Source organism: Pseudomonas sp. AA-38 (assembly GCF_029457475.1).
Lineage (GTDB): Bacteria > Pseudomonadota > Gammaproteobacteria > Pseudomonadales > Pseudomonadaceae > Aquipseudomonas.
Genome location: NZ_CP120359.1, coordinates 3,592,737 through 3,648,172, shown reverse-complemented (window position 1 = coordinate 3,648,172; position 55,436 = coordinate 3,592,737). Strand labels below are relative to the sequence as shown.

Here is a 55,436-nt window from a genome sequence, read left to right as displayed (position 1 = left end):
CTGCAGGTGCAGCAGTTGGCGAGCAGCAGCAAGGTGGCCCTGCAGGCCGTATCCGGTGGGACGAAGGCGACCTTCGGTGGCGGTAAGCTGGAAATTTCTGCCGGTTCGAGCAACATCAGCGTCGATGTTACGGCGGCCAACAACACCCTGGCCGGCATACGCGACTCGATCAACGAGGCCGGCAAGAGCAGCGGCATCAGTGCCTCCATCATCACCGATGATTCCGGTTCGCGCCTGGTGCTGAGCTCCACCAAGACCGGGCAGGGCAACGACGTCAAGGTAACGGTACCCACGCCGCCTGCCGGAGCAGCCAGTGGTGACAATGCGCTGTCTACCCTGGCGTTCACCGCGACAGCGGATCCCGATAACCCAGGTGCCTTTCTAAAGCCCAACTCCAGCACTGGGGCTGGCGGGGTCATCACCCAAGCCAAGTCCGCCAAGCTGACCATTGATGGCCTGCAACTGGAGCGTTCCAGCAACACCATCGAAGATGCTCTGGAAGGGGTCACCCTCGATCTGCTCGCCGCGCAGAGCAGTAGCGATCTGACCGATGGCAAGACCATCAGCCTCACCGTGGGGGTCGACAAGGGCAGCGTGAAGAGCAGCCTGCAGAAGTTCGTCAGCGCCTACAACGCGCTGATTTCCACTACCTCCCAACTGACTGCCTATGTACCGGTCGATGGCTCCGCGCCGGTTACCGGCCCGCTGTTCGGTGATACCTCGGTGCGTAGCCTGCTGTCTGGGCTGCGTAACGAACTGGTGAGCTCACCTAATAAGGATGGCGGCATTCAGGCCCTGGCCGAGCTGGGCATCACCACAGCCAAGGACGGCAAGCTGTCACTGGATGACAGTAAACTGACGGACGCGCTGGAGAACAACTTCGATCAGGTGGGTGCTTACCTCACCGGCGACAACGGGCTGATGGGGCGTCTGTCGAGCTTTACCGGCACCTATGTTGCCACCGATGGTGTACTCAAGCAGCGCAACGATGCGTTGCAGGTCACCAAACAGGATGTCGACAAGCAGCGCAAGGCGCTGGACAGGCGTGTCGAAAGCCTGCAAACCCGCCTCTACGCGCAGTACAACGCCATGGACTCGCTGGTGGGGCGCCTCAAACAAACCAGTGACAGTCTCGGCGGCATGCTGGCCAGCCTGCCAGGCTTCGTCAAGAAGGAATAAGCCATGAGCAAGAACCCCATCGATGCCTACAAGCAGGTCAAGACCAGCCAGGAGGTATCGCCTTATCGCACCGTGCAGCTTTTGCTCGAAGGCGCCTTGCAGCGGGTGATGCTGGCCAGGCAGGCGCAGGCCGAAGGCGATACGGAAATCCGCGGCTTGGCCGTGGGCAGCACCATCACTATTCTGGGCGTGCTCCAGGCGTCGCTGGACAAGGAGCTGGGCGGCGAGATCGCCGAGAACCTCGATGCCCTGTACGACTACATGACTCGCCGTCTGGCTGGTGTGGCGCTGGATGAAACTCCGCGCACCCTCGATGAGGTCGAGTCCCTGCTGGGCCGGATCAAGGGCGCCTGGGATGCCATAGGCCCGGAAGTGGAGCCGGCAGCGGCCAGCTGATTTTCGCTAAAGCTTTTACTGTCTGGGCCGATAGCTGAAGTATCAGCCCACAGGTAGAGCGAGAGCGATTATGAATGCCATGGCGGCCCTCAGACAGTACCAGACCGTCAACACCCAGGCTCAGGCCATCGAGGCCAGCCCCCATCGTCTGATCCAGATGCTGATGGAAGGTGGCTTGGCACGTATCGCCCAGGCGCGTGGTGCCATGGAGCGCGAGCAGACGGCGCTCAAGGGTGAGTTGATCGGCAAGAGCATTGCCATCATCGCCGGGCTGCGTGAGAGTCTGGATCACCAGCAGGGTGGCGAAGTGGCCAGCAATCTCGATAATCTCTACGAATACATGATCAACCGCCTGACTGAAGCGAACGTCAGCAACGAGCCGGCTATCCTCGAAGAGGTGTCCGGCTTGCTGCGTAACGTCAAGGCTGGCTGGGATGCCATCGCTCAATAAGCCTGGTATCGGAGGAGAAAGGCAATGAATTCATCCGTCCAGCGTTTGCAAGCGACAGGTGTGGCGCTACGCGATGCCTTGGCCAATCAGGACTGGAGCGCCATCGGCGAGCTTGATCTGCAATGCCGCATGGCGGTGGATGCCGCCATGGTCGAGGGTCTGCAGGATGAGGAGCAACTGCGCTCGAACCTGCAACAACTGCTCGATCTGTACCGCGAGCTGGTGAGCGTATGTCAGGCCGAGCAGCAGCGTCTGGCCGGCGAGCTGCTGCAGCTCAACCAGGCGCATCAGGGCGCCAAGGTCTATCAACTGTTCGGTTGAGTCGCGGTCGTTCAGCTTTGCCGCTTGCGCGCCTGGTCGCGACAATAAGCGGCAAATGCCGTCTTTTCCCATGCAATTTTCCTTCTTGATGCAAACGGCTGTATTTACGCACCACTGGCCATGGTAAATATTCACGCCATAAAATTGACTGCATCCGCTATATTGACTTTACTACTGGCTAATTGCCGGTTTTCGCTGAGTCTTTGGCGTACCATTTCCTTCACTCCTCGGGCCAGACGTAGACAAGATGTGGCGTGAAACCAAGATCCTGCTGATTGACGACAATGCCGCGCGCCGCCATGAGCTGGCGATCATTCTGAATTTTCTAGGGGAAGAGTACCTCAGTTGCAGTAGCCTGAACTGGAAGGAGGCAGTGGCTGCCCTCGATTCCAGTCGTGAAGTGCTCAGTGTGCTGCTCGGCGAGGTTGAAAGCCGTGGTGGCGCCCTCGAGTTGACCAAGCAGATTTCCGCCTGGGACGAATTCCTGCCGTTGCTGACGCTCAACGAAACGGCGACCGGCGACTGGCCCGAGGATCTGCGTCGGCGCGTGCTGGCCTCCCTGGAAATGCCGCTGAGCTACAACAAACTGCTCGACTCGCTGCACCGTGCGCAGATCTACCGGGAGATGTACGATCAGGCGCGTGATCGTGGCCGCCAGCGCGAGCCCAATCTGTTCCGCAGTCTGGTTGGCACCAGCCGGGCGATTCAACAGGTGCGGCAGATGATGCAGCAAGTGGCCGATACCGAGGCCAGCGTGCTGATCCTGGGCGAGTCGGGCACTGGCAAGGAAGTGGTCGCGCGCAACCTGCATTACCATTCCAAGCGCCGCGAAGCGCCGTTCGTGCCCGTCAACTGCGGCGCCATTCCGGCCGAGTTGCTGGAGAGCGAGCTATTCGGCCACGAGAAGGGCGCCTTCACCGGGGCCATCACCAGCCGCGCCGGGCGTTTCGAGCTGGCCAACGGCGGCACCCTGTTTCTCGATGAGATCGGTGACATGCCGCTGCCGATGCAGGTCAAATTGCTGCGCGTGCTGCAAGAGCGCACGTTCGAGCGGGTCGGTAGCAACAAGACGCAGACCGCCGACGTGCGCATCATCGCTGCCACCCACAAGAATCTCGAACGCATGATCGAGGACGGCAGCTTCCGTGAGGATCTGTACTACCGCCTCAACGTCTTCCCCATCGAGATGGCGCCATTGCGTGAGCGCATCGAAGACATCCCGCTGTTGATGAACGAGCTGATCTCGCGCATGGAACACGAGAAGCGTGGCTCCATCCGCTTCAACTCGGCCGCCATCATGTCGCTGTGCCGCCATGACTGGGCGGGTAATGTGCGTGAGCTGGCCAACCTGGTCGAGCGCATGGCGATCATGCATCCCTATGGGGTGATCGGCGTGGGTGAGTTGCCGAAGAAGTTTCGCCACGTCGACGATGAAGACGAGCAACTGGCCGAAACCCTGCGCGATGAGCTCGAAGAGCGCGCCGCCATCGTCGCCGGCCTCCCGGGGCTCGACACGCCAGCGATGCTGCCGCCCGAGGGGCTGGATCTCAAGGACTACCTGGGCAACCTCGAGCAAGGGCTGATCCAGCAGGCGCTGGATGATGCCGGTGGTGTGGTGGCGCGTGCCGCCGAGCGTCTGCGCATTCGCCGTACCACTCTGGTGGAGAAGATGCGCAAGTACGGCATGAGCCGCCGTGACGACGAGGGTAACGGCGACGACTGAGTCGCCATGGAACTGCCGTAATGGCTCGCCGCCATCGCGGAAAGCAAGCCGGAGCTTTGACGCAGCTCCGGCTTTATTTTTTAAGTGATTGAAAAATAATAAGAAAAAAGTGGGCACGCGGATTGCTTCAGCACTCCCAACCTGACCGTCCTCTGACGGTGTGTTGTGCGAGAGATGAAGATGAATACAAGCGTCCGCCCCGCCGAGCCAGCCGAGCCGGTGCCTTCGGCTCCGCTGGAGCAAGCCAGTCGTGCCGGGCTGGAACAGGCTTTTGCCCTGTTCAACCAGATGTCCAGCCAGCTTAGCGAGTCCTACAGCCTGCTCGAAGCGCGGGTCAGCGAGCTCAAGGGGCAACTGGCCCTGGTCAGCGCTCAGCGCATGCAGGAACTGGCTGAGAAAGAGCGCCTGGCCAATCGTCTGCAGAGCCTGCTGGATCTTCTGCCGGGCGGGGTCATCGTCATCGATGGCCAGGGCGTGGTGCGTGAGGCCAACCCCGTGGCGCGTTCACTGCTCGGTCAGCCGCTGGTGGGCATGCTCTGGCGCCAGGTGATCGCACGCAATTTCGCCCCGCGCGAGGACGATGGACATGAAATTTCGCTGAAGGACGGTCGCCGGCTGTCCATTGCCACCCGTTCGTTGAATGCCGAGCCGGGGCAACTGATCCTGCTCACCGACCTGACGGAAACCCGTCGCCTGCAGGATCAACTGGCGCGCCACGAGCGCCTGTCTGCGCTCGGGCGCATGGTCGCCTCGCTGGCTCATCAGATTCGCACGCCGCTGTCCGCCGCCTTGCTCTATGCCAGCCATCTCAACGAGCAGGTGCTGCCAGCCGAGCAGCAGCAACGTTTCGCCGGGCGCCTCAAGGAGCGCCTGCACGAACTGGAAAACCAGGTGCGTGACATGCTGATCTTCGCGCGTGGTGAATTGCCGCTGCCGGATCGATTGGCGCCGCCGGCGCTGTTCGCCTCGCTGCGCGCCGCTGCCGAGCCGCATCTGGCTGGGATGGCGGTGCGTTGGCAGTGCGACACCCAATCGGGCGAACTGCTGTGCAACCGCGACACCCTGGTCGGCACCGTGCTCAACCTGATCGACAATGCCATCCAGGCCAGTGGCCGTGATGTGCGTCTGAAGATCCACCTCTATCGCCGTGGCAGCCAGTTGCGCCTGTGCGTCAGTGACAATGGCCCGGGGATGGATGCTGCCACCCTGGCGCGCCTGGGCGAACCTTTCTTTACCACCAAGACCACCGGCACCGGCCTCGGCCTGGCGGTGGTCAAAGCCGTGGCCAAGGCCCATCAGGGCCAGTTGCTGCTGCAGTCGCGTGCCGGTCGTGGTACCTGCGCCATCATTTCGCTGCCGCTGCTGGGCACGGCAACCCACCTGAATCAGGAGTGACCCCATGACGACCAAAGTTCTGTTGGTGGAAGATGACCGCGCGCTGCGCGAAGCCCTGGCCGATACCTTGATGCTGGGCGGTCATGATTACCGCGCCGTCGACTGCGCCGAGGCCGCGCTGGTCGCCCTGGGCGAGGAGTCCTTTGGTCTGGTGGTCAGCGACGTCAACATGCCGGGCATGGATGGTCACCGGTTGCTGGTGCAGATCCGCCAGCGCCACCCGCAGTTGCCGGTGCTGCTGATGACCGCCTATGGCGCCGTCGAGCGTGCGGTGGATGCGATCCGCCAGGGGGCGGTCGATTATCTGGTCAAACCCTTCGAGCCGCGCGCGCTGCTGGAGCTGGTGGCGCGGCATGCCCTGGGGCAGATGTGCGCCAGTGATCGCGACGGCCCGGTAGCGCTGGAACCGGCCAGCGTGCAACTGCTGGAGCTGGCCACGCGAGTGGCGCAGAGTGATTCGACGGTGATGATCACCGGCGAGTCCGGTACCGGCAAGGAAGTGCTGGCGCGCTACATTCATCAGCAGTCGCCGCGTGCCACTGGCCCTTTCATCGCCATCAACTGCGCGGCGATTCCCGACAACATGCTCGAGGCCACCCTGTTCGGCCATGAAAAGGGCGCCTTCACCGGTGCCGTGACGGCCCAGCCTGGCAAGTTCGAGCTGGCCGATGGCGGCACCATCCTGCTCGACGAGATTTCCGAAATGCCCCTGGGGCTGCAGGCCAAGCTGCTGCGCGTCTTGCAGGAGCGCGAGGTGGAGCGGGTAGGGGCGCGCAAGCCGGTCACCCTGGACATTCGCGTGCTGGCCACCAGCAACCGTGACCTGGCCAGTGAGGTGGCCGCCGGGCGTTTCCGCGAGGATCTCTACTATCGCCTGTCAGTGTTCCCCTTGGCCTGGCGCCCGCTGCGCGAGCGACCCGCCGATATTCTGCCGCTCGCCGAACGTCTGCTCGGCAAGCACGTCAAGAAAATGAATCATGCCCCGGTGCGTTTCTCCCCGGCGGCGGCTCAGGCCCTGGTCGAGCACCAGTGGCCGGGCAACGTGCGAGAGCTGGATAACGCCATCCAGCGAGCGCTGATCCTGCAGCAGGGCGGTCTCATCCAACCGCAGGATCTGTGCCTGAGCGCGCCTATCGGTCACAGCGTTCAGGCCGCCGCGCCGCGCCTGGCCGTGGTGCCCAGCGTCATGCCGCCAACCGTGCCGACGAGCGACGCATTGTCGACGGTGGATGCCGGCCTGGGGGAGGATCTGCGTCGCCGCGAGTTCCAGGTCATCATCGACACCCTGCGGGCCGAACGCGGTCGGCGCAAGGAAGCCGCCGAGCGCCTGGGCATCAGCCCGCGCACCCTGCGTTACAAGCTTGCGCAGATGCGTGATGCCGGCATGGATGTCGAGGCCTATCTCTACGCCAGTTGATCCAGCCCTGGTAAAGCCGCGTTCGCCATCGCCTGGCTCTTCGTGTAGGAGCCAATTCATTCGCGATTCTGGCGGGCGCGGTGCTGTCCCTTTCGCGGATAAATCCCTACCGACCGTGCATGCCTGTCACCCGCGGCTTGCTCTTGCTTGAAGCTTGAGGCTTGCAGCTTGTAGCTGCTCTCTTGGCACCCTTGTTGCAAATACCCTCGCAAAGCACCGCAAGTGTCAAAAAGCGGGCAGTGGAGGAAGTCATGAGTCAGGGTGTCGAATTCAATCGCTTGATGCTGGAAATGCGTGCCATGCAGGCCGAGGCCATGGCCCGGCAGAAGCCGGCTGCCAGCGAACCCGTGCCAGGTGCACCGAGTTTCTCGGAGATGCTGGGGCAGGCGGTGAACAAGGTCAGCGAGACCCAGCAGGCGTCCAACAAGCTGGCCACTGCCTTCGAGATGGGCCAGAGCGGTGTCGACCTGACCGATGTGATGATCGCTTCGCAGAAAGCCAGCGTATCCTTCCAGGCCATGACCCAGGTGCGTAACAAGCTGGTTCAGGCATACCAAGACATCATGCAGATGCCGGTCTGAGGATTGATTCATGGCTGAAGCAGCAGTAGCGAACGTCCCGGCCAAGGCCGATGCGACAGAACCCAAGAAGCCGTTGTTCGGACTGAGCTTCCTGGAAAACCTCGCCGAAATGTCGGTGTTGCGTCAGCTCGGCCTGCTGGTCGGTTTGGCCGCCAGCGTGGCGATCGGTTTTGCCGTGGTGCTGTGGTCGCAGCAGCCCGATTACCGCCCCCTTTACGGCAACCTCAATGGCATGGACACCAGTCAGGTGCTCGATGTGCTGAGCAATGCCGGTATAGACTACACCGTGGAACCCAATTCCGGCGCGCTGCTGGTCAAGTCCGATGATCTGGCCAACGCTCGCATGCGCCTGGCCGCGGCCGGCGTGGCGCCGACCGACAACAGTGTCGGCTTCGAGATCCTCGACCGCGAGCAGGGCCTGGGCACCAGCCAGTTCATGGAGGCCACGCGCTACCGTCGCGGCCTGGAAGGTGAGCTGGCACGTACCATCTCCAGCCTCAACAACGTCAAGGGCGCGCGCGTGCACCTGGCCATGCCCAAGGCGTCGGTGTTCGTACGTGACGAGCGCAAGCCCAGCGCCTCGGTGCTGGTCGAGCTGTATCCGGGGCGGGCGCTGGAGCCGAGCCAGGTCATGGCCATCGTCAACCTGATCGCCACCAGCGTGCCGGAGCTGGACAAGAGCCAGGTCACCGTCGTCGACCAGAAGGGTAACCTGCTGTCCGATCAGCAGGAGCTTTCCGAGCTGACCATGGCCGGCAAGCAGTTCGACTACACCCGGCGCATGGAGAGTCTGTTCACCCAGCGCGTGCACAACATCCTGCAGCCGGTGCTCGGCAATGGCCGCTACAAGGCCGAAGTCTCCGCCGATGTCGACTTCAGCGCGGTGGAATCCACCTCCGAGATGTTCAACCCGGATCAGCCGGCGCTGCGTAGCGAGCAGCAGGTCAACGAACAGCGTCAGAGCAGCCTGCCGCCGCAAGGAGTGCCGGGGGCGCTGTCCAATCAGCCGCCTGGCCCGGCCGCCGCACCGCAGCAAGCCGCTGGCGCCGCCGCACCAGCCGGCCCGGTCGCTGCCGGTCAGCCGCTGGTGGATGCCAATGGTCAACAGATCATGGATCCGGCCACCGGCCAGCCGATGCTGGCGCCGTATCCGGCGGACAAGCGCGAGCAGTCGACGCGCAATTTCGAGTTGGATCGCTCCATCAGCTACACCAAGCAGCAGCAGGGGCGCCTGCGTCGCCTGTCGGTGGCCGTGGTGGTGGATGACCAGGTGCGTGTCGACCCGGCCACCGGGGAAACCACGCGAGTGCCCTGGAGTGCCGACGATCTGGCGCGCTTCACCCGCCTGGTACAGGACTCGGTCGGTTTCGACGCCAGCCGTGGCGACAGCGTCAGCGTGATCAACACGCCATTCAGCGCTGCCCAGGGCGAGGAGATTCCGGACATTCCGTTCTACACCCAGCCCTGGTTCTGGGACATCGGCAAGCAACTGATCGGTGTCCTGTTGATTGTGGCGTTGGTGTTCGGTGTGTTGCGTCCGGTGCTCAACAACATCACCGGCGCCGGCAAGGGCAAGGGGCAAGGCGAGGGCGGCGATGTCGAGCTGGGCCGCATGGCGGGTCTGGATGGCGAACTGGCCGATGATCGCGTGAGCCTGGGTGGGCCGCAAAGCATCATGTTGCCGAGCCCCACCGAGGGGTATGATGCACAACTGAATGCCATCAAGAGCCTGGTCGCCGAAGATCCGGGCCGTGTGGCTCTGGTGGTGAAAGAGTGGATCAACGCCGATGAGTGACAACCGTACCGCTACCAAGCTGACCAAGGTCGACAAGGCCGCCATTCTTCTGCTGTCGCTGGGCGAGACCGATGCCGCGCAGGTGTTGCGCCACCTCGGGCCCAAGGAAGTGCAGCGCGTGGGCCTGGCCATGGCCGGCATGCGCAACGTGCATCGCGAACAGGTCGAGCAGGTGATGGCCGAGTTCGTCGACATCGTCGGCGACCAGACCAGCCTGGGCGTGGGCTCCGACGGTTACATTCGCAAGATGCTCACCGCCGCGCTGGGTGAGGACAAGGCCGGCAACCTGATCGACCGCATCCTGCTCGGTGGCAGCACCAGTGGCCTGGACAGCCTCAAGTGGATGGAACCACGCGCCGTGGCCGACGTGATTCGCTACGAGCACCCGCAGATCCAGGCCATCGTGGTCGCCTACCTCGACCCCGACCAGGCGGGCGAGGTGCTCAGCCATTTCGACCACAAGGTGCGCCTGGACATCATCCTGCGCGTGTCCTCGCTCAACACCGTGCAGCCCTCGGCGCTCAAGGAACTCAACCAGATCCTCGAGAAGCAGTTCTCCGGCAGTGCCAATACCTCGCGTGCCACCATGGGTGGGGTCAAGCGCGCGGCGGACATCATGAACTTCCTCGACAGCTCGGTCGAAGGCCAGTTGATGGACTCGATCCGCGAGGTGGATGAAGACCTGTCGACACAGATCGAAGACCTGATGTTCGTCTTCGACAACCTGGCCGACGTCGACGACCGCGGTATCCAGGCGCTCATGCGCGAGGTGTCCTCCGACGTGCTGGTGCTGGCGCTCAAGGGCGCCGACGATGCGATCAAGGACAAGGTGTTCAAGAACATGTCCAAGCGTGCCGCCGAGCTGCTGCGCGACGACCTGGAGGCCAAGGGCCCGGTGCGCGTCAGCGACGTGGAAACCGCGCAGAAGGAAATCCTCACCATCGCCCGTCGCATGGCCGAAGCCGGAGAAATCGTGCTTGGCGGCAAGGGCGGCGAAGAGATGGTCTAAAGCATGGCGCCCAAGGAGCCGGAAAGCGAACTGATCCGCGCTAAGGATCTGACCGGGTTCGACCGCTGGGCCTTGCCCAGCTTCGACGAGCCTGGTGATGCCGGGGACGAGCCTGCGCAGACGGCAGAGGCGGTCGACGAAGCGCCCAGCGAGCCGGCGTCCGCCGAAGAGGCGGCACAGTCCGAAGAGGTGGCTCTGGAGGACGTCAAGCCGCTGACGCTCGACGAGCTAGAGGCCATTCGTCAGGATGCCTACAACGAAGGTTTCTCCGCAGGCGAGAAAGATGGCTTCCATGCCGGCCAGCTCAAGGCCAAGCAGGAGGCCGATGCCGCGTTGGCGCTCAAGTTGCAGGGCCTGGACAAGCTGATGAGTCAGCTACTCGAGCCCATTGCCGAGCAGGATCAGCAACTGGAAGTGGCGCTGGTCAAGCTGGTCAGCCACATGGTGCGCGAGGTGGTGCAGCGCGAGCTGAACACCGACTCCAGCCAGATTCGCCAGGTGCTGCGTGAGGCGCTGAAACTGCTGCCGATGGGGGCGGACAACCTGCGCATCCAGGTCAATCCGCAGGATTTCGACACCATCAAGGCCCTGCGTGAGCGCCACGAGGAAAGCTGGCGCATCCTCGAGGACGAGAGCCTGCTGCCCGGCGGTTGCCGCATCGAGTCCGAGCACAGCCTGATCGACGCCAGCGTCGAGACGCGCCTGGCGCAGTCGCTCAAGCAGTTGTTCGAGCAGCAGCGCGCACAGGTCGGCCAGCCACCGGAAGCGGACATCAGCCTGGATCTGGACGCCGTCGATGCGCCTTGACCGAATCAGTTTCGCCAGGCGTCTGGATGCCTATGTCGACGCCATCAGCCTGCCTAGTCAACCCGTGGTCGAGGGGCGCCTGCTGCGCATGGTCGGCCTGACCCTGGAAGCCGAAGGTCTGCGTGCCGCCATCGGCAGCCGCTGCCTGGTGATCAACAGCGACAGCTACCATCCGGTGCAGGTCGAGGCCGAGGTCATGGGCTTCTCCGGCGGCAAGATCTACCTGATGCCGGTCGGCAGCCTGGCGGGTATCGCACCGGGTGCGCGCGTGGTGCCGCTACCGGATACCGGGCGTCTGCCCATGGGCATGTCGATGCTCGGCCGGGTGCTCGACGGCGCCGGGCGCGCGCTCGATGGCAAGGGCGGGATGAAGGCCGAGGACTGGGTGCCGATGGATGGCCCGAGCATCAACCCGCTCAACCGTGACCCCATCAGTCAGCCTCTGGATGTCGGCATCCGCAGCATCAATGGCCTGCTCACCGTGGGCCGTGGTCAGCGCCTCGGCCTGTTCGCCGGCACCGGCGTGGGCAAGTCGGTGCTGCTGGGCATGATGACCCGCTTCACCGAGGCCGAGATCATCGTGGTCGGCCTGATCGGCGAACGGGGCCGTGAGGTCAAGGAATTCATCGACGAGATTCTCGGCGAGGAGGGCATCAAACGCTCCGTGGTGGTCGCCTCGCCCGCTGACGATGCGCCGCTGATGCGCCTGCGTGCCGCGCAATACTGCACCCGTATCGCCGAATACTTTCGCGACAAGGGCAAGAACGTGCTGCTGCTGATGGATTCGCTGACCCGTTATGCCCAGGCCCAGCGCGAGATCGCCCTGGCCATCGGCGAGCCGCCGGCGACCAAGGGCTATCCGCCTTCGGTGTTCGCCAGGCTGCCCAAGCTGGTGGAGCGTGCCGGCAATGCCGAAGCTGGTGGCGGCTCGATCACCGCCTTCTACACGGTGCTTTCCGAAGGCGACGACCAGCAGGATCCCATTGCCGATGCGGCGCGCGGCGTGCTCGATGGCCACTTCGTGCTGTCACGGCGGCTGGCCGAGGAGGGGCATTACCCGGCCATCGACATCGAGGCGTCCATCAGCCGGGTGATGCCGCAGGTGGTGCCGCCGGAGCAGCTCAAGCAGGCACAGCGCTTCAAGCAGCTCTGGTCGCGTTATCAGCAGAGTCGTGACCTGATCAGCGTCGGTGCCTATGTGCCCGGTGGCGATGCCGACACCGACCTGGCTATCGCCCGCCAGCCGCAGATGGCGCATTACCTGCGCCAGGGGCTCGACGAGAGCGTGAGCATGGCCCAGAGCCGTGAACAACTGAGCGCGGTGCTGGGCCAGTGAGCAAGGTGCCTGAACCAAGCGCCGTCTGCATCGGAGCCTGGGCTCGATGAGCCTCAGCCGCGCCAAGCGCCTGCAGCCGGTGGTGGAAATGGCCGAGAAGGCCGAGCGCGAAGCGGCCCGCCAACTTGGCCACTGTCAGGGCCTGGTGAGCCAGGCCGAAGCCAAGCTCGGCGAACTGGAACGCTTTCGCGGCGACTACCAGCAGCAGTGGATCAGCGAGGGCAGCAAGGGTGTTTCCGGGCAGTGGCTGATGAACTATCAGCGCTTTCTGGCGCAGCTGGAAACCGCCATCGGCCAGCAGAACCAGAGCCTGGATTGGCACCGCGCCAATCTGGACAAGGCTCGGGGCATCTGGCAACAGCGCTACGCCCGACTCGAAGGGCTGCGCAAGCTGGTGCAGCGCTACCGCGACGAGGCCCGCCAGGCCGAGGATCGGCGTGAGCAGAAGTTGCTCGACGAGCTGGCGCAACGCCTGCTCGATGGCCGCGAGCGCTGAGCCTAGCAGGCTGTTGAAAAACTACCTCGGCTCGGGCTTCCTGCGTCGCTCTACCTCCTGCATCCATGCAGTCGTGCGTTGATAATACTGCGTTAAAAACAGGTTCATCGCACTTTCAGTGGGGAATGCCTGGTTGACACCGGACTGGCAAGTTTGTGTGGGGGCTTGTTGCTTGTTCGGGTGCTTGTTCCGGATTGCCGCGTTTTTGTTGATGTCTCTGGTTTCGCCCTCCCGGGCGAGTCACTTTTGTAGGGCAAAAGTAACCAAAACCCTCCGCCCGATCATCCGGCCCTCGCTGCGCGAGGGTTCGCTCACTCCATCGCCGCTCCAGAGGCCCGCCACGGTGGGCCATCCCTGGCCCATCGTGGCTCTCGCGACATCCATGTCGCTCGACCTCTTCCACGACGATTCCGTTCGCCCTCCTGGGCGGGCTCTGCACGCGCCTGAACCTGCGGTAACCCAGAATTAGCGTGGAGTGCTTGAACATGGGTCAGCCGTAGGGCTGACCGGGATGCCGGCTGAAACTACGCGAATGAAAGTTTTGATTTAACCCGACACTTCACCGCTACCAGAACACTCCGTCTATACCTTGAAATACCAATTCGTTCAGTCGCGCGAATGGCCCCTTCAGGAGGGTGAGTGGGAATCGTTGCGTAGAGGGTTGAGCGGCATGGATGCCGCGAGAGCCGCGATGGGCAAGGGATGGCCCTTCGCGGCGGGCCCTCGGAGTAACGATGGAGCGAACGAACCCCGGCGAAGCCGGGGCCGGATGGCGGGGCCAAGCCTTTTTGCCTTCTTTTGTGGCGTTTGACAAAAGAAGGTCGCCGGGGGGCGAAACGGGAGATATCAACTAAACGCCGATAAGCAGCTTTACACCGAAAACGAAAGCACACTCACACAAACTTGCCAGTCCGGTATCAAGACTGACTTTCCCGAGATTCCGTGAAGAACCTCAAAAATGCTCATTTACAGCACGTAACCCCGAGTGCGGGCCCAGTGCTTTTTGACTCACTGCGCTCGCCCTTCGGGCCAGCCTGCCTCGGCTTGGGCTTCCTGCGTCGCTCTACCTCCTGCATCCATACAGTCGCCGCCTACGTTATTCAACGGTCTGCTAGGGTCTGTTGCCGTTTCGCGCTGCGAGGCCTGGAGGCTGTCAAACAAAACGCTTGCCTGTCATCCTCTCCAGCCGATAAACCGGCTAAGCTGAGAACAGTTTTGTGATAAGGAACCCGGTATGAGCATTACCTCGCAAGCATCGGCCGACGGCCAGGAGCTGACCATCACCATTCGCGGGCGTTTCGATTTCGCCTCGCATCAGGAGTTTCGCGATGCCTACGAGCGCGTCAGCATTACGCCTAAACGCTATCTGGTGGATCTGAAGGAAACCAGCTATCTGGATAGCTCCGCGCTTGGCATGCTGCTGCTGTTGCGCGATCACGCCGGTGGCGACTCGGCGCAGATCCGCCTGCTCAACTGCAGCGGCGACGTGCGCAAGATCCTCGCCATCTCCAATTTCGAGCAACTCTTCCAGATCGGCTGACCATGCCTGAGCGTCTGTCCATCCTGATCGCTGAGGACAACGCAGCCGATCGCATGCTGCTGTCGACCATCATCAGCCGTCAGGGGCATCGCGCGCTCACCGCCAGCAACGGCCTGGAGGCCGTCGCGTTGTTCGAGCAGGAGCGTCCGCAGCTCGTCCTGATGGACGCGCTGATGCCGGTGATGGACGGTTTCGAGGCGGCGCGGCGGATCAAGCAGCAGGCCGGCGACGCGCTGGTGCCGATCATCTTCCTCACCTCTCTGACCGAGAACGAGGCCCTGGTGCGTTGCCTGGAGGCAGGCGGCGACGATTTTCTCGCCAAGCCCTACAATCGGGTGATTCTCGAAGCCAAGATCAAGGCCATGGATCGTCTGCGGCGCCTGCAGGCCACCGTGCTTGAGCAGCGCGACATGATCGCCAGGCACAACGAGCAGCTCCTGCACGAGCAGCGCGTGGCCAAGGAGGTCTTCGATCGGGTGGCGCATGCCGGTTGCCTCAACGCCCCCAATATTCGTTACCTGCAATCACCCTATGCGCTGTTCAACGGCGACCTGCTGCTGGCCGCCTATACGCCCTCCGGGGGCATGCATGTGATGCTCGGCGATTTCACCGGGCATGGGCTGCCGGCAGCTATCGGCGCCATGCCGCTGGCCGAAGTCTTCTATGGCATGACGGCCAAGGGCCATGCCCTGGCCGAAGTGCTCCGCGAGATCAATGCCAAGCTCAAGCGCATCCTGCCTGTCGGCGTGTTCTGTTGCGCCACGCTGCTGCATATCGGCAGCCAGCGCAGGATGCTGGAGGTATGGAACGGCGGTCTGCCGGATGGTTATCTGCTGCATGGCGATGGGCGGCCGCATCAGGTGCTGGCATCACGTCACCTGCCGCTGGGCATTCTCGAACCAGCGGCTTTCATCGACCGCTGCGAGGTGTACCCGCTGCAGCCGGACGATCGCATCTTCCTGCTCACCGATGGTGTGCTGGAGGCCAGTGATCGCCAAGGGCAACTGTTCGGTGAAAGCCGTTTGCTCGGGGTGCTGGAGGCCAACCGGCAGCCCGATGCCCTGTTCGAGGAAATCCAGGAGGCCCTGGCCGCCTTCCGCGGCGAGCAACGCGATGACGTCAGCATGCTGCAGGTCGGCCTCGACGAGGACGAAGCGCGGCCGCATTCGCTGGCCTTTGCCGATTCCGGGCAGAGCAGCCCGTTGAACTGGTCGGCCCGCTTCGAGTTTCGTGCACAGAGTCTACGTCATTCCAATCCCTTGCCTTACCTCTTGCAACTGCTGATGGAAGTGCAGGCGCTACGGCCGCGCGGCGGGGAAATCTACACGGTGCTGACCGAACTCTATTCCAACGCCCTGGAGCATGGCGTGATGGGCCTGGATTCGGCGCTCAAGCGTGACGCCAGCGGTTTTGCCGAGTATTACCGTGAGCGCCGCCTGCGCCTGATGCAACTGCAGGAAGGCTATGTGCGTTTCCACCTGCAGTTGTGCCCGCAGGACGGCGGTGGGCGCCTGATCGTGCGGGTCGAGGACAGTGGGCCGGGTTTGCCTGACATGCTGCCGCCAGCGACCCCGGATTCTGCGCTATGTGGGCGTGGTCTGGCGCTGGTGCGCGAGTTGAGCGATGTCTGCTACTGGGATCGGCAAGGGATCAGCGTGGAGTTTTGCTGGGTCGCTGAGGCATAATCCGCCGGGCTGTCGTTCATGGAGTGACTCAGTAGTGTCCGATATTCATCTAGATGACGCGGTGCTTGCGTCCCTGCAGGACATCATGGAAGGCGAATATCCCTCGTTGCTCGATACCTTCGTGGTCGACTCCGAAGAGCGCCTGCGCCTGATCCGTCAGGCCGAGCAGCGTGCCGATGCCCAGGCATTGCGCCTGGCTGCCCATAGCTTCAAGGGAAGCTGTAGCAACATGGGGGCGCCCATGCTGGCGGGGCTGTGCAAGCAGCTCGAAGATGCCGGCCGGCGCGAGGCGTTGGAGCTGGCGCCGGAGCTGATCGAGCAGATCGAGCGTGAGTTCGCCATCGTGCGCATCCTGCTCAAGCGCGAACGTCAACGTTATCGTCCCTGATCCCCGAAGCGGCCGAGAGGCCCATGTGCGCCTGTTCATGCGCAGTTGGCCCGTCCTTTGCTCTGATACCGTCACGACCCAACAGACGGAGAGCGTCCATGCCTGTGATGCCCGAACCACTCCTGCAGGCTGCGCCTGAGGTAAAGAACAGAGCCAAGCCCCCGGCGAGAGCGCCGGAGCCCAGCAAGAACGAGCCTTCCAGCTTCGACAAGGTGTATGCCAAGGAGCGCCAGACGCAAGCCGGCGAGCGCAACGTCGAGGCCAGGAAGTCCTCCGATGCGCGCGCGCCATCCAGCAAGGATGAGGCTGAACCGGCAAAAGCCAGCGATGCCGAGCAGCCCGAGGTTGCCGCCGACGGCAAGACCTTGCCGGCCGAGGACGAGTCGAAGGAGACGCTCGATCCGTTGCTGGCCATGGCCCTCACCGGCACGGCGCCGCAGCCCAGCGAAGAGCCGTTGCCCACTGCGGACGCAGAGGGCGATGCCTTGCCGACCCTGCTGATCGATGGCACCAAGGAGGCCAAGGTGAGCACCGACCTCACGGCCCAGGCCGCCGCCGAGTCCGAAACCGACGGCGAGACGCTCGATGCCATGGTTCGCTTGCAGCCGCAACTGGAAGAGCAGGCCAAGACGCAGGCGACGGTGCAACCCGATACCCAGGCCAAGGCCGCGCGTACGGCCAGCAGCACGGATTTCGCGGCTGCCATGGCCAGCATGGGCAAGCAGCAGGCCGAGACGAGCCCGGAAGGGGAGGAGCCGGCCCTGGAGGTCGGTCTCGAGAAGAGCGCCAGCGATCTGCTGGAAAGCCTCAAGGAGAGCGCCCAGCCCAATCGCCCGGATCAGTTCGTCAGCAAGCTCTCGGCGCTGACCCAGGCGATCAATCAGCAGAGCGGGGTGGCCACGCGCGTGCCGGTGGTGCCGGGTCAGCCGGTGGCGATGAACCAGGGCGGCTGGAGCGAGGCGGTGGTGGACAAGGTGATGTGGATGTCCAGCCAGAACCTCAAGTCGGCGGAGATCCAGCTCGATCCTGCCGATCTCGGGCGTCTCGAGGTGCGCGTGCACATGTCTCAGGACGCCGCTCAGGTCACCTTCGCCAGCCCCAACGCGGCTGTGAGGGAAACTCTGGAAGGGCAGATGCATCGCCTGCGTGACATGTTTGCTCAGCAAGGCATGAACCTGGCAGACGCCAACGTTTCCGATCAGTCGCTCAACCGTGGCTGGCAGGGGCAGGCGCAAGGCGACGAGCGTTCAGGGTCGAGGCGAGGGGACGGCCTCATGGGCGGCGGTGACGAGCTGATCTCAGGCGTGCCGCAGGAGATTCGTAGCGAGCGTACGAGCATGGGCCGCGGGCTGGTGGACTACTACGCCTGAAGACCAGGCGGCCCCTGCCGGCTGGATTACACGGCCGCACGGAACCGTCGTTGTGAAGACGCGCCGTGCGTGAAGCGGCAACAGACCCTAGACTGACAAGCGCCCGAGTGTTCGCAAGATCACTCGGGCGCATGCATTTTGGATGACAGCAGGCCGCTGGCGCTGTTAAATCCGCAGCCCAAGGTTGGACAACAGGCCTCACAGGCTGGCATAACACTTGCTCCCAACCCATTGATTGCAGAAAGAACCTCGATAGCGACGGATTATTGGCATGGCTAAGAAAGAAGCAGCACCAGCCGAGGACGGGCAACCCGGCGGCAAGAGCAAGCTCAAGCTCATCATTCTCATCGTCGTGGTTCTGCTGCTGGCCGTTGGCCTTTCCATCGGGGGTACCTGGTTCTTCCTGAGCAAGGACAAGAAGGCCGAGGAGCCCGCGCACGAGGATGCGGCCGCTGCGGCTGCGCCGGTGCATCAGCCGGCGATCTATCAGGATCTGCAGCCGGCGTTCGTGGTGAACTACAACGTCGATGGGCGCACCCGCTATCTGCAGGTGAGCATGGCCCTGATGGGGCGCGATGCCGCTGGCATGGAGAAGCTCAAGAGCAATGTGCCGGTGTTACGCAACCGCCTGGTGATGCTGCTGTCCGGCCAGGACTTCAAGGCCCTGCAGACGCCGCTGGGCAAGGAGATGCTCCTGCAGCAGGCACTGGCCAGCGTGCAGGAAGTGGCGCAGAAGGAAACCGGCAGCACCGTGGTCGAACAGGTGCTGTTCACCAATTTCGTATTGCAGTAAGCGGGAGTCATCATGGCCGTTCAGGATCTGCTTTCCCAGGACGAGATCGACGCGCTACTCCACGGTGTGGACGATGGCCTGGTCGATACCGAGGATGCAGCCGAACCGGGCAGCGTCAAACAGTACGACCTGACCAGCCAGGATCGCATCGTCCGTGGGCGCATGCCGACTCTGGAGATGATCAACGAGCGCTTCGCTCGCTACACCCGCATCAGCATGTTCAACCTGCTGCGTCGCTCGGCGGATGTCGCCGTCGGCGGGGTACAGGTGATGAAGTTCGGCGAGTACGTGCACTCGCTGTACGTACCCACCAGCCTCAATCTGGTGAAGATGAAGCCGCTGCGTGGCACCGGGCTGTTCATTCTCGACGCCAAGCTGGTGTTCAAGCTGGTGGACAACTTCTTCGGTGGCGACGGCCGCCACGCCAAGATCGAAGGGCGCGAGTTCACCCCCACTGAGCTGCGCGTGGTGCGCATGGTGCTCGATCAGGCCTTCGTCGACCTGCGCGAGGCCTGGCACGCGGTCATGGACATCAACTTCGAGTACGTCAACTCCGAGGTCAACCCGGCGCTGGCCAACATCGTCAGCCCCAGCGAGGTGGTGGTGGTGTCCACCTTCCACATCGAGCTGGACGGCGGCGGTGGCGATCTGCACGTCACCATGCCTTATTCGATGATCGAGCCGATCCGCGAGATGCTCGACGCCGGTTTCCAGTCCGACGTCGACGCTCAGGACGAGCGCTGGATCAAGGCGCTGCGCGAGGACATCCTTGACGTCAGCGTGCCGCTGGGGGCCACCGTGGCGCGACGTCAGTTGAAGCTGCGCGATATCCTGCACATGCAGCCCGGTGACGTGATCCCGGTGGACATGGCGGATAACATCGTGATGCGTGCCAATGGCGTGCCCACCTTCAAGGTCAAGCTGGGCGCGCACCGTGGCAATCTGGCCCTGCAGGTGCTGGAGCCGATCGAACGACCGCGCTGATGGGCACGGTTTCTCAGGCCGGTCTGCATAGGCAGACCTGACCCCGACAGATTTCAAACAGATTCAGGAGCCAGGCGAGGAACTACCATGGCAGACGAAGAAAACACTTCCCCCGAAGAGCAGGCGCTGGCCGACGAGTGGGCAGCAGCCCTGGCCGAAGCCGGCGATGCCGGCCAAGAGGACATCGATGCCATGCTCGCGGCGCAGGCGCCGCAGGAGGCTGCCAAGCCGCAAGCGCCCCGCGCGCCCATGGAAGAATTCGGCAGTGCACCGCCCACCAGTCACCTGCCGGTCAATCTGGAAGGGCCGAACCTGGACGTGATCCTGGACATACCGGTGTCCATTTCCATGGAGGTGGGCAACACCGACATCACCATCCGCAACCTGCTGCAGCTCAATCAGGGGTCGGTGATCGAGCTGGATCGCCTGGCCGGCGAGCCGCTCGACGTGCTGGTCAACGGCACCCTGATCGCCCATGGCGAAGTGGTGGTGGTCAACGAGAAGTTCGGCATTCGCCTGACCGATGTGATCAGCCCCAGCGAACGTATCAAGAAGCTGCGCTGACCATGAGCCGCCTACTCGCATTGCTGCTGTGCCTGCCCTGGGTGGCGCAGGCCGCCGAGCCCGCGGCCAAGGCCATGCCGTCGGCGGGCGGTGAGCTGGCCGGGCAATTGGGGCAGATGCTGCTGGGCCTGTTGCTGGTGATCGGCCTGATCTTCGCCCTGGCCTGGTTGCTGCGCCGCGTGCAGCAACTGACGCCGCGCACTGGCCAGGTGATCAAGTTGCTGGCCACCCAGCCCCTGGGCCCACGTGATCGTCTGGTGCTGGTGCAGGTGGGCAGCGAGCAGATCCTGCTGGGCCTGTCGGCCGGGCGCATCACCCCCTTGCATGTGCTCAAGGAGCCGGTGCATCTGGCCGATGCCGAACCCGCCACCCCGGAATTCGCCCAGCGCCTGATGGAGCTGCTGGGCAAGGATCAGAAGGACAAGTCCTGATGCTGCGTTTCTTGCTGGTGCTGGTGTTGAGCCTGGCCGCTTCACTGGCGTTCGCCGCGGATCCGCCTGGCGCGAGCTCGCTGATTCAGTCAGGCAACAATCCGCTGTCGATCCCGGCCATCACCCTGTCCACCGATGCCGAGGGGCAGCAGGAGTATTCGGTCAGCCTGCAGATTCTGCTGATCATGACGGCGCTGAGTTTCATCCCGGCGTTCGTCATGCTGATGACCAGCTTCACCCGCATCATCATCGTCTTTTCCATCCTGCGCCAGGCGCTTGGGCTGCAGAGCACGCCATCGAACCAGATCCTGGTCGGCCTGGCGCTGTTTCTCACCCTGTTCATCATGGCGCCGGTGTTCGACCGGATAAACACCAATGCCCTGCAGCCCTATCTCAACGAAGAGATCATCGCCCAGGAGGCGCTGAGCCGTGCCGAGGGGCCGATACGCGACTTCATGCTGGCGCAGACCCGCGAAAGCGACCTGGCGCTGTTCGTGCGCCTGTCCAAGCGCACCGACCTCAACGGTGTCGAGGACGTGCCGCTGACCATCCTGGTGCCGGCGTTCGTCACTTCGGAGCTGAAGACCGCCTTCCAGATCGGTTTCATGATCTTCATTCCGTTTCTGATCATCGACATGGTGGTGGCCAGTATCCTCATGGCGATGGGCATGATGATGCTCTCGCCTTTGATCATTTCTCTGCCGTTCAAGATCATGCTGTTCGTTCTAGTCGATGGCTGGGCGTTGATCATGGGTACACTGGCCGCCAGTTTCGGCACCATATAGCGAGGCGTGCATGACTCCCGAGGTAGCGGTTGACCTGTTTCGCGAAGCGCTCTGGCTGATCGTGCTGATCGTAGGCCTGGCGGTGGTGCCGAGCCTGGTCGTCGGTCTGATCGTCGCCATGTTCCAGGCGGCCACGCAGATCAACGAACAGACCCTGAGCTTCCTGCCGCGCCTGCTGATCATGCTGCTGACCCTGATCTGGTCCGGCCCCTGGCTGGTCAGCCAGTTGATGGAGTACACCCAGAACCTGATCCAGAACATTCCGTACCTCATAGGCTGATGGGGCGGGCACGATGCTGGAGTTGAGCAACGCGCAGATCAGCGGCTGGATCGCCCAGTTCATGCTGCCGTTGTTTCGCATCGCCTCCATGCTGATGGTCATGCCGATCATCGGTACGCAACTGGTGCCGACCCGCGTGCGCCTGTACCTGGCGCTGGCCATCTGCGTCGTGCTGGTGCCCACCCTGCCGCCGATGCCGCAGGTGGATGCGCTGAGCTTGCGCAGTCTGCTGCTGATCGCCGAGCAGGTCATGATCGGGGTCATGCTCGGTTTCGTCTTGCAGTTGTTCTTCCACGTCTTCACCGTCGCCGGGCAGATCATCGCCATGCAAATGGGTCTGGGCTTCGCTTCCATGGTCGACCCCACCAACGGTGTATCGGTGCCGGTGCTGGGCCAGTTCATGCTGATGCTGGTGACCCTGCTGTTTCTGGCCATCAATGGCCATCTGGTGGTGCTGGAAGTGCTCGCCGAGAGCTTCGTCAGCTTGCCGCCAGGGCAGGGCCTGATGGTGCAGCACTACTGGGAGCTGGCCGGCAAGCTTAGCTGGGTGATCGGCGCCGGGCTGTTGCTCACCCTGCCGGCCGTTACCGCGCTGCTGGTAATCAACCTGGCCTTCGGCGTGATGACACGGGCGGCGCCGCAACTGAACATCTTCTCCATCGGCTTTCCGCTGACCCTGGCCATGGGCCTGGTGATCTTCTGGATCAGCCTCTCCGACTTCGGCAGCCTGTTCCAGGCCATTGCCAGTGATGCCCTGCAGCAATTGGGCGAATTCGCCCAGACGAGGTAGCCATGGCGGAAAGCGAGAGCGGCGCCGACAAGAGCGAGGAACCCACAGGCAAGCGGCTCGAAGAGTCGCGGAAAAAAGGCCAGATCGCGCGTTCCAAGGAGCTCAACACCCTGGCGGTGACCTTTGCCGGCACGGCGGCCCTGATCCTGTTCGGCGCCCAGATTGGCGGCGCCTTGCTGGATCTGATGCGCGGCACCTTCAGCCTGCCGCGCGAGGTGCTGATGCGCGAAGACAGCATGGCTCTCTACCTGCTGGCCTACGGCAAGCAGACCTTGCTGGCCCTGCAGCCCTTCTTCATCGTCCTGCTGATCGCGTCGGTGATCGGCCCCATCGGCCTGGGCGGCTGGTTGTTCTCCAGCGAGGCACTGTTGCCCAAGGGCAGTCGGATGAACCCGCTGGCGGGCCTCAAGCGCATGTTCTCGGTACAGGCGCTGGTGGAACTGCTCAAGGCCTTTGCCAAGTTCCTGGTGATCCTGGCGGTGGCCCTGCTGGTGCTGGCCACGGATCAGGACGACCTGCTGGCCATCGCCAACGAGCCGGTGGAGCCGGCGATCCTGCACAGCCTCACCGTGGTCGGCTGGAGCGCCTTCTGGTTGTCCTGCGGGCTGATCCTGATTGCGGCGGTGGATGTGCCGTTCCAGCTCTGGAGCCACAAGCAGAAGCTGATGATGACCAAGCAGGAGGTCAAGGACGAATACAAGGACTCCGAGGGCAAGCCAGAGGTCAAGGGGCGCATTCGTCAGTTGCAGCGCGAGATGGCCGAACGGCGCATGATGCAGGCCGTGCCGCAGGCCGACGTGGTGATCACCAACCCGACCCACTTCGCCGTGGCGCTGAAGTACGACCCCAACTCGGGCGGTGCCCCGGTACTGCTGGCCAAGGGCAACGATTTCATCGCCCTGAAGATTCGCGAGATCGCCAATGAGCACAAGGTCATGGTGCTCGAGTCGCCGGCTCTGGCGCGGGCGGTCTACTACTCCACCGAACTGGAGCAGGAAATTCCCGCCGGTCTTTACCTGGCCGTGGCCCAGGTGCTGGCCTATGTCTACCAGCTCCGCCAGTTCCAGGCGGGCAAGGCCAAACGCCCCGGCCCGTTGCCGGACTTGCCGATTCCCCAGGATCTGCGTAGGGATGAGTGAGCGGCAAGCTGCAAGCAAGACCCGCTTTGAGGGCGGGCGCTTTTGCTCTTTCTTGCTTGCAGCTTGAGGCTTGCAGCTTGTAGCTGCTTTTCTGGAACACTTCTTGCCCTTAGCCAATCAGGACGCAGTTTCGCGTCAAAAGTTTGATTCGGCTGGGGTAGGCAAGTGGCAGTAGATCGCGCACAAATCATCGGTGATGTTCGCAGTAATCTGGCGGGCCTGCGCCAGGGCAACCTGGGTATTCCATTGCTGCTGCTGGTGATGCTCGGCATGGTGATGCTGCCGGTGCCGGCATTTCTGCTCGACGTGCTGTTCACCTTCAGTATCGCGCTGTCGATCGTGGTGCTGTTGGTCAGTATCTACGCGCTGCGGCCGCTGGATTTCGCCGTGTTTCCCACCATCCTGCTGGCCGCCACGCTGCTGCGCCTGGCGCTGAACGTGGCCTCGACCCGGGTGGTGCTGCTCAACGGCCACGAGGGGCATGGCGCGGCGGGGCAGGTGATCCAGGCCTTCGGCGAGGTGGTGATCGGCGGCAACTACGTGGTTGGTATCGTGGTCTTCGCCATCCTCATGATCATCAACTTCGTGGTGGTCACCAAGGGTGCCGGGCGTATCTCCGAAGTCAGTGCGCGCTTCACCCTCGACGCCATGCCCGGCAAGCAGATGGCCATCGACGCCGACCTCAACGCCGGCCTGATCGACCAGGTCGAAGCCAAGAAGCGTCGTAGTGAGGTAGCCCAGGAGGCCGACTTCTACGGCTCCATGGACGGTGCCAGCAAGTTCGTCCGTGGCGATGCCATCGCCGGCCTGCTGATCCTCTTCATCAACCTCATCGGCGGTATCGCCATCGGTGTCTTGCAGCACAGCCTGCCGTTCGCCGAAGCGGGCAAGGTCTATACCCTGCTGACCATTGGTGACGGCCTGGTGGCGCAGATTCCCTCGTTGCTGCTGTCCACCGCCGCCGCGGTGATGGTGACCCGCGTATCCACCTCCGAAGACATGGGCGCGCAGGTCAATCGGCAGATGTTCGCCTCGCCCAAGGCGCTGGCGGTGGCCGCGGCCATCCTCATCGCCATGGGCCTGGTGCCGGGCATGCCGCACTTTTCCTTCATCAGCCTGGGCCTGGTAGCGGCAGGCGGCGCCTACTGGATTGCGCACAAGAACCGCAAGGTCAAGGAAGAGGAAGTCAAGGAAGTGCAGCGCCAGCAGGAGCTGCTGCCGGCGCAGAAGGCCCAGGAGGTCAAGGAACTGGGCTGGGACGATGTCACCCCGGTGGACATGGTCGGCCTGGAGGTGGGCTACCGCCTGATCCCGCTGGTCGACCGCAACCAGGGCGGGCAGTTGCTGGCGCGGATCAAGGGGGTTCGCAAGAAGCTATCGCAGGAGATGGGTTTTCTCATGCCCTCGGTGCATATCCGCGACAACCTCGACCTGGCGCCCAACGCCTACCGTCTGACCCTGATGGGTGTCAGCGTCGCCGAAGCCGAGGTCTACCCGGATCGCGAGCTGGCGATCAACCCAGGGCAGGTGTTCGGCCCGCTCAACGGGGTTGCCGCCAAGGATCCGGCATTCGGCCTGGAGGCGGTCTGGATCGACCCCAGCCAGCGCGACCAGGCGCAGTCGCTCGGCTACACCGTGGTCGATGCCAGTACCGTGGTCGCCACTCACCTCAACCAGATCCTGCACAAGCATGCCCACGAGTTGCTGGGGCACGAGGAGGTGCAGCAGCTCATGCAATTGCTGGCCAAGAGCTCGCCGAAGCTGGCCGAGGAACTGGTACCGGGGCTGGTGTCGCTGTCCACGCTGCTCAAGGTGCTGCAGGCGCTGCTGCAGGAGCAGGTGCCGGTACGGGATATCCGCACCATCGCCGAGGCCATCGCCAACGTCGCACCGAAGAGTCAAGATCCCGCCGCGATGGTGGCGGCAGTGCGCGTCTCGCTGGCCCGTGCAATCGTCCAAGGCATCGTCGGGCTTGAGCCCGAGCTGCCTGTGATCACCCTCGAGCCCAGGTTGGAACAGATATTGCTGAACAGTATGCAGAAGGCCGGTCAGGGCAGTGAGGATGGCATCCTCCTCGAACCTGGCATGGCCGACAAGCTGCAGCGTTCCCTGGTGGATGCGGCGCAGCGCCAGGAAATGCTCGGCAAACCGGTGATCCTGCTGGTGGCCGGCCCGATCCGGGCGATGCTGTCGCGCTTCGCGCGGCTGGCAGTACCCAGCATCCACGTGCTGGCTTACCAGGAAATTCCGGACAACAAGCAGGTCACCATAGTCGCCACTGTGGGCCAGAACTGAGGTAAAGGGTCATGCAGGTCAAACGCTTCTTCGCTGCCGATATGCGAACCGCCATGAAACTGGTGCGCGATGAGCTGGGCGCCGACGCTGCCATCATCGGCAACCGTCGTGTGGCCGGTGGCGTCGAGCTGACCGCTGCGCTGGACTATCAGGTCACGCCTACGCCAGTGCGGCCGAATCCGGCCCTGGAGGCCGAGCTGCGCAAGACCCAGGCACGCATCGCCAACGCCCAGGCCGAGCTGGCCACCCGTGGCGAAGAAGATGCCCTGAAAGACCGTCAACTTTTTGCCAATGACTCGCTGGTGGCGCCGGAGTTGCCGGTCACTCCGGTCAAACCGCAGCGCCCGCTGGCGGAAAAGCCTGCACCTGCTCCGAGTGTCGATCCGCGCGCGCTGGACGCCATGCGCTTCGAGCTGCACGGCCTGCGTGAGCTGATCGAAGTGCAACTGGGCAGCATCGCCTGGGGGCAGATGCAGAACCGTCGCCCACAGCAGGCCAACCTGTGGCGCCGCCTGCAACGCATGGGCCTGTCGGCCGACCTGGCGCAACTGCTGCTCGAGCGTGTGAACACCATCAACGAGCCGCGCCAGGCCTGGCGCATGATGCTGGCGCACCTGGCCCATGCGATCAAGACGCCCAAGGTCGAGCCATTGGAAGAGGGCGGGGTGATCGCCCTGGTCGGCCCGGCTGGCATGGGCAAGACCACCACGTTGGCCAAGCTGGCGGCGCGCTACGTGCTCAAGCATGGCGCCCAGCAGGTCGCCCTGGTGAGCATGGACAGTTACCGCATCGGCGCGCAGGAGCAGCTCAAGACCCTGGGGCGCATCCTTGGCGTCTCGGTGACTCAGGTCGACCCAGGGCAGTCTCTGCTGCAAGCCCTGGCGCCTGTGGCGAAGAAACGCGTGGTGCTGATCGATACCGCCGGCCTGCCAAGCAATGACCCGGCCCTGCGCCTGCAGCTCGAGAGCCTGGCCGCACGTGGACTGAAGGCAAAAAATTATCTGGTTCTGGCTGCTACCAGTCAAAACCAAGTGCTGAAAGCGGCCTACCATAGTTATAAGCGCTGCGGTCTTGCCGGCTGCATACTGACCAAGCTGGACGAGGCGGCGAGCCTGGGCGAGGTTTTGGGCCTGGCCATAGGCCAGCGTCTGCCGGTAGCCTATGTCACTGATGGGCCACGTATTCCGGATGACCTGCAGGTGCCGCGTAGCCATCAGTTGGTCAGCCGCGCCGTGAGTCTGCAAGCCGCCGAAGAGCCGAGCGAGGATGCCATGGCGCAATTGTTCGCCGGTCTTTATCAAGGAACCGCGCGGCGAGTCGGCTGACGCGCTAAAGTGTTGCAAGCCCTGCGTTTTTTCCGCAGGGACTAACGGCCGCTAGGCCAAGTCGAAGTTAGACAAGGTGTGTAGAGAACATGGGTATGCATCCCGTACAGGTGATCGCGGTGACCGGCGGCAAGGGTGGCGTCGGCAAGACCAACGTGTCGGTGAATCTGTCCATGGCCCTGGCCGATCTCGGTCGCCGAGTCATGCTCATGGACGCCGACCTGGGTCTGGCCAATGTCGACGTGTTGCTGGGGCTGACCCCCAAGCGCACCTTGGCCGACGTGATCGCCGGTGAGTGCGAGCTGCGTGAAGTACTGCTGCAAGGGCCTGGTGGCATTCGCATCGTGCCGGCAGCGTCCGGTACGCAGAGCATGGTCAACCTGTCACCGATGCAGCATGCCGGCCTGATCCAGGCCTTCAGCGACATCAGCGAGAACCTCGACGTGCTGGTGATCGATACCGCTGCCGGCATCGGCGATGCGGTGGTCAGCTTCGTTCGCGCGGCTCAGGAGATTCTCGTCGTCGTGTGCGACGAGCCCACCTCGATCACTGACGCCTACGCCCTGATCAAGCTGCTCAACCGTGACCATGGCATCAGCCGTTTCCGCGTTCTGGCCAACATGGCGCACAGTCCGCAGGAAGGTCGCAATCTCTTTGCTAAGCTGACCAAGGTGACGGATCGTTTTCTCGATGTCGCCTTGCAGTACGTCGGTGCCGTGCCCTACGACGAATGCGTACGCAAGGCGGTGCAGAAACAACGCGCCGTCTACGAGGCCTTTCCACGCTCCAAGTGTGCGCTGGCGTTCAAGGCGATCGCGCAGAAGGTCGACACCTGGCCCTTGCCAGCCAACCCGCGCGGTCATCTGGAGTTCTTCGTCGAGCGCCTGGTGAAACAACCGACTGCAGATTCGGCCGTATGACAGCAGCCTCTGGACTTCGTATGTACAACAAGGCTCAGGCGCAGGATTCCCAGTATCAGTTGATCGAGCGCTACGCGCCGCTGGTCAAGCGCATCGCCTATCACCTGTTGGCGCGCTTGCCGTCCAGCGTTCAGGTCGACGACCTGATTCAGGCCGGCATGATCGGCCTGCTCGAAGCCTCACGCAAATACGACTCCAGCAAGGGCGCCAGTTTCGAGACGTTCGCCGGTATTCGCATCCGTGGCGCCATGCTCGACGAGGTGCGCAAGGGGGATTGGGCGCCGCGTTCGGTGCACCGCAACAGCCGCATGGTCAGCGATGCGATCCGCGCCGTGGAGGCCAGAACGGGGCGAGACGCTAAAGATCACGAGGTTGCGGCCGAACTCCAATTGAGTCTGGAAGATTACTACGGCATCCTTGGCGACACTTTGGGCAGCCGCCTGTTCAGTTTCGACGACCTGCTGCAGGACGGCGAACACGGCGGGTTGCATGAAGAAGCCGGGCACACCCACCTCGAACCTTCGCGGGATCTCGAAGATGAACGTTTCCAGGCGGCTTTGGCCAACGCCATTGCCGGCTTGCCGGAGCGTGAACGTCTGGTGCTGGCGCTGTATTACGATGAAGAACTGAACCTGAAGGAAATCGGTGAAGTGCTTGGCGTCAGTGAGTCGCGAGTCAGTCAGATTCATAGTCAGTGTGCGGCGCGTTTGCGCTCGCGCCTGATGGAATGGCGGGCGGGTTGAGGCAGAAGCAACGATATTGCTGGGCCGGTTTCACGATTAGAAGGCGTATTTGCAAGCGCAATACGTTTGGGACTGTACGGAGGTCGACTTGGACAAGAACATGAAAATCCTCATCGTTGACGATTTCTCGACGATGCGACGGATCATCAAGAACCTCTTGCGTGATTTGGGCTTTACCAACACGGCGGAGGCTGATGACGGTACGTCGGCGTTGCCCATGCTGCAAAGCGGCAGCTTCGACTTTCTGGTGACCGACTGGAACATGCCCGGCATGACCGGCATCGACCTGCTGCGCGCGGTGCGCGCCGACGAGCGCCTCAAGCATCTGCCGGTGTTGATGGTCACGGCCGAGGCCAAGCGTGACCAGATCATCGAAGCCGCTCAGGCCGGTGTGAACGGCTACGTGGTCAAACCCTTCACCGCCCAGGTGCTGAAGGAAAAGATCGAGAAGATCTTCGAGCGGGTCAACGGCTGATGTCGGCCGCGAGGGTGCTATGGAACACGATGATTCCACACTGGGCGAACTCGAGTCGTCCCTGAAGAAAAATGCCCGCGAATTGGTCGATAGCCTCGAAAGAGGCAATTTCGGCAATGCGGTGCAACTGATCAACGAACTGAACAAGGTTCGTGACCGTGGCTTGTATCACGAAGTCGGCAAGCTGACCCGCGAACTGCACAATGCCATCGTCAATTTCCAGCTCGATCCACGCATGCCGCATGCCAAGGAGCTGTCGCAGATCGCCGACGCCACCGAGCGCCTGAACTACGTGGTCACCATGACCGAGCGGGCGGCCAACCGCACCATGGATCTGGTCGAGCAGAGCGCGCCTCTGGTCAATGACCTGGCCGATGAAGCGCAGAGCCTGGGTGCCGAGTGGGGCCGCTTCATGCGCCGTGAAATCGGTGCCGACGGTTTCCGTGAGCTGGCCAAGCGCATCGAGCTGTTCCTCGCGCGCAGCGAGCGTGATGGCAACAAGTTGTCCAGCCATCTCAACGACATCCTGCTGGCGCAGGACTACCAGGATCTCACTGGTCAGGTGATCAAGCGTGTCACTCAACTGGTTACCGAGGTCGAGAGCAATCTGCTCAAGCTGGTACTGATGGCCAGCTCGGTGGATCGCTTCGCCGGCATCGAGCATGACCACGAAGTACTGCGTGCCGAACAACAGAAACAGAAAGCGCCATCTCATGGTGAAGGTCCGCAGATTCATGCCGATAAGCGTGATGATGTCGCCTCCAGTCAGGACGATGTCGACGACCTGCTGTCCAGTCTTGGATTCTAAGGAGCACCCCCATGAGCTTCGGCGCCGATGAAGAGATTCTCCAGGACTTCCTGGTAGAGGCCGGAGAGATTCTCGAGCAGTTGTCCGAGCAGTTGGTCGAACTGGAAAGTCGACCGGATGACATGAGCCTGCTCAATGCCATCTTCCGTGGCTTCCACACCGTCAAGGGTGGCGCGGGCTTCCTCCAGCTCCATGAGCTGGTGGAGTGCTGCCACATTGCCGAGAACGTTTTCGACATCATGCGCAAGGGCGAGCGCCGCGTCGATGCCGAGCTGATGGACGTGGTGCTGGCTGCGCTGGATGCGGTCAACGGCATGTTCAACCAGGTACGTGAGCGTACCGAGCTGACCCCGGCCTCGCCCGAGCTGTTGGCGGCACTGGCACGCCTGGCCGAGCCAGCCGGTGCCGAGCAGGCGGCCGGCCCCGCTGCTGCCGTCGAAGAGGTGACGCAACCTGAGCCGGAACCCGAGCCCGAGCCTGTCGCAGCGGCGCCGGCCTCTTCCGATATCACCGACAGCGAGTTCGCCCAGTTGCTCGATGCCCTGGGCGAGGAGGCGGCTGCCGAGTCGCCGGCAGCCGCCTCGAGTGCCAGCGATGAAATCACCGACGACGAGTTCGAGTCGCTGCTCGATCAGTTGCACGGCAAGGGCCAGTTCTCCGCACCGGCAGCCGCAACTGCGCCAGCCGCCGCGGCTGCCAGTGCGCCAGCAAACGAGCCTGCCGGTGATGAAATCACCGACGACGAGTTCGAGGCACTGCTCGATCAGTTGCACGGCAAGGGGCAGTTCGCTGCGCCAGCCGCACCGGCCAGTGGTTCTGCGGCTCCGGCCAGCGAGGCTGTGCCGGCAGCCCCAGCCAGCGACGAGATCACCGACAGTGAATTCGAGTCGCTACTCGACGAGCTGCATGGCAAGGGCAAGTTCGTGCCGCCCCCCGTATCGGCGCCTGCTCCTGCGGCAAGCAAGCCAGAACCGGCCAAGCCTGCCCCGATAACGCCTGTGGCGCCCGTGGCCAAGCCTGCTGCCAAGGTCGAGCCCGCCGCCAAGAGTGAGCCCGCCGCTGCTCGTGCGTCGGCAGCGCCCGCTGCTGCCGAGAAACCCGCCAGTGAGGCCGAAACCACCGTGCGGGTCGATACCGCGCGCCTGGACGAGATCATGAACATGGTCGGCGAACTGGTGCTGGTGCGTAACCGCCTGGTGCGCCTGGGGCTCAACAGTGGCGACGAGGCCATGTCCAAGGCGGTGTCCAACCTCGATGTGGTCACGGCGGATCTGCAGACCTCGGTGATGAAGACCCGCATGCAGCCGATCAAGAAGGTGTTCGGCCGCTTCCCGCGCCTGGTGCGCGACTTGGCGCGTAACCTGAAGAAGGAAATCAACCTCGAGCTGGTAGGCGAGGAAACCGACCTCGACAAGAACCTGGTCGAGGCCCTGGCCGACCCGCTGGTGCACTTGGTGCGCAACGCCGTCGACCATGGCGTGGAAACTCCGGAAGAGCGCGAGAAGGCGGGCAAGGCCCGTGCTGGTCGCGTGGTGCTGTCGGCCGAGCAGGAAGGCGACCACATCCTGTTGTCGATCACCGATGACGGCAAGGGCATGGATGCCGACATCCTGCGTGCCAAGGCCGTGGAGAAAGGGCTGCTGGACAAGGATGCGGCCGATCGCCTCAACGAGTTCGAGTGCTACAACCTGATCTTCGCCCCGGGGTTCTCGACCAAGACCGAGATCTCCGACGTGTCCGGCCGTGGTGTCGGCATGGACGTGGTCAAGACCAAGATTTCCCAGCTCAACGGCACGGTCAACGTGTTCTCGCAGAAGGGCCAGGGCTCGAAGATCATCATCAAGGTGCCGCTGACCCTGGCGATCATGCCGACGCTGATGGTCATGCTGGACAACCAGGCCTTCGCCTTCCCGCTGGTCAACGTCAACGAAATCTTCCACCTCGACCTGTCGCGCACCAACGTGGTCGACGGTCAGGAAGTGGTGATCGTGCGCGACAAGGCTCTGCCACTGTTCTACCTCAAGCGCTGGCTGGTACCGCAGGCGTTCCAGGAGGAGCAGCGTGAGGGCCATGTGGTGATCCTCACCGTGGGCAGCCAACGCATCGGCTTCGTCGTCGACCAGTTGGTCGGCCAGGAAGAGGTGGTGATCAAGCCGCTGGGCAAGATGCTCCAGGGCACCCCGGGTATGTCCGGTGCCACGATCACGGGCGATGGCCGCATCGCGTTGATTCTCGACGTTCCGAGCATGCTCAAGCGCTACGCTCGACGTTTCTGATGGTTCGCGGCGCGGGCCGTGCCCGCGTCGTCTAGGAGAGTGTATGGCTGTCAAGGTTCTGGTGGTGGACGACTCCGGCTTCTTTCGCCGGCGTGTTACGGAAATTCTGTCCGCCGACCCCAGCATTCAGGTAGTGGGTACGGCCACCAACGGGCGTGAAGCGATCGATCAGGCGCTGGCTCTCAAGCCGGACGTGATTACCATGGATTACGAGATGCCGATGATGGATGGCATCACGGCCGTGCGTAACATCATGCAGCGTTGCCCGACCCCGGTGTTGATGTTCTCTTCGCTGACTCATGAAGGCGCGCGGGTCACCCTCGATGCGCTGGATGCGGGGGCGGTGGACTTCTTGCCGAAGAATTTCGAGGACATCTCGCGCAACCCGCAGAAGGTTCAGCAGATGCTCTGCGAGAAGGTGCACACCATCGCGCGCAGCAATCGTCGTTTCAGCTCCGCAGCCGTGGCGCCGACAGCCGTTGCTACACCCGCACCGGCCCAGCCGCGCCCAGCCGCGCCTGCCCGGCCGGTACCGGCACCGGCTCCCACAGCGCCCGTGCGTACCTCGGCAACTGGTGGGCATTCTGCTGCGCCCAAGCGCAAGGCCTACAGACTGGTGGCCATTGGCACCTCCACCGGCGGGCCGGTGGCCCTGCAGCGGGTGCTGACTCAATTGCCCGCCAATTTTCCGGCCCCCATCGTGCTGATCCAGCACATGCCGGCGGCCTTCACCAAGGCCTTCGCCGAGCGCCTGGACAAGCTGTGCCGGATCCAGGTCAAGGAGGCCGAGGATGGCGACATCATGCGCCCTGGCCTGGCGCTCCTGGCGCCGGGCGGCAAGCAGATGATGGTCGATGCCCGCGGCGCGGTGAGAATCCTGCCGGGTGACGAGCGTCTCAACTACAAGCCTTGCGTCGACATCACTTTCGGTTCGGCTGCCAAGTCCTTCCATGACAAGGTGCTGGCCGTGGTGCTCACCGGCATGGGTGCCGATGGTCGCGAGGGCGCGCGTCTGCTCAAGCAGAGTGGCAGTCAGGTCTGGGCTCAGGACGAGGCCAGTTGCGTCATCTATGGCATGCCGATGGCGGTGGTCAAGGCCGATCTGGCCGATGCGGTCTACGACCTCGACGAGATCGGTCGCCACCTGACCGAGGCCTGTCAGTGATGATGCTTGATGCGGGCGAGCCTGCATGGATGTTCTGAGCCTCATTGGCGTCATCCTGGCGTTCGTCGCCATTCTCGGCGGCAACTACCTCGAAGGTGGGCATGCTTCGGCGCTGCTCAATGGCCCTGCAGCGCTGATCGTCATCGGCGGTACCCTGGGGGCTGCCTTCCTGCAGACGCCGATCAACGTCTTCAAGCGCTCGATGAGTGTGCTGCGCTGGATCTTCTTCCCGCCGCGCATCGACCTGCTCGGCGGTATCGAGCGCGTCGTCGGATGGAGCACGGTGGCGCGCAAGGAGGGCCTGCTCGGCCTGGAGGCGGTGGCTGACGCCGAGCCCGATGCCTATGCGCGCAAAGGCTTGCAACTGCTGGTCGATGGCGCCGAGCCGGAGGCCATCCGCAGTATTCTCGAAGTCGATCTCTACACCCAGGAAGCGCGCGACATCCAGGCGGCCAAGGTGTTCGAGAGCATGGGCGGCTACGCGCCGACCATCGGCATCATCGGTGCGGTGATGGGGCTGATTCACGTCATGGGCAACCTGGCTGATCCCGCTATGCTCGGCAGCGGCATTGCCGTGGCCTTCGTGGCGACCATCTACGGTGTGGGCTTTGCCAACCTGCTGCTGTTGCCAGCGGGCAACAAGCTCAAGTCCATCGCGCTGCGCCAGTCGCGTTATCGCGAGATGCTCCTGGAGGGCATCCTGTCGATTGCCGAAGGCGAGAATCCGCGTTCCATCGAGCTGAAGCTGCAAGGCTTCATGGACTGATGGAGGCATGGCATGGCGCGCAGACGGCATCAGGAAGAACACGAGAATCACGAACGCTGGTTGGTGTCCTACGCCGACTTCATCACCTTGCTGTTCGCCTTCTTCGTGGTGATGTATTCGATCTCTTCGATCAACGAAGGCAAGTACAAGATTCTGTCGGACTCCCTGACCGGGGTGTTCAACCAGCCGGACCGTTCGGTCAAGCCTATCCCCGTCGGCGAGGAGCGCCCGCGCAGTTCCCAGGCGCAGGACGACACGCCGGACGACGACAGCGAGATGACCGACACCACCCTGCGCAGCATCGCCTCCAGCGTGCGCAGCGCCTTTGGCGATCTGCTGCAGAGCGATCAGTTGACCATTCGCGGCAACGAGATGTGGATCGAGATCGAGTTGAGCTCCAGCCTGCTGTTTCCCAGCGGCGATGCCTTGCCCAACGACAAGGCGTTCGACATCATCGAAAAGGTTGCCAAGATTCTGGCGCCCTACGAAAACCCGGTGAAGGTGGAAGGCTTCACCGATAACCTGCCGATTCAGACCAGCCAGTTCCCCACCAACTGGGAGCTGTCTGCGGCACGCGCTGCCAGCATCGTGCGTATGCTGGCCATGGATGGTGTCAACCCTGCACGTTTGTCTGCAGTGGGGTATGGTGAGTACCAGCCGGTCGCCGACAACGCCACGCCCGAGGGGCGTGCGCGTAACCGTCGTGTGGTATTGGTAATCTCGCGTGATCTGGACAATCGCCGCAACAGCGGCAGTACGGCGGCGCAGCAAGGCGGAGCTGGCACGCAACCTGCTATAGCGCCAGGGCAGGGGGCCTCGCAACCGTGAGCCGTCAATTTATCGGTCACCGTGCAGTAGCGGTGACAGCCATTCTCGGCTTCAACGCGTCGCGCCGGGAGGATGAGAGAACATGAAAGTCTGGGCAGTAGCCAATCAGAAAGGTGGTGTCGGCAAGACCACCACGTCCATCGCCCTGGCTGGCCTGTTGGCCGATGCCGGCAAGCGTGTGATCGTCGTCGACCTCGACCCGCATGGATCCATGACCAGTTACTTCGGGCACGATCCCGATGCACTGGAGCACAGTTGCTTCGACCTGTTCCTGCATCAGGGCAACGTGCCGCAGGGCTTGCCCAGGCAACTGCTGCATGGCACCAGCCACGAAAACATCGCCCTGTTGCCGTCGAGCACCGCCCTGGCCACGCTGGAGCGCCAGTCGCCTGGACAGAGTGGCCTCGGCCTGGTCATCGCCAAGAGTCTGGCGCAGCTCTGGGAAGACTTCGACCACGCCATCATCGACAGCCCGCCGCTGCTCGGCGTGCTGATGGTCAACGCCCTGGCCGCCAGTCAGCAACTGGTGATCCCGGTGCAGACCGAGTTTCTCGCGGTCAAGGGCCTGGAGCGGATGATCACCACCCTGACCATGATCAACCGTTCGCGCAAGCAGGCGCTGCCCTATACCATCGTGCCGACCCTGTTCGACCGGCGTACCCAGGCCTCGATGAGTACCCTGAAGCTGTTGCGCAACACCTATCCCGACAACCTCTGGCCGGCTTACGTACCGGTGGATACCCGTCTGCGTGATGCCAGTCGTGCAGGCCGCACGCCGTCGCAGTTCGACCCCACCAGTCGTGGCGTGATCGCCTATCGCGCGCTGCTCAAGCATCTGCTGAACCATCAGCCCGCCGCGCAGGTAGCCTGAAATGCCGGTCTATGCTGAACTGCACTCAAGCCGGGTCACTGTGCGGCCGATAAGCTGTACAGCTTTTCATCACGGGATCCATCCATGAGTCGTCCCCTCGCCACCGCTACGCGCTCGCAACTGGCCCTGCAGTCCTACCTCGACGGTTTGCTGCAGGAAGCCGCCGTCGAGCTGGAAATGTCCGTCAGCCTCGACGAGTTCGAGGCTGCCGTGCTCGAAGAACAGATACGCGATGCCCGCATGGTGCCGCCCGTGGCCAAGCCCGTGCTGGTCGAACCGCTGGCGAAGCCGGCGCCCGTCGAGCCACTGGCGCAGCCAGCAGCGGTCGTGCCCGAGGTGCGCTCGGTACCCGTGGAGCCCGAGGTGCAGGCGCCTGCGCGAGTGATCGAGTTGGCACCGCCGGTGAGTGCGGCTCAAGGCGAAGCTCCCACGCCGCCGCTTGGCCCTTCACTCGATGGCAGGCCGGCCTGGGCCGAGGAACCGTTCGAGTGCCTGCTGTTCGATGTCGCTGGTCTGACCCTGGCTGTGCCGCTGGTGTGCCTGGGTTCGATCTACCCGCTCGAGGGCCAGGAGCTGACCCCGTTGTTCGGCCAGCCGGACTGGTTTCTCGGGCTACTGCCCGGCCAGTCCGGCAACCTCAAGGTGCTGGATACGGCGCGCTGGGTAATGCCTGACCGCTATCGTGACGACTTCCGTGAAGGCCTGCAGTACGTGATTTCGGTGGGTGGCTATGAGTGGGGGTTGGCGGTGCATCAGGTCAGCCGCTCGATCCGCCTCGACCCCAGCGAGGTGAAGTGGCGCAGTCAGCGCACGCAACGCCCCTGGCTGGCGGGCACGGTGATCGAGCAGATGTGCGCCTTGCTCGACGTCGAGGCCCTAGCCGAATTGATCGCCAGTGGTGCCGTCAAAAGCATGGCCGGCACAAAAGCACACTGAGAATTGGTGAGTCCGGGCAAACGGGCTCTATAGTTAATGACAAGCGGGTTCAACCGCGCGTGCCGCACTGAGCGGTTTTTGACGAGGCTAGGGACATGAAGAAAAGTTCTGCACAAGGTGCCGAAGATCCGATTCTGCAGTGGGTGACCTTTCGCCTGGACAACGAGACCTACGGCATCAATGTGATGCAGGTGCAGGAAGTCCTGCGCTACACCGAGATCGCGCCGGTTCCGGGTGCACCGAGCTACGTGCTGGGCATCATCAACCTGCGCGGCAACGTGGTCACGGTGATCGATACCCGCCAGCGCTTCGGTCTGGGCTCGGCGCCGGTCACCGATAACACCCGTATCGTCATCATCGAGGCCGACAAGCAGGTGGTGGGCATCCTGGTCGACAGCGTCGCCGAGGTGGTCTACCTGCGCCAATCGGAAGTCGAGACGGCGCCGAACGTTGGCAACGACGAGACGGCCAAGTTCATCCAGGGCGTGTGCAACAAGAACGGCGAACTGCTGATTCTGGTCGAGCTGGACAAGATGATGTCCGAGGAAGAGTGGTCGGAGCTGGAGAGCATCTGAGCCATGTCCGAGTTCGCCATGCTCGCTGCGGCCCTGGCCTTGGTGGCGCTGCTATGTGTGGCATTGGGCATCGTCTGCAACGGCCTGTACCGCAGTCAGCAGCGTTTGCTGGTGGAGCAGGCCAAGCGCGACGCCGTGCGCGATGCGCGGATTCGCGAGCTGACCAAGCGCCTGGACGCCTACCTGACCGGCAGCATCCGCATGGGTGAGGAACTGCACGAGCTGCGTCGTGTGGTGGCACCGCTGCCGGACAAGGTCAGCCAGATCGAACAGCGCGACCCCAACAGCCTGTCCTTCACCCAGGCGGCGCGCCTGGTGGGGATGGGCGCCAGCGTCGATGACCTCACCCAGTCCTGTGGCCTGAGCAAGGCCGAGGCCGAGCTGATCAGCCGCTTGCACCAACCACGCAGCAAGCAGTCGTAACTCCCAATATTTAGGTTCTTCGTGGAGTCTCGGGGAAAATAGTATTGACACTGGACTGGCAAGTTTGTGTTGTCTTGTGTTGGTGTTCTGGGCGCCGCTTTGGGTGTTTTCAGCGACTCCGGGTTTCGCCCCCTCGGGCGACTCACTTTTCTTTGAAATCGTTAGCGCGCCTGAACGAGTGGGCATTCCATAGGTTGCTCGGCGTGCTCTAGTGATTGTGACGTCGCTGCTGGGTCGTCGAGTTAAACCAATACTTTCATTCGCGCAGTTTCATGCGCTTGGATCGCTTGCCGGCTTGCAGCCGGCATTCAGGTCAGCCCTAAGGCTGACCCATGCTCAGGTACTCCGCACTATTTCTGGGTTACCGCAGGTTCAGGCGCGTGCAGAGCCCGCTCAGGAGGGCGAACGGAGTCGTCGTGGAAGAGGTTGAGCGACATGGATGTCGCGAGAGCCACGATGGGCCATGGATGGCCCACCGTGGCGGGCCTCTGGAGCGGCGATGGAGTGAGCGAACCCTCGCGCAGCGAGGGCCGGATGATCGGGCGGAAGGTTTTGGTTACTTTGCCCGCAAAGTGACTCGCCCGGGAGGGCGAAACAAAAAACATCAACAAAAACGCGGCAATCCGGAACAAGCCCCCGAACAAGCACTCACACAAACTCGCCAGCCCGGTGTCAACCAAGCATTCCCCCAAAAATGCGAAGAACCAATATTCACTTATTCGGGCGCCGGGCCAGAAAGGCGGGGCAGGGGAGGGGTGACGTCGCGCTCGTCCTCTGGCGCCTGGAAACCTGGTGGCGTCTTGCCCTTGAGGTGCCAGGCGAAGGCGATGATCTCGGCGATGCAGCGGTACAGCGATTCGGGGATGGCGTCGCCCAGCTCCAGGCGTGCCAGCAGACGCACCAGCTCGGCATTCTCATAGATCGGCACTTCGTATTCGCGGGCGATGGCGAGGATGGCTTCGGCCAGTTCGTCGTCACCCTTGGCGCTGAGCAGCGGCGCACTCTGCCCGTCGTAGTTGAGGGCGATGGCCTGGCGAGCGGCAGGTTGTTGTTTGCGGCTCATGCGGTTTCATCCACCCAGCGTTGTTCCAGCGAGGTCTTCGGCCCCTGAGGCGGCATGCCCTGGCTGCAGGCCAGTTCACCGACTTCCAGGCCGGCAGCCTGCAGGCGCTCACGCAGGTTGCCCAGCTCGGCGTTGATCAGCGCCGTGGTCTCGGCCCGCTCGGCCCATAGCTGGCTGGACAGGCTGCCGCGCAACAATTGCGCACGTACCTGCAGCGGGCCCAGATGTTCCAGGTCGAAGGCCAGGTCGATGCGCCAGAGGGTTTCCTTCTGTTCGTTCTTCTGCCCCTTGGCATTGCCTTCTTCGCGTTGCAGCTTGATCTGCAGCGGGATGATCTCCTGCTGGTGGCGCATGGGCAGTTCCAGTTGCCAGGTGGTCAGCAGGTTGCCGTTGGCATCCACCTGGGTCTGCGCCAGGCTCGACAACTGGTGGGTCTGCAAGCGGGAAATGGCGGCGGCGGCCAATTTCAGCAGAGCCTCCAGGTCGGCTTCGCCTTCTTCCATGTTCTGCAGCAGGCGCGAGGGCAGGGGGAAGCTCAGCGCCTGTTGGCGCGCCGAGCTGCCGCTGCTGTTGATTCCCAGCATCTGTCGCGCCATGGCGGGCAGGTTCTGGGTGATGGCGCCCTGCAGCCCGGCCAGGGTGGCGGCGCCGCCCGGCGTTTGCGGCAGCATCTGCGCGATCAGGCGCAGCAGGTTGGCCTTCAGATCCTGTGGCAGGGCGCTAGTCTGGCCATGCAGCAGTTTGGCTTCGAGCAGCGCGCCGCTGCTTTCCAGGGCTTTGGCCAGGCCTTTGGCGGTGCTGAGTTGGTCGCTGCTGGGCAGGGCGCCGAGCAGTTTGTCGATGCTGGTGCGCAGGCTTTCGTCGCCACCGGCCAGATTCTGCAAGCCTTTGAACAGGCCCTCCAGGGATCCCTGGCGGTTCTGCTGGGCGGCCAGTTGCTGGCCCAGCACCAGTTGATCCAGGCGGCCGCTCAAAGGCAGGAAGCTCAGGCTCTGGCTGCCTTGCACCTGAGCGCTGAGTAGACTGCCGACTGGCAATGGCATGGGGCTGTCGACGGCCAGCTTGCTGCCGGCCAGCGGCGTGTTGAGCAGATTGACCAGCAGACGGTAGACCTGCTGGGCGTTCTGCGCGGGCAGAGGCAAGGGCTCACGGCTGATCACCTTGCCCTGCACCAGAGTGCCGAGAGGCAGTTGTTGCAGGTCGAGGCTGGTCAGTGCTTTGTCGCCCCCGGCTTGCAGCGCCAGGGCCAGACGGGTATCGGACAGCGCGGTGACCACCAGAGCGCTGCCCTGGGCCAGCGGGCGTGGGCTCTCGGCTTGCAGGGTGGTCTGCTTGCCACCTTCCAGGGTCAGTTTCAGCAGCAACTGGAAGCTCTGCGCCTGTTCGCGCACGGCCACCACTTCGGCCTTGGCGCTTTCCCCGGCGGCGAGCATGCCCTCCAACGGCTGCAGCAGGCGCACGGCCATGTCCGCCGCCGTCGCGCTGCTGCGAATCGGTGGCGGGGAGGGGGGAAGCGGGCGTGGGCTGCTGATCTCGCTCATGGGCTCTCAGGTGTCGGGTGGCGTACTGCTACGCAAGTACGCTCTGCGGCTGGTTCGTCTGTTTGCAGGGGGCACGATACCGGGTTCACCCTACTCGATTCACACCCTGTCGAAAATGCTGACTGCGGGTGCCGTGCCGTGACATGTATAATGCCGCCCCGTTGCGCACAGCGCTTCCGGCACGCCTCAGTATAGCGGCCGAACCATCGCCGACTTGAACCCTGCCAGGTATCGATGACCTCTTCCGTTCCTCTTCTCGAAGCCGTGGCGCTCTCTTGTGAGCGGGATTGGCGCATGCTCTTCGAGCACCTGGCGTTCCGTCTCGAGCCCGGTGACATGCTGCAGATCAGTGGCCCCAACGGCAGTGGCAAGACCAGCTTGCTGCGCCTGATCGCCGGGCTGCGTCAGCCGACTGCCGGGGACATCCTGCTGCAGGGACGGGCGCTCACCGAGCAGCGCAGCGAACTGGCGCGCAACCTGTTGTGGATTGGCCATGCCGCTGGCATCAAGAGCTTGCTGACGGCCGAGGAGAACCTGGCCTGGCTCTGCGCGCTGCATCGCCCAGCCAGCCGTGAGGCGATCTGGCAGGCATTGGAGGCCGTCGGCCTGCGCGGTTTCGAGGACGTGCCCTGCCACACCCTGTCCGCTGGCCAACAGCGCCGTGTGGCTCTGGCGCGCTTGTATCTGGCCGATACGCCGCCGCTGTGGGTGCTCGACGAACCCTTCACCGCGTTGGATAAACATGGCGTGGCACAACTCGAAGCGCACCTGGCCAGCCATTGCCAGCGTGGCGGCGTGGTGGTGCTGACCACCCATCACAGCCTGCAGCACAAGCCGGCCACCTATCGCGAACTCGATCTGGGGCAGCACGCCGCATGAGCAACGTCTTCACGCAATTGCTCAGCCGCGAGATGCGCCTGCTGGCCCGTCGCCCATCCGACCTGGCCAACCCGCTGGTGTTCTTCGCCATCGTCATCGCCCTGTTCCCCTTGGCGGTGGGGCCGGAGACGCAATTGTTGCAAACCCTTTCCCCCGGCCTGGTCTGGGTGGCGGCGCTATTGGCCGTGCTGCTCTCGCTGGATGGGCTTTTTCGCAGTGATTTCGAGGATGGCTCGCTGGAACAGTGGGTCCTTTCGTCGCACCCCCTGCCTCTTCTGGTGTTGGCCAAGGTGCTGGCACACTGGTTGTTCAGCGGCCTGGCCCTGGTATTGCTGGCGCCCCTGCTGGCGCTGATGCTCGGCTTGCCCGGGCGTTGCCTGCCGGTGCTGCTGATCTCCCTGCTGCTCGGCACTCCGGTGCTGAGCCTGCTTGGCGCGGTGGGCGCGGCGCTCACCGTCGGTCTCAAGCGCGGCGGTTTGCTGCTGGCGCTGCTGATTCTGCCGCTGTACATCCCGGTGCTGATTCTCGGCAGCGGGGCGTTGCAGGCGGCCCTGCAAGGATTGCCGGCGAGCGGCCACCTGTTGTGGCTGGCGAGCCTCACTGCCCTGGCGGTGACCCTGACACCTTTTGCGATTGCCGCCGGCCTGACCATCAGCGTCGGTGAATAAGAACGAACCGTGATGTAGCCCGGATGCAATCCGGGAGCTCTCGATAGCCTCCCCGGAGTTCCTCCGGGCTACGTGTAGATGATGAGTCGAGCGAATGAACTGGACGTGGTTTCACAAATGGGGTTCGCCCAAGTGGTTCTATGAGATGAGCGGTCGTTGGCTGCCCTGGCTCAGCGTCGCCGCCGTGCTGTTGATCATCACAGGCCTGGTCTGGGGCCTGGCCTTCGCGCCACCGGACTACCAGCAGGGCAACAGCTTCCGCATCATCTACATCCATGTGCCGGCCGCGTTCCTGGCGCAATCGATCTACGTCATGCTCGCCGTCGCCGGCCTGGTGGGGCTGGTATGGAAGATGAAGCTGGCCGACGTCGCCCTGCAGCAGGCTGCGCCCATTGGCGCCTGGATGACCTTCATCGCATTGATCACCGGCGCCATCTGGGGCAAGCCGACCTGGGGCACCTACTGGGTGTGGGACGCGCGCCTGACCTCCATGCTGATCCTGCTGTTCCTCTACTTCGGCGTCATCGCCCTGGGCAACGCCATCAGCAACCGCGACAGCGCCGCCAAGGCCTGCGCCGTGCTGGCCATCGTCGGCGTGGTCAACATCCCGATCATCAAGTACTCGGTGGAATGGTGGAACTCGCTGCACCAGACCGCCACCTTCAAGATCACCGAGAAGCCGGCCATGCCGGTGGAAATGTGGCTGCCGCTGCTGCTCGCGGTATTGGGCTTCTACTGCTTCTTCGGCGCCGTGCTGCTCTATCGCATGCGTCTTGAAGTGCTCAAGCGCGAATCGCGCAGCAGTTGGGTGAAGAGCGAAGTGCAGAACCTGGTGGAGGGCCGCGCATGAGCTTTTCCTCGTTTGCCGAGTTCCTCGCCATGGGCACCCATGGTGCCTATGTGTGGAGCGCCTATGGCATCAGCCTGGTGGTTCTGTTGCTGAATGTGGCGCTGCCGATCCTGGCGCGCCGCCGTTATCTGCAAGACGAGGCGCGTCGTTTGCGCCGGGAGAAGTCCAAGTGAATCCGGTTCGCAAGAAACGCCTGTACATCGTTCTGGCCATCCTCTGCGGCGTAGGTATCGCCGTGGCGCTGGCGCTCAGTGCGTTGCAGCAGAACATCAACCTGTTCTACACCCCGACGCAGATCGCCAATGGCGAAGCGCCGGAAGGCACCCGCATCCGTGCCGGTGGCCTGGTCGAGGAGGGCTCGGTGAAGCGCTCGGCCGATTCGTTGGAAGTGGACTTCGTGGTCACCGATGGCGCCCATGAGGTGACCATCCGCTACCACGGCATCCTCCCGGATCTGTTCCGCGAAGGGCAGGGCATCGTCGCCCTCGGCCGGGTCAACGAGCAGGGTGTGCTGGTGGCCGACGAGGTGCTGGCCAAGCACGACGAGAACTACATGCCGCCGGAAGTGATGCAGGCGCTGGAAAAGAGCGGGATGAAGCAGAAACACGATGCCGCGACCGCCGGCAAGCAGAGTTACCAGCAGGAGAACGCGCAATGATCCCTGAACTGGGCCAACTGGCAATGATTCTGGCCCTGTGCCTGGCGTTGGTGCAGGCCACCTTGCCGCTGATCGGCGCCTGGCGCGGTGACCACCAGTGGATGAGCCTGGCGCAACCGGCGGCCTGGGGGCAGTTTGCCTTCCTGGCGTTCTCCTTCGGCTGTCTGACCTACGCCTTCATGGTCGACGATTTCTCCGTGGCCTACGTGGCGCACAACTCCAACACGGCGCTGCCCTGGTTCTACAAGTTCAGTGCCGTATGGGGCGCGCACGAGGGCTCCTTGCTGCTCTGGGCGCTGATCCTGGGGGGCTGGACTTTCGCCGTGGCGATCTTCTCGCGCCACCTGCCGGAGGAAATGCTCGCTCGCGTGCTGGCGGTGATGGGCATGATCAGCGTCGGCTTCCTGCTGTTTCTGATCATCACCTCCAACCCCTTCGAGCGCCTGCTGCCCAACGTGCCGGTCGACGGTCGCGACCTCAACCCGCTGCTGCAGGACTTCGGCCTGATCGTGCATCCGCCGATGCTGTACATGGGCTATGTCGGTTTCTCCGTCGCTTTCGCCTTCGCCATCGCCGCGTTGCTCGGCGGCAAGCTGGACGCCGCCTGGGCGCGCTGGTCGCGGCCCTGGACCATAGTCGCCTGGGCCTTCCTCGGCATCGGCATTGCCCTCGGTTCCTGGTGGGCCTACTACGAACTGGGCTGGGGCGGCTGGTGGTTCTGGGATCCGGTGGAAAATGCCTCGTTCATGCCCTGGCTGGTGGGCACCGCGCTGATTCACTCGCTGGCCGTGACCGAGAAGCGTGGTGTGTTCAAGAGCTGGACGGTATGGCTGGCCATCGCTGCCTTCTCCCTCAGCCTGCTGGGAACCTTCCTGGTGCGCTCCGGCGTGCTGACCTCGGTGCATGCCTTCGCCACCGACCCGGAGCGCGGCGTGTTCATCCTCGCCTTCCTGTTTTTAGTTGTGGGTGGCTCTCTGGTGCTGTTCGCGGTGCGCGCGCCTGTGGTCAAGAGCCAGGTGGGCTTTGGCCTGTGGTCGCGCGAGACGCTGCTGCTGGTCAACAATATCGTGTTAATGGTTGCGGCGGCGGTGATCCTGCTCGGCACCCTCTACCCCCTGATGCTGGATATTCTCTTCGGCGCCAAGCTGTCGGTCGGCCCGCCTTACTTCAACGCCTTGTTCCTGCCGCTGATGGCACTGCTGATGGCGGTGATCGCCGTTGGCGTGATCGTGCGCTGGAAGGACACTCCATTGAAATGGCTGGTCGGCATGCTGACGCCGGTACTGGTGGCCAGCGTGGTGCTGGCCGTGATCGCCACCTTCCTCCACGGCGATTTCCACTGGGCGGTGCTGGCCGTCTGCCTGTTGGCCTTCTGGGTGGTTCTGGCTGGCGTGCGCGACGTGCTCGACAAGACCCGTCACAAGGGCCTGCTCAAGGGCTTGCCGAGCCTGGGCCGCAGCTACTGGGGCATGCAACTGGCACATTTCGGCTTCGCCTTCTGCGCCCTCGGCGTGGTGCTCACCAGCCTGGGCAGCTACGAGCGTGACCTGCGCATGGCGCCGGGCGATTCGGTGGAGCTGGGCGGCTATCGCTTCCAGTTCGACGGTGCCGTGCACCACGAAGGCCCCAACTTCATTTCCGACAAGGGCACGGTGCGTGTCTTCGACGGCGAGCGGCAGATCAAGGTGCTGCACCCGGAAAAACGCCTGTACACCGTGCAGCAGGCCACCATGACCGAAGCGGGCATCGACGCCGGCTTCACCCGTGACCTGTTCGTCGCCCTCGGCGAGCCGTTGGAGCAGGGCGCCTGGGCCGTGCGCATCCATATCAAGCCCTTCGTGCGCTGGATCTGGCTCGGCGGCCTGCTGATGGCCTTCGGCGGTTTCCTCGCCGCGGCCGACAAGCGTTATCGGATCAAGGTCAGAACCCGGGTGCGTGAAGCGCTGGGCATGGAGGCTACTGCATGAGACGCCTGTTATTGCTGCTGCCGCTGCTGGCTTTTCTGGCGATGGCCGTATTCCTCTATCGCGGCTTGTTCCTCGATCCCTCCGAGCTGCCATCGGCGCTGATCGGCAAGCCGTTCCCGGCGTTCAGTCTGCCGTCGGTGACCGATCCATCGCGCACCCTGACCCAGGACGACCTCAAGGGCAAGCCGGCTCTGGTCAATGTCTGGGGCACCTGGTGCCCATCCTGCCGCCATGAGCATCCGGTGCTGAACAAGCTGGCCGAAGCTGGCGTGGTCATTCATGGCATCAACTACAAGGATGAACGTGAGCCTGCGCAGAAGTGGCTGCGCGACTTGCACAACCCATATCAGCTCAACATCGAGGATGCCAAGGGTACCTTGGGCCTGGATCTGGGGGTTTACGGCGCGCCGGAAACCTTCTTCATCGATGCCAAGGGCATCATCCGCCACAAATACGTCGGCGCCATCGACGAGCGCATCTGGCGCGAACAATTGGCGCCGATCTATCGAGAACTGGTCGACGAGGCACAGGCACCATGAAAACTACTGCGCTCGATCATGCTGCGTTGAAAACAGGCTCAGAATGCTCATTTACAACTTGTAAACTCCGCTTCTTCGCCTGCTTTCGCCTTGCCTGCTCTTCGCTCGCGACGTTTTCATGGCGCCTGCCTAAACGTCTGCTGATCGCCACCGGCCTGGCGCTGGGCCTGCTGGCCAGTGCCCATGCCGCCATCGACACCTACGAGTTCGCCAACGAAGCGGAGCGTGAGCGCTATCGCACCCTGGTCGAGGAACTGCGTTGCCCCAAGTGCCAGAACCAGAACATCGCCGACTCCAATGCGCCGATCGCCATGGATCTGCGCAACGAGGTCTACCAGATGCTCGAAGCGGGCAAGACGGACGCGCAGATCATCGATTTTCTCGTCGCCCGCTACGGTGACTTCGTCCTCTACAACCCGCCCGTGACCAGCCGCACGCTGCTGCTCTGGTACGGCCCGGCCGGCCTGCTGCTGATCGGTTTCGGCGTGCTCGGGGTGATCGTCCTGCGCCGCCGTGGCCAGAAGGCGCGCCCGGACAATGGCCTCAGCACTGACGAACAGCAGCGCCTCGCCGCACTGCTCGAACAAGCCTCTCAGGACAAGAAAGACCGATGATCGATTTCTGGTTGCCCGCCGGGCTGCTGTTGCTCACTGCCCTGGCGTTCCTGCTGATCCCCGTGCTGCGCGTGCGCAAGCTGCAGGCCGAGGAAGACCGTACCGCGCTCAACGTCACCCTTTATCAGGAGCGCCTGCAGGAGCTGCAGACGCAGCACCAGCGCGGCGTGCTCGACGATGCCGGGCTGGAAGCCGGCCGTGCCGAGGCTGCGCGCGAGCTGCTCACCGACACCGAAGGCGTGCAGCGCCGTAGCAGCGTGCTGGGCAGCAAGATTCCGCTGCTGGCGGCGATCCTGGTGCCGGTGCTCGGCGTGGGTCTGTACATGCACTGGGGCGCCCTGGAGCAATTGCAGCAGGCCCGCGAAATGGCTGCGCAGCAACCGCAGAGTATCGAGGAAATGACCGCCCGCCTGGAGCGTACGGTGGAGGAGCAGCCGGAGTCCGCCGAGGCCTGGTACTTCCTCGGCCGTACTTACATGGCGCAGGATCGTGCCGCCGACGCCGCCAAGGCCTTCGAGAAAGCGGTGGGCCTGGCAGGCCGCGCCCCCGAACTGCTGGGGCAGTGGGCCCAGGCGCTGTACTTCGCCAATGGCAAGCAGTGGAACGCGCAGTTGCAGGCGCTGACCGACGAGGCGCTGAAGGCGGATGCGGAAGAAGTCACCAGCCTCGGCCTGCTCGGTATCGCCGCCTATGAAAGCCAGCGCTATGCCGATGCCGTGCGCTACTGGGAGCGCCTGGTCGCGGTATTGCCCGAGCAGGATCCGTCGCGTGCCGCCATCGCCAGCGGCATCGAGCGTGCCCGTCAGCAGATGGGCGAAGGCGAGCAGGCCAGCGCCGCCGCCGCCGAGCCCGCGGCCAAGGTACAGGCCCTGGAGGTCGCCGTCTCGCTGGCGCCCCAGGTGCAGGCCCAGGTCAAGCCAGACGATGCCGTGTTCATCTTCGCCCGTGCCCTCAGTGGCCCACCGATGCCGCTGGCGGTCAAGCGCCTGAAGGTGTCCGACCTGCCGGCGCAGGTCAGCCTGTCCGATGTCGATGCGATGATGCCGGAGTTGAAGCTGTCGCGTTTCCAGCAGGTGCAACTGGTCGCTCGTGTTTCGCGCGCTGGCAATGCCACCCAGGGCGAGTGGACGGGGCAGGTCGGGCCGGTTTCCAGCACCGCTCGTGATGTGCAGAAGCTGCTGATCGACAGCCCCGAGGCCAAGGCACAATGAAACGGCTGGCGCTGCTGTGCGCGCTGAGCCTGGCGCTGGTTGGCTGTGCCGGCCTGCAGCCAGGGGCGCCGGGTTCTTCCGTGCCTGAAGTGCAGCAACCGGCGCACCCGCGCTACGCGCCGCCGCCCGGGGTCAGGAGCCACTGGAGCCCGGCGCTGGGCGTCTATGTGGTCGAGGGCGCGCGTGATCTGTTCTACCGCGAGCGTATCTTCTACCGCTGGAATGGTGGCTGGAGCTGGTCGCCGCAAGCCGGTGGGCCCTGGACGGAAACCGACAGCTCCGGCATTCCGCCGGGCTTGTTTCGGCATTATCAGAATCGCTGAGGCGAAACCCGGCAAACACCCGATATGACAACGGCGCCTGCGGGCGCCGTTGTCATCTCTGCTGAGTCCGGCTCAATGCGCCCAGATCAACCCCACCAGCAGATAGCTGAGCACCGTCACCAACAGCACCCCGAACAGGTTGAGGGCGAAGCCGGCCTTGATCATCGACTGGATGCGCATGTGCCCGGTGCCGAACACGATGGCATTGGGCGGCGTCGCCACCGGCATCATGAAGGCGCAGCTTGCAGCGATGGCGGCGGGAATCGCCAGCAGCTCGGCAGGCATGCCCTGCGATACCGCCAGTGCGCCCAGCAGGGGCAAGAAGGCGGCCGCGGTGGCGGTGTTGGAGGTCACCTCGGTGAGGAAGATGATCACCAGCACCACCACGCCGATCATCGCGATTACCGGCAGCGCCCCGAGGGCGCCGAGGCTCTGCGCGATCCACTCGGCCAGGCCGGTGCTGCGGATCACTCCGGCCAGGGACAGGCCGCCACCGAACAGCAACAACACGCCCCAGGGCAGTTTGCTGGCGCTTTCCCAGTTCATCAGGAACACGCGCTGCTTGCTGTCCACCGGAATGATGAACAAGGCCAGCGCCGCGGCGATGGCGATGCTGGTGTCATTGACCCCTGACACCCACTCGCCGATCAGCGGCTGGAATACCCAGGCCAGTGCGGTGATCACGAATACCAGGGCCACCAGTTTCTCGCCACGGCTCAAGGGGCCGAGCTCGGCCAGCTCGCTGCGGATCAGTTGCGTGCTGTCGTGCCCGGCCAGGTTGAAACCGCCACGGGTCAGCCACCACCAGATGAATACCAGCATCAGGCTCGCCACCGGCAGGCCGAGCAGCATCCATTGGCCGAAGCCGATCTGCACGTCGTAGTTCTCTGCCAGGAAGGCTGCCAGCAGGGCATTGGGCGGCGTACCGATAAGGGTGGCGATACCGCCGACGCTGGCGGCATAGGCGATGGCCAGCAGCAGGGCGGTGGCGAAACGTTCACGCTCGGCGTTGCTGGCAGCCTGTTCGCCCGCCAGCAGGCCGATCACCGACAGGCCGATGGGTAGCATCATGATGGTGGTGGCGGTGTTGCTCACCCACATGCTGAGAAAGGCGGTGGCCAGCATGAAACCGGCGATCTGCCGGCTCGGCTTGCTGCCTACTGCCAGCAGGGTCATCAGGGCGATGCGCTTGTGCAGGTTCCAGCGCTCCATGGCCAGGCCGAGGATGAAACCGCCGAGGAACAGGTAGATGGTCGGGCTGGCATAGGGGGCGGTGGCAGCGTTGAGGCTGTCGATGCCCAGGGCGGGCACCAGCAGGATCGGCAACAGCGAGGTGGCCGGAATCGGAATGGCCTCGGTCGACCACCAGGTGGCCATCAGCAGCGTCAGGCCAACGGTGGCCCAGGCGGTGGCAGACAATCCGCCGGGCGGGTCGGTGATCAAGCACACCAGCAGTAGCAAGGGCCCCAGGATCAGACCGATCCAGGCAGCCTTGGCCGGTGCCGTGGCATTGTTGGTGGTGACTGCCATCAGGCGCATCCTTCAGCTAAAAAGGCGGTGTTATAGCTCAGTGAGCGCCTTTCAGACCACGCATGGAGCCCATGGTTTTACTTCAAGCTGTGTCCACGTCCTCATGCTTGCGACTGAACAGTGGCCCTCCGCAACGGTTGCAGAAGGCTGCGCTGTGTTCGTGAAAGGGTTTGCGGCAGTGCGGGCAGTCATGTTCCATCGAGCCGTCCTGGCGCATGGCGTTGGCCAGCTCGGCGGTGAAGATGCCAGTGGGCACGGCGATGATCGAATAGCCGGTGATCATCACCATGGTCGCCAGCATCTGGCCCACGGGTGTCTGTGGGGTGATGTCGCCAAAGCCCACCGTGGTCAGCGTCACCACCGCCCAGTAGATGCTGATGGGAATGCTGGTAAAGCCGTTGCTCGGCCCCTCGATCACGTACATCAGCGCGCCGAACACCGTGACCAGGGTGGACACAGTGACCAGGAACACCACGATCTTCTGCCGGCTGCCGCGTAACGCCACCAGCAGGAAATTGGCCTGGTTAAGGTACTGGCGCAGCTTGAGCACGCGGAAGATACGGATCATGCGGATGGCGCGGACGATCATCAGGTACTGCGCATCGGCGAATACCAGCGCCAGGATGGCCGGCAGCACGGCGAGCAGATCCACCAGGCCGAAGAAGCTGAAGGCATAGCGCATGGGCTTGGGTGAGCAGTACAGGCGCAAACCATATTCGATGGCGAACAGCGCGGTGAAGAACCACTCCAGCGTGCTGAACAGCTCGGCGTGCTGGCTATGGAAGCGCTCGACGCTATCGAGCATCACCACCACCAGGCTGGCCAGGATGGTCACCAGCAGCCAGTTGTCGAAGCGCTGCGCTGCCGGTGTGCTGGTCTCGAAAATGATGATGTAGAGGCGTTGGCGCCAGCTCTGCTGCTTATCCATGGCCATGTCCTGAGTGGGCGAAGGGGCACAGCCTAGGCAGGAAGCGGCTGGCTGAGCAAGGGAGGGAGTGTCTGTCGGGTTTCCCCTCCGGTGTGACGAGCGGTCGAGCACAACGGCCGAACGAATGGTCGCCTGTTCCTGTCCTCAGCAGACACACTCATGATCAGGAGGCAGTATGCGTATCACGCTCCCAACGCTCGGCTTCGGTGGCGCGCCGCTCGGCAACATGTTCAAGGCGGTACCCGAAGACCAGGCTCAAGCCACCCTGGCAAACGCCTGGCAGGCCGGTATTCGCTACTACGACACCTCACCCCATTACGGCGCGGGATTATCGGAAATGCGCTTCGGCAAATTGCTCAGCGGCAAGCCGCGCGACCAGTTCGTGCTCAGCAGCAAGGTGGGCCGGCTGTTGCAGCCAGCCGATCAGCCCGAGAACGCCAAGCCCTTCACCCAGGAGCTGCCCAACCGTCGGGTGATCGATTATTCGGCCGACGGTGCGCGGCGCTCCATCGAGAGCAGTCTGCAACGACTGGGTGTGGATCGCCTCGATGTGGTGTTCATCCACGACGTTTCCGAAGACCAGCACGGCCCCAAATGGCGCGAATACTTCGCCGAGGCCATGCAGGGAGCGGCGGTGGCGCTTACCCGCATGCGCGAAGATGGCATGATCCGTGGCTGGGGTCTTGGCGTGAATCTGGTCGAGCCCTGTCGTCTGGCGCTGGAGCAGGCCGACCCGGATGTATTCCTGCTGGCGGGACGCTACACGTTGCTCGATCACCGTGAAGCGCTGGATACCCTGTTTCCCGAATGCGCCCGGCGTGATGTCGGTATCGTCGTCGGCGGGCCGTTCAATTCGGGGGTGCTGGCCGGCGGCGAGCATTATGAGTACGACCGCATCCCCGAAGATATCCGCCGCAGAACCGAGCAATTGCAGGCGCTGGGCGAGCGCTTCGGTGTCGATATCCGCGCGGCGGCCATGCAGTTCTGCCTGGCCAACCCGGTGGTGCAGTCGGTCATCCCCGGTACCGCCACCCCGGCTCGCCCGGCGCAGTATGTGAGCCTGCTGGAGGCGTCGATCCCCGCAGACTTCTGGCAGGCCCTACGTGAGCAGGGCATCCTGCCCGAGGATGCGCCGTTGCCACGCTGATTCAGTGTTGCTGCTCGGCCAGTGCCTGCTGGTAGATCGCCAGATCGCTGGCCGAGAAGCAGCAGAACAGCACTTCATCGATCCCCGGATGGCGGGGCAGTTCCTCGTGAACCGTGATCACGGCCAGGCGGGCCGCAGCTTCGATGGGGTAGCCGTAGATGCCGGTGCTGATGCTGGGAAAGGCAATGGAGCGGGCGTTGCATTCGGCAGCCAGGTGCAATGCGTTGCGATAGCAGGCTTCCAGCAGGGCGGGTTCACCCTCGCTGCCGCCGCGCCAGACCGGCCCGACGGTATGGATGATGAACGCGGCGGGCAAGCGATAACCGCGTGTGCGTTTGGCTTCCCCTGTTTTGCAACCGCCGAGTAGCCGACATTCGTGCAGCAGTTCGCTGCCGGCCGCGCGGTGGATGGCGCCGTCCACGCCACCGCCACCCAGTAGCGAGGTGTTGGCAGCATTGACGATGGCATCGACCTTCAGCGTGGTGATATCGGCATGGATAGCCAGCATTCGAGCGCTCATTGACGAACTCCTGCTTTCGTTCAGCGGTGACGGTATGCAGCTAGCAGGCTGTTGAAAAACTACCTCGGCTTTGGCTTCCTGCGTCGCTCTACCTCCTGCATCCATGCAGTCGTCGCCTACGTTTTTCAACGGCCTGCTAGTGCCGCAGGTTCAGCCACGCAGGCCATGGCAATGTTACACGGAGCCCCCATTGCTCCCTGGCGTTCGCGCGCTCCGATGTGCCGTGGCGCCGTGTTGTTCCCCTCACGAAAATTTGACAAGGCACCGTCCATTTCATAATTTCTGCCTCTCGCAAACGTTTGCGTATCGATAAGAACGACAATAACCACGGAGTACTCCCTCATGTCCGGTTTCCGTCCTGCCCGTCTCTGCGCTGCCATCGCCCTTGGTGCCGCTGCCCTTGTCAGTTTTTCCACCGTGCATGCAGCCGAAGGCGAGCCGCCGCGTGTGGCGCTGGTGATGAAGTCTCTGGCCAACGAGTTCTTCCGCACCATGGAGGATGGCGCCAAGGCCTATCAGAAGGAACATCCCGATCAGTTCGAGCTGGTCGCCAATGGCATCAAGGATGAAACCGACACCTCGGCGCAAATCCGCATCGTCGAGCAGATGATCGTTTCCAAGGTCGATGCCCTGGTCATCGCGCCCGCCGATTCCAAGGCGCTGGTGCCGGTGATCAAGAAGGCCAGCGACGCGGGCATCAAGGTGGTCAACATCGACAACCGCCTCGACCCCGAAGTGGTCAAGAGCAAAGGCCTGGACGTGCCGTTCGTGGGCCCGGACAACCGCAAGGGCGCGCGCCTGGTGGGTGAATACCTGGCCAAGGAAAAACTCAAGGCCGGTGACGAGGTCGGCATCATCGAAGGCGTTTCCACCACCACCAATGCCCAGCAGCGCACTGCCGGCTTCAAGGACGCCATGGAAGCGGCTGGCATGAAGATCGTCAGTGTGCAGTCCGGTAACTGGGAAATCGACCGTGGCAACGCCGTGGCCTCGGCCATGCTCAACGAATACCCGAACCTCAAGGCACTGCTGGCCGGTAACGACAGCATGGCCCTCGGCGCGGTGTCCGCCGTGCGTGCGGCGGGCAAGAAGGGCCAGGTGCAGGTGGTGGGCTACGACAACATCAATGCCATCAAGCCGATGCTCGAGGATGGCCGTGTACTCGCCACCGCCGACCAGTTCGCCGCGCGCCAGGCGGTGTTCGGCATTCAGGCGGCGCTCAAGCTGGTCAAGGGTGAGCCGACCGACGCCAAAGAGGGTGTGATCGAAACTCCCGTCGAACTCGTGACCAAACCGTGACCCACGCGGTAGTGGCCGGCGAGACCGTTCTCGCCGCCCGCAATATCGGCAAGACCTACGCCCAGCCGGTGCTGGGTGGGGTCGAGCTGGAGCTACGCGCCGGTGAAGTGCTGGCGCTGACCGGCGAGAACGGCGCCGGCAAGAGCACCCTTTCCAAGATTTTCTGCGGCCTGGAGCAGCCGACCACGGGCTCTTTGAGCTTTCTCGACCAGCCCTACGCGCCGGCCAGCCGCCGCGAGGCCGAGCGCCTCGGCGTGCGCATGGTGCTGCAGGAGCTCAACCTGCTGCCCACCCTGACCGTGGCCGAGAACCTGTTTCTCGACAACCTGCCCAGCCGCGCTGGCTGGATTGCCCGTGGTCGCCTGCGCGAGATGGCCCGTGAGGCCATGGCCCGGGTTGGCCTGGAGGCCATCGACCCGGACACACCGGTGTCGGCGCTGGGCGTCGGCCATCAGCAGATGGTGGAGATCGCCCGCAACCTGATCGGTGACTGCCGCGTGCTGGTGCTGGACGAGCCTACGGCCATGCTCACCGCCCGCGAGGTGGATCTGCTGTTCGAGCAGATCCAGCGCCTGCGCGACGCCGGTGTGGCCATCGTCTATATCTCCCACCGCCTCGAAGAACTGGCCAAGGTGGCGCAGCGCGTGGCCGTGCTGCGCGACGGCCAACTGGTGGCGGTAGAGCCCATCGACCGCTACAGCAGCGACGAGCTGGTCACCCTGATGGTGGGCCGCGAGGTCGGTGAAGCCATCGACCTGGGGGCGCGGCAGATCGGCGCGCCGCTGTTGCAGGTCAAGAATCTCAGCCGTCGTGGCAAGGTCGACGATGTGTCGTTCAGCGTGCGGGCAGGGGAGATCTACGGCATTTCCGGTTTGATCGGCGCCGGCCGTACCGAACTGCTGCGCCTGATCTACGGCGCCGACCGTGCCGACAGCGGCGAGGTGGCCATCGGCAACCCTCCTGTGCCGGTGCAGGTGCGTTCGCCCGCCGAAGCGGTGCGCAACGGCATCGCCCTGATCACCGAAGACCGCAAGGGCGAAGGTCTGCTTCTCGGCCAGCCGATTGCCGCCAACCTGGCGCTGGGCAACATGCCGGCGGTTTCCCGGCACGGCGTGCTGCGCCCGGCGGCGGAGCAGGCGCTGGCGCAGCGGCAGATCGATGCCATGCGCATCCGTTGCAATGGTGGCCAGCAAGCCGTGGTCGAGCTGTCCGGTGGCAACCAGCAGAAGGTGGTGATTGGCCGCTGGCTGGAGCGCGACTGCCAGGTGTTGCTGTTCGACGAGCCGACCCGTGGTATCGACGTTGGCGCCAAGTTCGAGATCTACGGCCTGCTTGGCGAGCTGGCGCGCCAGGGCAAGGCACTGGTGGTGGTGTCCAGCGATCTGCGTGAGCTGATGCTGATTTGCGACCGTATCGGCGTGATGTCGGCCGGTCGCCTGATTGAAACCTTCGGCCGCGATGACTGGAGCCAGGATCGTCTGCTGGCTGCCGCATTTGCCGGCTATCGCAGCCGCGAGGCCTTGCTCGGCGAGGCCGTTCCCCCGTTACAGGAGCTTTCCCGATGACCACTTCGTCCGCCACTGCCAGCAAGCGCAGTGGTACTCACCAGGGGCTGGGCACTTATTTGGGCCTGGCTGG

General features: G+C 63.6%; 58 protein-coding genes (2 of these 58 cut by a window edge). 53 read left to right on the top strand and 5 right to left on the bottom strand.

Annotated features, from left to right (window positions below):
• From fliD to PVE35_RS16655, 39 genes are all read left to right on the top strand, one after another.
• On the top strand, window positions 1–1,179 hold the 3' portion of the coding sequence (gene fliD / locus PVE35_RS16845) for a flagellar filament capping protein FliD (RefSeq protein ID WP_268178273.1). It extends 288 nt beyond the left edge of the window; 1,179 of the gene's 1,467 nt are visible here — the last part of the coding sequence; its start codon lies off the left edge, out of view; its stop codon occupies window positions 1,177–1,179.
• Window positions 1,180–1,182: 3 nt separating this feature from the next.
• Complete coding sequence (gene fliS / locus PVE35_RS16840; protein ID WP_268178271.1) at window positions 1,183–1,575, top strand: flagellar export chaperone FliS; 393 nt, start codon at window positions 1,183–1,185, stop codon at window positions 1,573–1,575.
• Between the two features lie 70 nt (window positions 1,576–1,645).
• Window positions 1,646–2,026, top strand: a complete 381-nt coding sequence (gene fliS / locus PVE35_RS16835; protein WP_268178270.1) for a flagellar export chaperone FliS — start codon at window positions 1,646–1,648, stop codon at window positions 2,024–2,026.
• A 24-nt stretch (window positions 2,027–2,050) separates the two neighbouring features.
• A complete protein-coding gene (locus PVE35_RS16830; RefSeq protein ID WP_268178269.1) occupies window positions 2,051–2,347 on the top strand; it encodes a flagellar protein FliT in 297 nt (98 codons plus the stop codon).
• A 247-nt stretch (window positions 2,348–2,594) separates the two neighbouring features.
• Window positions 2,595–4,070, top strand: a complete 1,476-nt coding sequence (locus tag PVE35_RS16825; RefSeq protein ID WP_277372442.1) for a sigma-54 dependent transcriptional regulator — start codon at window positions 2,595–2,597, stop codon at window positions 4,068–4,070.
• 180 nt (window positions 4,071–4,250) lie between these two features.
• A complete protein-coding gene (locus PVE35_RS16820; protein WP_277372441.1) occupies window positions 4,251–5,465 on the top strand; it encodes an ATP-binding protein in 1,215 nt (404 codons plus the stop codon).
• Window positions 5,466–5,469: 4 nt separating this feature from the next.
• The gene (gene fleR / locus PVE35_RS16815; RefSeq protein WP_277372440.1) at window positions 5,470–6,882 is read left to right on the top strand and encodes a sigma-54-dependent response regulator transcription factor FleR; all 1,413 of its coding nucleotides are present in this window, start codon (window positions 5,470–5,472) and stop codon (window positions 6,880–6,882) included.
• Between the two features lie 251 nt (window positions 6,883–7,133).
• A complete protein-coding gene (fliE, locus tag PVE35_RS16810; RefSeq protein ID WP_268178264.1) occupies window positions 7,134–7,463 on the top strand; it encodes a flagellar hook-basal body complex protein FliE in 330 nt (109 codons plus the stop codon).
• Window positions 7,464–7,473: 10 nt separating this feature from the next.
• A complete protein-coding gene (gene fliF / locus PVE35_RS16805; protein WP_268178262.1) occupies window positions 7,474–9,258 on the top strand; it encodes a flagellar basal-body MS-ring/collar protein FliF in 1,785 nt (594 codons plus the stop codon).
• Complete coding sequence (fliG, locus tag PVE35_RS16800; RefSeq protein ID WP_268178260.1) at window positions 9,251–10,267, top strand: flagellar motor switch protein FliG; 1,017 nt, start codon at window positions 9,251–9,253, stop codon at window positions 10,265–10,267. The genes fliF and fliG overlap by 8 nt, the downstream gene beginning before the upstream one ends.
• A gap of 3 nt (window positions 10,268–10,270) precedes the next feature.
• On the top strand, window positions 10,271–11,074 hold the full coding sequence (gene fliH, locus PVE35_RS16795) for a flagellar assembly protein FliH (protein ID WP_268178258.1): 804 nt from the start codon (window positions 10,271–10,273) through the stop codon (window positions 11,072–11,074).
• A complete protein-coding gene (fliI, locus tag PVE35_RS16790) occupies window positions 11,064–12,410 on the top strand; it encodes a flagellar protein export ATPase FliI (RefSeq protein WP_268178256.1) in 1,347 nt (448 codons plus the stop codon). The genes fliH and fliI overlap by 11 nt, the downstream gene beginning before the upstream one ends.
• 46 nt (window positions 12,411–12,456) lie before the next feature.
• The gene (gene fliJ / locus PVE35_RS16785; protein ID WP_268178254.1) at window positions 12,457–12,906 is read left to right on the top strand and encodes a flagellar export protein FliJ; all 450 of its coding nucleotides are present in this window, start codon (window positions 12,457–12,459) and stop codon (window positions 12,904–12,906) included.
• A gap of 1,234 nt (window positions 12,907–14,140) precedes the next feature.
• Window positions 14,141–14,446: an STAS domain-containing protein gene (locus PVE35_RS16780; RefSeq protein WP_268178252.1), complete on the top strand. Its 306-nt coding sequence runs from the start codon at window positions 14,141–14,143 to the stop codon at window positions 14,444–14,446.
• A gap of 2 nt (window positions 14,447–14,448) precedes the next feature.
• A complete protein-coding gene (locus tag PVE35_RS16775) occupies window positions 14,449–16,131 on the top strand; it encodes a fused response regulator/phosphatase (protein ID WP_277372439.1) in 1,683 nt (560 codons plus the stop codon).
• A gap of 34 nt (window positions 16,132–16,165) precedes the next feature.
• Complete coding sequence (locus PVE35_RS16770; protein ID WP_268178249.1) at window positions 16,166–16,519, top strand: Hpt domain-containing protein; 354 nt, start codon at window positions 16,166–16,168, stop codon at window positions 16,517–16,519.
• A 98-nt stretch (window positions 16,520–16,617) separates the two neighbouring features.
• Window positions 16,618–17,889 (top strand): flagellar hook-length control protein FliK, encoded by a 1,272-nt coding sequence (locus PVE35_RS16765; RefSeq protein WP_277372438.1) that lies wholly within the window; start codon window positions 16,618–16,620, stop codon window positions 17,887–17,889.
• A 271-nt stretch (window positions 17,890–18,160) separates the two neighbouring features.
• Window positions 18,161–18,682, top strand: coding sequence for a flagellar basal body-associated protein FliL (fliL, locus tag PVE35_RS16760; protein WP_277372437.1), 522 nt, complete (start codon window positions 18,161–18,163; stop codon window positions 18,680–18,682).
• A gap of 12 nt (window positions 18,683–18,694) precedes the next feature.
• Window positions 18,695–19,666 carry a flagellar motor switch protein FliM gene (gene fliM / locus PVE35_RS16755; RefSeq protein ID WP_268178244.1) on the top strand — a complete coding sequence of 324 codons (972 nt, stop codon included), beginning with the start codon at window positions 18,695–18,697 and terminating at the stop codon, window positions 19,664–19,666.
• 87 nt (window positions 19,667–19,753) lie between these two features.
• Window positions 19,754–20,230 carry a flagellar motor switch protein FliN gene (gene fliN / locus PVE35_RS16750; protein ID WP_277372436.1) on the top strand — a complete coding sequence of 159 codons (477 nt, stop codon included), beginning with the start codon at window positions 19,754–19,756 and terminating at the stop codon, window positions 20,228–20,230.
• 2 nt (window positions 20,231–20,232) lie between these two features.
• Complete coding sequence (fliO, locus tag PVE35_RS16745; protein WP_268178242.1) at window positions 20,233–20,661, top strand: flagellar biosynthetic protein FliO; 429 nt, start codon at window positions 20,233–20,235, stop codon at window positions 20,659–20,661.
• A complete protein-coding gene (gene fliP / locus PVE35_RS16740) occupies window positions 20,661–21,446 on the top strand; it encodes a flagellar type III secretion system pore protein FliP (RefSeq protein ID WP_268178241.1) in 786 nt (261 codons plus the stop codon). Before fliO ends, fliP begins: the two co-directional genes overlap by 1 nt.
• 10 nt (window positions 21,447–21,456) lie before the next feature.
• The gene (gene fliQ, locus PVE35_RS16735) at window positions 21,457–21,726 is read left to right on the top strand and encodes a flagellar biosynthesis protein FliQ (protein WP_268178240.1); all 270 of its coding nucleotides are present in this window, start codon (window positions 21,457–21,459) and stop codon (window positions 21,724–21,726) included.
• Between the two features lie 13 nt (window positions 21,727–21,739).
• Window positions 21,740–22,516, top strand: coding sequence for a flagellar biosynthetic protein FliR (gene fliR, locus PVE35_RS16730; protein WP_268178239.1), 777 nt, complete (start codon window positions 21,740–21,742; stop codon window positions 22,514–22,516).
• 2 nt (window positions 22,517–22,518) lie between these two features.
• Window positions 22,519–23,655 carry a flagellar biosynthesis protein FlhB gene (gene flhB / locus PVE35_RS16725; protein ID WP_277372435.1) on the top strand — a complete coding sequence of 379 codons (1,137 nt, stop codon included), beginning with the start codon at window positions 22,519–22,521 and terminating at the stop codon, window positions 23,653–23,655.
• Between the two features lie 165 nt (window positions 23,656–23,820).
• Complete coding sequence (gene flhA / locus PVE35_RS16720; protein WP_277372434.1) at window positions 23,821–25,950, top strand: flagellar biosynthesis protein FlhA; 2,130 nt, start codon at window positions 23,821–23,823, stop codon at window positions 25,948–25,950.
• 11 nt (window positions 25,951–25,961) lie between these two features.
• The gene (gene flhF / locus PVE35_RS16715) at window positions 25,962–27,275 is read left to right on the top strand and encodes a flagellar biosynthesis protein FlhF (protein ID WP_277372433.1); all 1,314 of its coding nucleotides are present in this window, start codon (window positions 25,962–25,964) and stop codon (window positions 27,273–27,275) included.
• 89 nt (window positions 27,276–27,364) lie between these two features.
• Window positions 27,365–28,195, top strand: a complete 831-nt coding sequence (gene fleN / locus PVE35_RS16710; RefSeq protein ID WP_268178234.1) for a flagellar synthesis regulator FleN — start codon at window positions 27,365–27,367, stop codon at window positions 28,193–28,195.
• Window positions 28,192–28,938: an RNA polymerase sigma factor FliA gene (fliA, locus tag PVE35_RS16705; RefSeq protein ID WP_268178233.1), complete on the top strand. Its 747-nt coding sequence runs from the start codon at window positions 28,192–28,194 to the stop codon at window positions 28,936–28,938. The genes fleN and fliA overlap by 4 nt, the downstream gene beginning before the upstream one ends.
• Before the next feature lie 100 nt (window positions 28,939–29,038).
• The gene (locus tag PVE35_RS16700) at window positions 29,039–29,413 is read left to right on the top strand and encodes a chemotaxis response regulator CheY (RefSeq protein ID WP_169968482.1); all 375 of its coding nucleotides are present in this window, start codon (window positions 29,039–29,041) and stop codon (window positions 29,411–29,413) included.
• A 19-nt stretch (window positions 29,414–29,432) separates the two neighbouring features.
• Window positions 29,433–30,221, top strand: coding sequence for a protein phosphatase CheZ (locus PVE35_RS16695; protein ID WP_268178232.1), 789 nt, complete (start codon window positions 29,433–29,435; stop codon window positions 30,219–30,221).
• Between the two features lie 11 nt (window positions 30,222–30,232).
• Window positions 30,233–32,497 carry a chemotaxis protein CheA gene (locus PVE35_RS16690; RefSeq protein WP_268178231.1) on the top strand — a complete coding sequence of 755 codons (2,265 nt, stop codon included), beginning with the start codon at window positions 30,233–30,235 and terminating at the stop codon, window positions 32,495–32,497.
• 43 nt (window positions 32,498–32,540) lie between these two features.
• Entirely contained in the window at window positions 32,541–33,662 is a 1,122-nt protein-coding gene (locus tag PVE35_RS16685) for a chemotaxis response regulator protein-glutamate methylesterase (RefSeq protein ID WP_268178230.1), read from the top strand.
• A 25-nt stretch (window positions 33,663–33,687) separates the two neighbouring features.
• Entirely contained in the window at window positions 33,688–34,428 is a 741-nt protein-coding gene (locus PVE35_RS16680) for a flagellar motor protein (protein ID WP_277372432.1), read from the top strand.
• 12 nt (window positions 34,429–34,440) lie between these two features.
• Window positions 34,441–35,256, top strand: a complete 816-nt coding sequence (motD, locus tag PVE35_RS16675) for a flagellar motor protein MotD (protein ID WP_277372431.1) — start codon at window positions 34,441–34,443, stop codon at window positions 35,254–35,256.
• An 82-nt stretch (window positions 35,257–35,338) separates the two neighbouring features.
• Entirely contained in the window at window positions 35,339–36,127 is a 789-nt protein-coding gene (locus PVE35_RS16670; protein WP_277372430.1) for a ParA family protein, read from the top strand.
• A gap of 84 nt (window positions 36,128–36,211) precedes the next feature.
• The gene (locus tag PVE35_RS16665; protein ID WP_268178226.1) at window positions 36,212–37,063 is read left to right on the top strand and encodes a chemotaxis protein CheW; all 852 of its coding nucleotides are present in this window, start codon (window positions 36,212–36,214) and stop codon (window positions 37,061–37,063) included.
• 95 nt (window positions 37,064–37,158) lie between these two features.
• On the top strand, window positions 37,159–37,638 hold the full coding sequence (locus PVE35_RS16660; RefSeq protein ID WP_268178225.1) for a chemotaxis protein CheW: 480 nt from the start codon (window positions 37,159–37,161) through the stop codon (window positions 37,636–37,638).
• 3 nt (window positions 37,639–37,641) lie between these two features.
• Window positions 37,642–38,061 carry a DUF2802 domain-containing protein gene (locus PVE35_RS16655; protein WP_277372429.1) on the top strand — a complete coding sequence of 140 codons (420 nt, stop codon included), beginning with the start codon at window positions 37,642–37,644 and terminating at the stop codon, window positions 38,059–38,061.
• Window positions 38,062–38,776: 715 nt separating this feature from the next.
• Here the strand turns inward: PVE35_RS16655 and PVE35_RS16650 are convergent.
• Both PVE35_RS16650 and PVE35_RS16645 read right to left on the bottom strand, forming a co-directional pair.
• On the bottom strand, window positions 38,777–39,124 hold the full coding sequence (locus tag PVE35_RS16650) for an EscU/YscU/HrcU family type III secretion system export apparatus switch protein (protein ID WP_268178223.1): 348 nt from the start codon (window positions 39,122–39,124) through the stop codon (window positions 38,777–38,779).
• Complete coding sequence (locus PVE35_RS16645; protein ID WP_277372428.1) at window positions 39,121–40,665, bottom strand: flagellar hook-length control protein FliK; 1,545 nt, start codon at window positions 40,663–40,665, stop codon at window positions 39,121–39,123. The genes PVE35_RS16650 and PVE35_RS16645 overlap by 4 nt, the downstream gene beginning before the upstream one ends.
• A 234-nt stretch (window positions 40,666–40,899) precedes the next feature.
• Between PVE35_RS16645 and ccmA the strand changes: the two genes are divergently transcribed.
• The 10 genes from ccmA (at window position 40,900) to PVE35_RS16595 (ending at window position 48,374) form a co-directional block, all read left to right on the top strand.
• Window positions 40,900–41,544: a cytochrome c biogenesis heme-transporting ATPase CcmA gene (ccmA, locus tag PVE35_RS16640; protein ID WP_268178221.1), complete on the top strand. Its 645-nt coding sequence runs from the start codon at window positions 40,900–40,902 to the stop codon at window positions 41,542–41,544.
• The gene (ccmB, locus tag PVE35_RS16635; RefSeq protein ID WP_268178220.1) at window positions 41,541–42,212 is read left to right on the top strand and encodes a heme exporter protein CcmB; all 672 of its coding nucleotides are present in this window, start codon (window positions 41,541–41,543) and stop codon (window positions 42,210–42,212) included. The genes ccmA and ccmB overlap by 4 nt, the downstream gene beginning before the upstream one ends.
• Window positions 42,213–42,306: 94 nt before the next feature.
• On the top strand, window positions 42,307–43,062 hold the full coding sequence (locus tag PVE35_RS16630) for a heme ABC transporter permease (RefSeq protein WP_268178219.1): 756 nt from the start codon (window positions 42,307–42,309) through the stop codon (window positions 43,060–43,062).
• Window positions 43,059–43,235 carry a heme exporter protein CcmD gene (gene ccmD, locus PVE35_RS16625; RefSeq protein ID WP_268178218.1) on the top strand — a complete coding sequence of 59 codons (177 nt, stop codon included), beginning with the start codon at window positions 43,059–43,061 and terminating at the stop codon, window positions 43,233–43,235. The genes PVE35_RS16630 and ccmD overlap by 4 nt, the downstream gene beginning before the upstream one ends.
• Window positions 43,232–43,720, top strand: coding sequence for a cytochrome c maturation protein CcmE (gene ccmE, locus PVE35_RS16620; RefSeq protein ID WP_277372427.1), 489 nt, complete (start codon window positions 43,232–43,234; stop codon window positions 43,718–43,720). Before ccmD ends, ccmE begins: the two co-directional genes overlap by 4 nt.
• Window positions 43,717–45,687, top strand: coding sequence for a heme lyase CcmF/NrfE family subunit (locus PVE35_RS16615; protein WP_277372426.1), 1,971 nt, complete (start codon window positions 43,717–43,719; stop codon window positions 45,685–45,687). The genes ccmE and PVE35_RS16615 overlap by 4 nt, the downstream gene beginning before the upstream one ends.
• Complete coding sequence (locus PVE35_RS16610) at window positions 45,684–46,226, top strand: DsbE family thiol:disulfide interchange protein (RefSeq protein ID WP_268178215.1); 543 nt, start codon at window positions 45,684–45,686, stop codon at window positions 46,224–46,226. The genes PVE35_RS16615 and PVE35_RS16610 overlap by 4 nt, the downstream gene beginning before the upstream one ends.
• A 137-nt stretch (window positions 46,227–46,363) precedes the next feature.
• Window positions 46,364–46,840, top strand: coding sequence for a cytochrome c-type biogenesis protein (locus PVE35_RS16605; RefSeq protein ID WP_268184344.1), 477 nt, complete (start codon window positions 46,364–46,366; stop codon window positions 46,838–46,840).
• Window positions 46,837–48,051, top strand: a complete 1,215-nt coding sequence (gene ccmI, locus PVE35_RS16600; RefSeq protein WP_277372425.1) for a c-type cytochrome biogenesis protein CcmI — start codon at window positions 46,837–46,839, stop codon at window positions 48,049–48,051. Before PVE35_RS16605 ends, ccmI begins: the two co-directional genes overlap by 4 nt.
• On the top strand, window positions 48,048–48,374 hold the full coding sequence (locus PVE35_RS16595) for a hypothetical protein (protein ID WP_277372424.1): 327 nt from the start codon (window positions 48,048–48,050) through the stop codon (window positions 48,372–48,374). Before ccmI ends, PVE35_RS16595 begins: the two co-directional genes overlap by 4 nt.
• A 72-nt stretch (window positions 48,375–48,446) precedes the next feature.
• Here the strand turns inward: PVE35_RS16595 and PVE35_RS16590 are convergent, their stop codons facing one another.
• Entirely contained in the window at window positions 48,447–49,904 is a 1,458-nt protein-coding gene (locus tag PVE35_RS16590) for a DASS family sodium-coupled anion symporter (protein ID WP_277372423.1), read from the bottom strand.
• A gap of 82 nt (window positions 49,905–49,986) precedes the next feature.
• The gene (locus PVE35_RS16585) at window positions 49,987–50,832 is read right to left on the bottom strand and encodes an ion transporter (RefSeq protein WP_277372422.1); all 846 of its coding nucleotides are present in this window, start codon (window positions 50,830–50,832) and stop codon (window positions 49,987–49,989) included.
• 175 nt (window positions 50,833–51,007) lie between these two features.
• Here PVE35_RS16585 and PVE35_RS16580 point away from each other — a divergent pair, with 175 nt between their 5' ends.
• Window positions 51,008–51,979: an aldo/keto reductase gene (locus tag PVE35_RS16580; RefSeq protein ID WP_277372421.1), complete on the top strand. Its 972-nt coding sequence runs from the start codon at window positions 51,008–51,010 to the stop codon at window positions 51,977–51,979.
• 1 nt (window position 51,980) lies between these two features.
• Here PVE35_RS16580 and PVE35_RS16575 read toward each other — a convergent pair whose 3' ends face one another.
• On the bottom strand, window positions 51,981–52,499 hold the full coding sequence (locus PVE35_RS16575) for an O-acetyl-ADP-ribose deacetylase (protein WP_277372420.1): 519 nt from the start codon (window positions 52,497–52,499) through the stop codon (window positions 51,981–51,983).
• 342 nt (window positions 52,500–52,841) lie between these two features.
• Here PVE35_RS16575 and PVE35_RS16570 point away from each other — a divergent pair, with 342 nt between their 5' ends.
• The 3 genes in view from PVE35_RS16570 to PVE35_RS16560 are tightly spaced (at most 11 nt apart) and all read left to right on the top strand, a layout consistent with a single transcriptional unit that may run on beyond the window.
• Window positions 52,842–53,798 (top strand): sugar ABC transporter substrate-binding protein, encoded by a 957-nt coding sequence (locus tag PVE35_RS16570; RefSeq protein WP_277372419.1) that lies wholly within the window; start codon window positions 52,842–52,844, stop codon window positions 53,796–53,798.
• Between the two features lie 11 nt (window positions 53,799–53,809).
• Entirely contained in the window at window positions 53,810–55,363 is a 1,554-nt protein-coding gene (locus PVE35_RS16565; protein WP_277374901.1) for a sugar ABC transporter ATP-binding protein, read from the top strand.
• A protein-coding gene (locus PVE35_RS16560) for an ABC transporter permease (RefSeq protein ID WP_277372418.1) crosses the window boundary here: on the top strand, window positions 55,360–55,436 show its 5' end (the start). 904 nt of this gene lie beyond the right edge of the window; only the first 77 of its 981 coding nucleotides appear in the window; it begins with the start codon at window positions 55,360–55,362; the stop codon falls past the right edge of the window. Before PVE35_RS16565 ends, PVE35_RS16560 begins: the two co-directional genes overlap by 4 nt.

Bases quoted from the DNA above. Each gene is read 5' to 3' on its own strand.
- fleN (WP_268178234.1), top strand. From the start codon at position 27,365: ATGGGTATGCATCCCGTACAGGTGATCGCGGTGACCGGCGGCAAGGGT.
- fliI (WP_268178256.1), top strand. From the start codon at position 11,064: ATGCGCCTTGACCGAATCAGTTTCGCCAGGCGTCTGGATGCCTATGTC.
- ccmA (WP_268178221.1), top strand. From the start codon at position 40,900: ATGACCTCTTCCGTTCCTCTTCTCGAAGCCGTGGCGCTCTCTTGTGAG.
- PVE35_RS16595 (WP_277372424.1), top strand. From the start codon at position 48,048: ATGAAACGGCTGGCGCTGCTGTGCGCGCTGAGCCTGGCGCTGGTTGGC.
- fliN (WP_277372436.1), top strand. From the start codon at position 19,754: ATGGCAGACGAAGAAAACACTTCCCCCGAAGAGCAGGCGCTGGCCGAC.
- PVE35_RS16610 (WP_268178215.1), top strand. From the start codon at position 45,684: ATGAGACGCCTGTTATTGCTGCTGCCGCTGCTGGCTTTTCTGGCGATG.
- fliS (WP_268178270.1), top strand. From the start codon at position 1,646: ATGAATGCCATGGCGGCCCTCAGACAGTACCAGACCGTCAACACCCAG.
- PVE35_RS16665 (WP_268178226.1), top strand. From the start codon at position 36,212: ATGAGTCGTCCCCTCGCCACCGCTACGCGCTCGCAACTGGCCCTGCAG.
- fliR (WP_268178239.1), top strand. From the start codon at position 21,740: ATGCTGGAGTTGAGCAACGCGCAGATCAGCGGCTGGATCGCCCAGTTC.
- PVE35_RS16685 (WP_268178230.1), top strand. From the start codon at position 32,541: ATGGCTGTCAAGGTTCTGGTGGTGGACGACTCCGGCTTCTTTCGCCGG.
- PVE35_RS16690 (WP_268178231.1), top strand. From the start codon at position 30,233: ATGAGCTTCGGCGCCGATGAAGAGATTCTCCAGGACTTCCTGGTAGAG.
- PVE35_RS16630 (WP_268178219.1), top strand. From the start codon at position 42,307: ATGAACTGGACGTGGTTTCACAAATGGGGTTCGCCCAAGTGGTTCTAT.
- PVE35_RS16585 (WP_277372422.1), bottom strand. From the start codon at position 50,832: ATGGATAAGCAGCAGAGCTGGCGCCAACGCCTCTACATCATCATTTTC.
- PVE35_RS16655 (WP_277372429.1), top strand. From the start codon at position 37,642: ATGTCCGAGTTCGCCATGCTCGCTGCGGCCCTGGCCTTGGTGGCGCTG.
- PVE35_RS16695 (WP_268178232.1), top strand. From the start codon at position 29,433: ATGGAACACGATGATTCCACACTGGGCGAACTCGAGTCGTCCCTGAAG.
- PVE35_RS16645 (WP_277372428.1), bottom strand. From the start codon at position 40,665: ATGAGCGAGATCAGCAGCCCACGCCCGCTTCCCCCCTCCCCGCCACCG.
- PVE35_RS16575 (WP_277372420.1), bottom strand. From the start codon at position 52,499: ATGAGCGCTCGAATGCTGGCTATCCATGCCGATATCACCACGCTGAAG.
- PVE35_RS16830 (WP_268178269.1), top strand. From the start codon at position 2,051: ATGAATTCATCCGTCCAGCGTTTGCAAGCGACAGGTGTGGCGCTACGC.
- flhB (WP_277372435.1), top strand. From the start codon at position 22,519: ATGGCGGAAAGCGAGAGCGGCGCCGACAAGAGCGAGGAACCCACAGGC.
- fleR (WP_277372440.1), top strand. From the start codon at position 5,470: ATGACGACCAAAGTTCTGTTGGTGGAAGATGACCGCGCGCTGCGCGAA.
- fliQ (WP_268178240.1), top strand. From the start codon at position 21,457: ATGACTCCCGAGGTAGCGGTTGACCTGTTTCGCGAAGCGCTCTGGCTG.
- PVE35_RS16775 (WP_277372439.1), top strand. From the start codon at position 14,449: ATGCCTGAGCGTCTGTCCATCCTGATCGCTGAGGACAACGCAGCCGAT.
- PVE35_RS16650 (WP_268178223.1), bottom strand. From the start codon at position 39,124: ATGAGCCGCAAACAACAACCTGCCGCTCGCCAGGCCATCGCCCTCAAC.
- ccmD (WP_268178218.1), top strand. From the start codon at position 43,059: ATGAGCTTTTCCTCGTTTGCCGAGTTCCTCGCCATGGGCACCCATGGT.
- flhF (WP_277372433.1), top strand. From the start codon at position 25,962: ATGCAGGTCAAACGCTTCTTCGCTGCCGATATGCGAACCGCCATGAAA.
- PVE35_RS16580 (WP_277372421.1), top strand. From the start codon at position 51,008: ATGCGTATCACGCTCCCAACGCTCGGCTTCGGTGGCGCGCCGCTCGGC.
- PVE35_RS16825 (WP_277372442.1), top strand. From the start codon at position 2,595: ATGTGGCGTGAAACCAAGATCCTGCTGATTGACGACAATGCCGCGCGC.
- PVE35_RS16700 (WP_169968482.1), top strand. From the start codon at position 29,039: ATGAAAATCCTCATCGTTGACGATTTCTCGACGATGCGACGGATCATC.
- fliF (WP_268178262.1), top strand. From the start codon at position 7,474: ATGGCTGAAGCAGCAGTAGCGAACGTCCCGGCCAAGGCCGATGCGACA.
- PVE35_RS16670 (WP_277372430.1), top strand. From the start codon at position 35,339: ATGAAAGTCTGGGCAGTAGCCAATCAGAAAGGTGGTGTCGGCAAGACC.
- ccmB (WP_268178220.1), top strand. From the start codon at position 41,541: ATGAGCAACGTCTTCACGCAATTGCTCAGCCGCGAGATGCGCCTGCTG.
- PVE35_RS16765 (WP_277372438.1), top strand. From the start codon at position 16,618: ATGCCTGTGATGCCCGAACCACTCCTGCAGGCTGCGCCTGAGGTAAAG.
- ccmI (WP_277372425.1), top strand. From the start codon at position 46,837: ATGATCGATTTCTGGTTGCCCGCCGGGCTGCTGTTGCTCACTGCCCTG.
- PVE35_RS16680 (WP_277372432.1), top strand. From the start codon at position 33,688: ATGGATGTTCTGAGCCTCATTGGCGTCATCCTGGCGTTCGTCGCCATT.
- PVE35_RS16820 (WP_277372441.1), top strand. From the start codon at position 4,251: ATGAATACAAGCGTCCGCCCCGCCGAGCCAGCCGAGCCGGTGCCTTCG.
- fliM (WP_268178244.1), top strand. From the start codon at position 18,695: ATGGCCGTTCAGGATCTGCTTTCCCAGGACGAGATCGACGCGCTACTC.
- fliE (WP_268178264.1), top strand. From the start codon at position 7,134: ATGAGTCAGGGTGTCGAATTCAATCGCTTGATGCTGGAAATGCGTGCC.
- fliS (WP_268178271.1), top strand. From the start codon at position 1,183: ATGAGCAAGAACCCCATCGATGCCTACAAGCAGGTCAAGACCAGCCAG.
- fliO (WP_268178242.1), top strand. From the start codon at position 20,233: ATGAGCCGCCTACTCGCATTGCTGCTGTGCCTGCCCTGGGTGGCGCAG.
- PVE35_RS16590 (WP_277372423.1), bottom strand. From the start codon at position 49,904: ATGGCAGTCACCACCAACAATGCCACGGCACCGGCCAAGGCTGCCTGG.
- fliG (WP_268178260.1), top strand. From the start codon at position 9,251: ATGAGTGACAACCGTACCGCTACCAAGCTGACCAAGGTCGACAAGGCC.
- fliH (WP_268178258.1), top strand. From the start codon at position 10,271: ATGGCGCCCAAGGAGCCGGAAAGCGAACTGATCCGCGCTAAGGATCTG.
- PVE35_RS16615 (WP_277372426.1), top strand. From the start codon at position 43,717: ATGATCCCTGAACTGGGCCAACTGGCAATGATTCTGGCCCTGTGCCTG.
- motD (WP_277372431.1), top strand. From the start codon at position 34,441: ATGGCGCGCAGACGGCATCAGGAAGAACACGAGAATCACGAACGCTGG.
- fliL (WP_277372437.1), top strand. From the start codon at position 18,161: ATGGCTAAGAAAGAAGCAGCACCAGCCGAGGACGGGCAACCCGGCGGC.
- fliA (WP_268178233.1), top strand. From the start codon at position 28,192: ATGACAGCAGCCTCTGGACTTCGTATGTACAACAAGGCTCAGGCGCAG.
- fliJ (WP_268178254.1), top strand. From the start codon at position 12,457: ATGAGCCTCAGCCGCGCCAAGCGCCTGCAGCCGGTGGTGGAAATGGCC.
- PVE35_RS16570 (WP_277372419.1), top strand. From the start codon at position 52,842: ATGTCCGGTTTCCGTCCTGCCCGTCTCTGCGCTGCCATCGCCCTTGGT.
- PVE35_RS16780 (WP_268178252.1), top strand. From the start codon at position 14,141: ATGAGCATTACCTCGCAAGCATCGGCCGACGGCCAGGAGCTGACCATC.
- fliP (WP_268178241.1), top strand. From the start codon at position 20,661: ATGCTGCGTTTCTTGCTGGTGCTGGTGTTGAGCCTGGCCGCTTCACTG.
- PVE35_RS16660 (WP_268178225.1), top strand. From the start codon at position 37,159: ATGAAGAAAAGTTCTGCACAAGGTGCCGAAGATCCGATTCTGCAGTGG.